The organism is Kitasatospora sp. NPDC093550, from assembly GCF_044764985.1.
In the GTDB taxonomy this organism is placed as follows: Bacteria; Actinomycetota; Actinomycetes; order Streptomycetales; family Streptomycetaceae; genus Kitasatospora.
Genome location: NZ_JBIWJF010000015.1, coordinates 174,146 through 221,208 on the forward strand (window position 1 = coordinate 174,146; position 47,063 = coordinate 221,208).

The 47,063-nt window shown below is 74.9% G+C and carries 21 protein-coding genes, 1 tRNA gene and 1 pseudogene (1 of these 23 cut by a window edge); 10 read left to right on the forward strand and 13 right to left on the reverse strand.

Going from position 1 to position 47,063, the window contains the following annotated elements:
• The 7 genes from tmk to ACIRD3_RS24545 form a co-directional block, all read left to right on the forward strand.
• Window positions 1-549, forward strand: the 3' end of a protein-coding gene (tmk, locus tag ACIRD3_RS24515; RefSeq protein WP_402220349.1) for a dTMP kinase. 2,973 nt of this gene lie to the left of the window's left edge; 549 of the gene's 3,522 nt are visible here — the last part of the coding sequence; its start codon lies off the left edge, out of view; it ends in the stop codon at window positions 547-549.
• A gap of 198 nt (window positions 550-747) precedes the next feature.
• On the forward strand, window positions 748-1,959 hold the full coding sequence (locus ACIRD3_RS24520; protein WP_402220413.1) for a DNA polymerase III subunit delta': 1,212 nt from the start codon (window positions 748-750) through the stop codon (window positions 1,957-1,959).
• A 273-nt stretch (window positions 1,960-2,232) separates the two neighbouring features.
• Window positions 2,233-3,393 (forward strand): hypothetical protein, encoded by a 1,161-nt coding sequence (locus ACIRD3_RS24525; RefSeq protein ID WP_402220351.1) that lies wholly within the window; start codon window positions 2,233-2,235, stop codon window positions 3,391-3,393.
• A gap of 197 nt (window positions 3,394-3,590) precedes the next feature.
• Complete coding sequence (locus tag ACIRD3_RS24530; protein ID WP_402220354.1) at window positions 3,591-5,312, forward strand: alpha/beta hydrolase; 1,722 nt, start codon at window positions 3,591-3,593, stop codon at window positions 5,310-5,312.
• Between the two features lie 130 nt (window positions 5,313-5,442).
• Window positions 5,443-6,093 (forward strand): leucine efflux protein LeuE, encoded by a 651-nt coding sequence (gene leuE, locus ACIRD3_RS24535; protein WP_402220357.1) that lies wholly within the window; start codon window positions 5,443-5,445, stop codon window positions 6,091-6,093.
• Between the two features lie 81 nt (window positions 6,094-6,174).
• A tRNA-Thr gene (locus tag ACIRD3_RS24540) sits at window positions 6,175-6,248 on the forward strand.
• 162 nt (window positions 6,249-6,410) lie between these two features.
• Complete coding sequence (locus ACIRD3_RS24545; RefSeq protein WP_402220360.1) at window positions 6,411-7,172, forward strand: BTAD domain-containing putative transcriptional regulator; 762 nt, start codon at window positions 6,411-6,413, stop codon at window positions 7,170-7,172.
• 137 nt (window positions 7,173-7,309) lie between these two features.
• Here ACIRD3_RS24545 and ACIRD3_RS24550 read toward each other — a convergent pair whose 3' ends face one another.
• Window positions 7,310-8,371, reverse strand: a complete 1,062-nt coding sequence (locus ACIRD3_RS24550) for a hypothetical protein (protein ID WP_402220363.1) — start codon at window positions 8,369-8,371, stop codon at window positions 7,310-7,312.
• Window positions 8,372-8,640: 269 nt separating this feature from the next.
• On the opposite strand from ACIRD3_RS24550, the gene ACIRD3_RS24555 reads away from it, so the two are divergent.
• Window positions 8,641-9,375, forward strand: a complete 735-nt coding sequence (locus ACIRD3_RS24555; protein WP_402220365.1) for a DUF4097 family beta strand repeat-containing protein — start codon at window positions 8,641-8,643, stop codon at window positions 9,373-9,375.
• A 149-nt stretch (window positions 9,376-9,524) separates the two neighbouring features.
• Window positions 9,525-10,526 (forward strand): annotated as a pseudogene (locus tag ACIRD3_RS24560) (hydroxyacid dehydrogenase); the annotation flags it as partial.
• Between the two features lie 96 nt (window positions 10,527-10,622).
• On the opposite strand, the gene ACIRD3_RS24565 reads toward ACIRD3_RS24560, so the two are convergent.
• The 4 genes from ACIRD3_RS24565 to ACIRD3_RS24580 form a co-directional block, all read right to left on the reverse strand.
• Window positions 10,623-10,811 (reverse strand): hypothetical protein, encoded by a 189-nt coding sequence (locus ACIRD3_RS24565; protein WP_402220368.1) that lies wholly within the window; start codon window positions 10,809-10,811, stop codon window positions 10,623-10,625.
• Between the two features lie 159 nt (window positions 10,812-10,970).
• On the reverse strand, window positions 10,971-11,981 hold the full coding sequence (sbnA, locus tag ACIRD3_RS24570; protein WP_402220371.1) for a 2,3-diaminopropionate biosynthesis protein SbnA: 1,011 nt from the start codon (window positions 11,979-11,981) through the stop codon (window positions 10,971-10,973).
• A gap of 123 nt (window positions 11,982-12,104) precedes the next feature.
• Window positions 12,105-13,145 (reverse strand): 2,3-diaminopropionate biosynthesis protein SbnB, encoded by a 1,041-nt coding sequence (sbnB, locus tag ACIRD3_RS24575; RefSeq protein ID WP_402220373.1) that lies wholly within the window; start codon window positions 13,143-13,145, stop codon window positions 12,105-12,107.
• A gap of 187 nt (window positions 13,146-13,332) precedes the next feature.
• Entirely contained in the window at window positions 13,333-16,305 is a 2,973-nt protein-coding gene (locus ACIRD3_RS24580) for a BTAD domain-containing putative transcriptional regulator (RefSeq protein WP_402220376.1), read from the reverse strand.
• A 258-nt stretch (window positions 16,306-16,563) separates the two neighbouring features.
• Between ACIRD3_RS24580 and ACIRD3_RS24585 the strand changes: the two genes are divergently transcribed.
• Window positions 16,564-17,505 carry a TauD/TfdA family dioxygenase gene (locus ACIRD3_RS24585; RefSeq protein WP_402220379.1) on the forward strand — a complete coding sequence of 314 codons (942 nt, stop codon included), beginning with the start codon at window positions 16,564-16,566 and terminating at the stop codon, window positions 17,503-17,505.
• Between the two features lie 91 nt (window positions 17,506-17,596).
• Here ACIRD3_RS24585 and ACIRD3_RS24590 read toward each other — a convergent pair whose 3' ends face one another.
• The 8 genes from ACIRD3_RS24590 to ACIRD3_RS24625 all read right to left on the reverse strand — a co-directional run bounded on the left by ACIRD3_RS24590 (window position 17,597) and on the right by ACIRD3_RS24625 (window position 46,759).
• Window positions 17,597-19,579, reverse strand: a complete 1,983-nt coding sequence (locus ACIRD3_RS24590) for an FtsX-like permease family protein (protein WP_402220381.1) — start codon at window positions 19,577-19,579, stop codon at window positions 17,597-17,599.
• Window positions 19,576-20,331: an ABC transporter ATP-binding protein gene (locus ACIRD3_RS24595; protein WP_402220384.1), complete on the reverse strand. Its 756-nt coding sequence runs from the start codon at window positions 20,329-20,331 to the stop codon at window positions 19,576-19,578. Before ACIRD3_RS24595 ends, ACIRD3_RS24590 begins: the two co-directional genes overlap by 4 nt.
• A gap of 92 nt (window positions 20,332-20,423) precedes the next feature.
• Window positions 20,424-29,507 (reverse strand): amino acid adenylation domain-containing protein, encoded by a 9,084-nt coding sequence (locus ACIRD3_RS24600; protein WP_402220386.1) that lies wholly within the window; start codon window positions 29,505-29,507, stop codon window positions 20,424-20,426.
• On the reverse strand, window positions 29,500-29,727 hold the full coding sequence (locus ACIRD3_RS24605; protein ID WP_402220389.1) for an MbtH family protein: 228 nt from the start codon (window positions 29,725-29,727) through the stop codon (window positions 29,500-29,502). Before ACIRD3_RS24605 ends, ACIRD3_RS24600 begins: the two co-directional genes overlap by 8 nt.
• Window positions 29,728-29,755: 28 nt before the next feature.
• Window positions 29,756-30,520: a thioesterase II family protein gene (locus ACIRD3_RS24610; RefSeq protein WP_402220392.1), complete on the reverse strand. Its 765-nt coding sequence runs from the start codon at window positions 30,518-30,520 to the stop codon at window positions 29,756-29,758.
• A 229-nt stretch (window positions 30,521-30,749) separates the two neighbouring features.
• The gene (locus ACIRD3_RS24615; protein ID WP_402220395.1) at window positions 30,750-41,480 is read right to left on the reverse strand and encodes an amino acid adenylation domain-containing protein; all 10,731 of its coding nucleotides are present in this window, start codon (window positions 41,478-41,480) and stop codon (window positions 30,750-30,752) included.
• Entirely contained in the window at window positions 41,477-46,480 is a 5,004-nt protein-coding gene (locus ACIRD3_RS24620; protein ID WP_402220398.1) for an amino acid adenylation domain-containing protein, read from the reverse strand. Before ACIRD3_RS24620 ends, ACIRD3_RS24615 begins: the two co-directional genes overlap by 4 nt.
• A gap of 60 nt (window positions 46,481-46,540) precedes the next feature.
• Window positions 46,541-46,759: an MbtH family protein gene (locus ACIRD3_RS24625; RefSeq protein WP_402220401.1), complete on the reverse strand. Its 219-nt coding sequence runs from the start codon at window positions 46,757-46,759 to the stop codon at window positions 46,541-46,543.
• Window positions 46,760-47,063 lie beyond the last annotated feature (304 nt).

Here is a 47,063-nt window from a genome sequence, read left to right on the forward strand (position 1 = left end):
GTGGACGAGACCGCCAAGCTGCCGGTGGTGCCCGCGTCGGCGGTGGACGAGACCGCCGTGCTGCCGAAGGTCCCGGCGGAGGCCGACCGGACCGAGGTGCTGCCCCGGGTCGAGTCGGGCCGCCCGGTGGACGGCACGCGCGAGCTGCCGGTGGTCGGCGGGGCGCCGACGGCTCAGCCGCGGCAGCAGCCCCCGGTGCAGCCGCAGCCGCAGCCGCAGCCGCACCCGCAGCCGCACCCGCAGCCGCACCCGCGGCAGCGGCCGCAGGCCGGGCAGCAGCAGGCCCGGCCGGAGCAGCATGCCGAGGCGCAGGCGCAGCCGACCGTCGAGCGGCCGCGGCCGGAGTGGGCCGAGGAGACGCCGATGGACGATCTTCCGAGCCTCACCGACACCCTGCTCGGCTCGCACGACGAGTGGGCGCGCTGGGAGCACGGCGGCCCGGTGCAGGGCGGCCCGTCGCAGGGCGCCCCGCAGAGCGGTGCGGACCCGGGTGAGGGCGGCAAGGGCGAAGGCAAGGGCAAGGGCCGTCGCTGGGGCCGCCGGGGCTGACCGGACACGGGGCGGGCGGCGCCGTCGGGGTGGATCCCCGGCGGCGCCGCCGTGCTGTGGCCGTCACACGGGTGCCTCCACCCTCCCGCCGCCGTCCGCCGTGACCCGGACGGAGCAATGGGTGTCGGGGTGGAGACGTATGCTCGACGGCGGGGAAGAGGCGCTGCGGGCGCTGCCGTACGGAGCTTGGGAGCAGCAGTGGCCGTCTGGGACGACCTGGTGGGCCAGGAGCGGGTGGTCGAGCAGCTGACCGCGGCCGCCCGGGCGGCCGGGGCGACGGTCGAGGCCGGTCGCGGGGCGGCCCCGGACCAGGGCGGGAACGCCTCCCTGATGACGCACGCCTGGCTGTTCACCGGGCCGCCCGGGGCCGGGCAGGTCACCGCGGCGCGCTCCTTCGCCGCCGCCCTCCAGTGCACCAGCCCCGACCTCGCGCTGGGCGGCACGCCCGGCTGCGGGTTCTGCGACGGCTGCCACACCGTGCTGGCCGGCAGCCACGCCGACGTGAAGTACGTCCGGACCGACGGCCTGTCGATCGGTGTCGGCGACATGCGGGACCTGGTGCTGCGCGCCTCCAGCTACCCGACCGGCGGCCGCTGGTCGGTGATCCTCGTGGACGCCGCCCACCGGCTCACCGAGGCCGCCGCGAACGCGCTGCTCAAGGGCGTCGAGGAGCCCTCCCCGCGCACCGTGTGGCTGCTCTGCGCGCCCTCCGTCCAGGACGTGCTGCCGACCATCCGCTCGCGCTGCCGCCTCCTGGTGCTGCGCACCCCCGCCGCCGAGGCGGTCGCCGACCAGCTGGTCCGCCGCGACGGCGTGGACCCGGAGACCGCCCGGCTCGCCGCGCTCGCCGGGCAGGGCGACATCGAGCGCTCGCGCCGCCTCGCCGTCGACGAGCAGGCCCGCAGCCGTCGGGCGGAGGTGCTGCGGATCCCGCTGGAGGTCGGCGACATCGGCGGCTGCCTGGCCGCCGCCCAGCGCCTGGTCGACACCGCCAAGGCCGACGCCGAGGCGCTCGCCGAGACCCAGGACGCCAAGGAGACCGACGACCTCAAGGCCGCCTACGGCGCGTCCGAGGGCGGCAAGGCGCCGCGCGGCATGGCCGGGGCGGTCAAGGAGCTGGAGAAGCGGCAGAAGAGCCGCGCCACCCGCACCCGTCGGGAGACCCTCGGCGTCGCCCTGCTCGACCTGCTCGGCTTCTACCGGGACGTACTCGCGATCCAGCTCGGCTCGACCGGCGCGCTCGCCAACGAGGACCAGCGGCCGGCGCTGAACCGGGTCGCCCAGGCCGGCCCGGCGGAGGGCACGCTGCGCCGGATCGAGGCGGTGCTGGCCTGCCGCCAGGCGCTGGACCGCAACGTGGACCCGTTGCTCGCGGTCGAGGCGATGACGGTGGCGCTGCGCGCGGGCTGAGCCGCCCGGGTGGCGTCGGGCCGCCTCCGCCGGGTGACGGTCGTGCGCCCGCCCCCGCCGGATGACGGTCGTACGCCCGCCCTACGCCTCCCGGCCCCGATGTGCTGTCCCACCTTCGAGTGAACGAGCGGTACGCGCCGGGCACACCCGCGTGTGACCGTCCGCCGGTTGTGCACGCTGGGGGCCGACTGCGCCCGGAGCCGGGCCGGTCGTCCCCGTACGCGCCGGGTCCGGTCCGGCGCCGGCCCTCCTCCCGAGGCGGTGCGTCGTCGCATGGTTCGTTCGCTCCTCGTCATCCCCCTGCTGGCCGCCGCCCTCGGCGGGGTCTGGCTGGCCCGCGGTGCCCTCCAGCGGTGGCGTGACCTGCGCGCCGCCGAGACCTACGAGCTGGCCGGAGACCGGTGGCCGATGCTGCTGCGGGCGGCCGGGGCGATGCTCTGCGGGATCTGCGTCACCGGGTTGACGCTGCTCACGGCGCTCGGTGCCTTCGGCGGCCTGAGCCGGGGCGACCGGCAGCCGGAGCGGGCGGAGCCGGTCGTGGACGCGGCGGGCGCGGGCGACGGGGCCGGCGCGGGAGCGGGTACGGCCGCCGGGGCGGCGGCCCGGCAGCAGGCGGTGCCGCCCGCGGCCGCCGAGCCGGCCGCCGCTGCCGCCACCACGCCCCCCGCCGTGGTCAGCCGCTTCGACAGCGTCGGCCACCCCGGCGGCGGAGAGCTGCTCCAGTCCGCGGTGCTCGGTCCCGACGGGCGCCCGCGCAACGTCCGGGTCTGGCTGCCGCCGCAGTACGCCAAGGAGCCCAACGCGCGCTTCCCGGTCGTGGTGATGCACGCGGCCGCGCCGCGCAAGACCGCCGACGCGGAGGTCCCGGACGTCTTCGAGGGCATCGGGTCGGCGCTGCAGAGCGGCAAGTCCCGTCCCTTCATCCTGGTCGCGCCCGAGGCGCCGAACGGCACCGCGCACCCCTGCGAGCTGGTCGCCGCCGCCCCGGCCGCCGTCGCCGACGACGCGACCCTGCGCACCACCATCGCGGCCTCCTTCCGGACCCTGCCGCCCTCGCCGTCCTCCTGGGGCGCCCTCGGGGTCGAGGGCGGTGCGCCCTGCGCCGCTGCCGCCGGGCTGGCCCGCCCCGACCTGTACGGCGCGGCCGCGGCGGTCTCCGGCCGGTACGACGCGGCGGCGCTCACCCAGACCGGCGCCGAGGCCCCGACCGGCAGCGCGGCCAAGCTGCTGCTGGCCGCCGCCAAGGCCGACGCCGCCGGGCTGGACGCGGCCCGCAAGCTCCAGGCCTCGCTCAAGGCCGGCCCGGGACCGGCGGCCAAGGCGGACGTGCGGATCTCGGACAACGTGCAGGACTACACCCCCGACCGGGAGCGGCTGCGGCTGGTCCGGCAGGCGGCGCAGTTCCTGGCCGAGGCGCTGGCCAAGGCGTCCTGAGCGTCGGCCGAGCGGGCGCTACGCTGCCCGGTGCCCCAGGGTGGGTACCGGGCAGCGGCGTTTCCCCCGGTCCCGGCGTTCACCGCGTCACCGCGTCACCGCGTCATCGCGTCACTGCGTCATCACGTCACTGCGTCATGGCGTTCGCGTTCCTACCTTTTCGTTCCTTCCTTCCATCCTCCGAGGAGAGCAACCGGATGAGGGCCTTCGGGCGGGTGCGGGTCACGGCAGCGGCGGCGCGGGTGTCGGCCGCGGTGCTGGTCATCGGGTTGCTGGCGGGCGGCTGCGGACCCGGGCAGGCCGGGGCGCCGGGCGCGGCCTCCTCCGACTCGGCCGGGGCGGCCGGCTCCGGGGCGGCCGCGGCTCCGGGCGCCGCGGGGGTCACCCCGCTGGAGCCGCTGCCCGTCGCCGTTCCGGGCGCGCTCGCGTCGTACTACGCGCAGCGGTTGGCCTGGCAGCCGTGCGACGGAGGGTTCGAGTGCACGACGTTCCGGGTGCCGCTGGACTACGACCGCCCGGGGGAGGGCGAGCTCACCCTGTCGGCCGCCCGCGCGCCGGCCGAACCCGCGGCGGCGGGCGCGACCGGTGCGGGTCCGGTGGCCGACGCGGGTTCGGTGGCCGACGCCGGTCCGGCCGGCGCCGGTGCGGGTGCCGGTGCGGGCCCGCCGGGGCAGCGGCTCGGTTCGCTGCTGCTCAACCCGGGCGGGCCGGGCGGTTCGGCGGTGGAGTACCTGGAGTCCGCGGCCCGGACGTACGACCGCGGGGTGCGCGCCGCCTACGACCTGGTCGGCCTGGACCCGCGCGGGGTGGGACGCAGCAGCCCGGTCAGCTGTCTGAGCGGGGACCGGATGGACGCCTTCACCGCGGTCGACCTCACCCCCGGTGACCAGCAGGGCATCGACGCGCTGGTCGCCGCCGACAAGGAGTTCGCCGAGGGCTGCCACCGCCGGGCCGGGGCGGCGCTCGGCCACCTCAGCACCGTCGAGGCCGCCCGCGACATGGACGTGCTGCGCGCCCTGCTGGGCGACGAGCGGCTGAACTTCGTCGGCAAGTCCTACGGCACCTTCCTCGGCGCCACCTACGCCGGGCTCTTCCCGGGCCGGGTCGGCCGACTGGTGCTGGACGGCGCGATGGACCCGGCGCTCGACTCGGTCACCGGCAACCGCACCCAGGCCGGCGGCTTCGAGACCGCCTGGGCCGCGTTCGCCAAGGACTGCGCCAAGCGCGAGGACTGTCCGCTCGGCCGGACCGAGCAGCAGGTCGGCGAGCAGCTCACCGCCCTGTTCGCGACCGTCCAGACCGCCGCGCTGCCCACCGGCGACAAGGGCCGCCGGCTCACCGAGTCCCAGGCGACCACCGGCGTCATCGAGGCCATGTACGCGGACTTCCTCTGGCCCAAGCTGCGCACCGCGCTCAGCGACGCCAAGGCCGGCGACGGCACCGGACTGCTGAGGCTGTCCGACGCGTACTACGGGCGCGAGGCGGACGGCTCGTACCCCAATCTGATGTTCGCCAACACCGCGGTGAACTGCCTCGACCTGCCCGCGCCGTTCCGCGGACCGGAGGACGTCCAGCGGGCGGTGCCGGACTTCGAGCGGGTCTCGCCGCACTTCGGGCGCGACATGGCCTGGATGGCGCTGACCTGCGCCTACTGGCCGGTGCGGGCCACCGGGGCCGCGCACACCATCCGGGCGGCCGGCGCCGCCCCGATCCTCGTCGTCGGCACCACCCGCGACCCGGCCACCCCGTACGCCTGGGCCCGGTCGCTGGCCGGGCAGCTGGAGTCCGGCCGGCTGCTCACCTTCGACGGGGACGGCCACACCGCGTACGGCCGGCACAGCGCCTGCGTGGACGGCGCGGTGAACCGCTTCCTGCTGACCGGGGAGGCCCCTGAGCAGGGCAAGCGCTGCGACCGGTAGGGGGGCGGCGGGGTCGCGGGCGGGAGGCGGTTCTCACGTCCGCGGGAGGTGGTTCTGGCTTCAATCGATTGCCGGTACGACGTTACGATGAGCGCCCCCTCACCGCCCTTCCCCCCAACCGGAGCGCACCGTGCTCGGAGTCAACGACCTGGCGACGTACGTCCTCGGCGCCCTCGTCATCATCCTGCTGCCCGGCCCCAACTCCCTGTACGTGCTGTCCGTCGCGGCCCGCAAGGGCATCCGGACCGGGTACCGGGCCGCCGCCGGCGTCTTCGTCGGCGACCTCACCCTGATCAGCCTCACCTCGCTGGGCGCGGCCTCCCTGCTGAAGGCCAACCCGGCCGTCTTCGCGGTGGTCAAGTTCGGCGGCGCCGCCTACCTGCTCTGGATCGGCTACGGCATGCTCCGCTCCGCCCGGCAGCTCTGGCAGGAGCGCCGGGCCGCGGCCGACCCCGCCGCCGAGCCGGCCCCCGAGTCCGCCGAGAACCCCTTCCGCCGCGCCCTGGTGGTCAGCCTCCTCAACCCGAAGGCCATCCTCTTCCTGCTCTCCTTCTTCACCCAGTTCGTCGACCCGTCCTACGGGCAGCCCGTCCTGTCCTTCGCCCTCCTCGGCGGCATCCTGCAGACCTTCAGCCTGCTCTACCTCTCCCTGCTGATCTTCGCCGGCACCACCCTCGCCACCGCCTTCCGCCGCCGCAAGCGCCTCTCGGCCACCCTCACCAGCGGCGTCGCCGTCCTCTTCGCCGGCTTCGCCGCCAAGCTCGCCGTCTCCTCCGCCTGATCCGCCCCGGGGCCGACCCGGTACGGATCACCCGCGAACCTGTGTAGACTGGCCCGCGTTGCCACCACACACGGCAACGGTGCCGCCTTAGCTCAGTTGGCCAGAGCAACGCACTCGTAATGCGTAGGTCGCGGGTTCGAATCCCGCAGGCGGCTCGGTTCGGGAAGCCCAGGTCAGATTCGTTCTGACCTGGGCTTCTTTGTGTTCGGGGTGGGCGATATCGGGGCGATAACGGGGTGATGAGGGCTTCTCCTACCGTCGCTTGGGTCAGCGGTCTCAGAAGACGGGCACCGCACCGAAGGCGAGAGGACGACAGCATGGAGTTCCGGATTCTCGGTCCGGTCCACATCCTGGCCGACGGCCGGGAGGACTCGCTGAGCGGCACCAAGCAGCGGACGATGTTCGCGGCGCTGGTCCTGGCCGGCGGGCGGGCGGTGTCGGACGAGCACCTGGGGCGGATGCTCTGGGACACGAACCCGCCCGGGACGGCGGGTGCGCAGATCCACACGTACGCGTCGCGGATCAGGCGGCGGGTCGGGTCGGAGGTGGCGCTGGTACGGATCCGCTCGGGGTACAGACTCCTGGCCGAACGGGTGCCCAGTGATCTGGGCCGGTTCGCGGAGCTCTCGCAGGGCGGGTTGAACGCGCTGCGGGAGCAGCGGTTCGAGGCGGCCGCCGAGCGGTTGCGGGAGGCGCTGGGGTGCTGGCACGGCGAGGCGCTGGCCGATGTGACGGACCACCTGGCGCAGGCGGAGCGGCCGCAGCTGGAGGAGGCCCGGTTGGAGGCGCTGGAGGCGCGGATCGAGGTCGACCTGATCCTCGGCCGGCACCGGCAGCTGATCTCCGAGCTGACCGGGCTGGTGTCGCAGCACCCGATGCGGGAGCGCTTCCGGGCGCTGCTCATGACGGCGCTGTACCGCTCCGAGCGGCAGGCCGAGGCGATGTCGCTCTACCTGGACGGGCGGCGGATCCTCGCGGACGAGCTGGGGGTGGAGCCCGGGCGGCTGCTGGCGCGGACGTACGAGGCGATCCTGAGCGGTGAGGTGCGGACGGCCATGCCGCACCAGCTCGTGAACTGACGTCCGGCGCGACACGGGAGATCGCGGCGGGCGGTGCCGAGGGGCGTGGGGAACGGTTCGATCCGTTCCCCACGCCCCTTCGCGCGTCCGGTGCGCCGGCGGCCCGGCAGCGGAAGGGGCGGCGGGAGGCCGCGGCGTCAGAACGGGAGCAGCGGGCCCTCGGCGGTGAGGCCGGCGGCCAGCAGCTCCTCGGCCGGCTGGGGGGCGAGGGCCGGGGGCTCCTCGCCGAGGAGGCGGTGGAGCCGGACGAGGAGGGCGCGCAGGGCGGCGCGCAGCCACAGCTCCCCGACCGCCGCGCCGGCCGCCCAGAGACCGAGGCACGCCGCGGCGGCGTACAGGGTCTCGTAGGCGGCGGCCAGTTGACGGTCGGTCGCGGTGGAGCGCGGCTCGTCCGGCACCTCGGCCATCCGTCGGTGCAGTTCGTCGCCGACGGCCAGGACGGACTTGGCCAGATCCTGCACCTCCGCCGGTGCGGTGCCCAGTGCGGGGCCGGCGACCAGCCGGGGGAGGGCCTGGATGGGGCTGCAGCCGCCCCGGGAGAGGGAGTTCAGCCTGGAAGGGTCCACCTCGACCAGCGGCTCGCCCAGTCGGACGGCCTCGGCCAGCCCGGCCTCGTCCGCCTCCTCCGCCGCGAACGCGTGTACAAGCCAAGGGAATTGGGCGACGACAGCGCCGCGCAACCGCTCGCTGTCCGGCGTCCGCTCGGCCACCGGGCGGCCCAGCCCGGCCGTCGACTCGGCGACCAGCGCCGGGACGAGCGCGGAGACCATGGTGGTGGTGACGCTCGACTCGGCGGTCAGGGTGTGGGCGCTGCGGGCCGCCAGGACGGCGGCGGCCTCGGCGGCCCCGAGCAGGGCGGCTGCCCGGCCTAGCGCCCGGGCGTCGGCCACCGGCACCTCGGACCCGCCGGGGCCGGCCGCGTCGGGGCCGGCGGCGTCGGGGCGGGCCGCGCCGTCGCGCAGCGCCTCGCGCAGGGTGCGCTCGCCGGCGTCCAGACAGCGGGCCCAGTCGAGGACGTGCCGGGAGAGTTCGGCCGCGCCGACGGCGGACTGGTCCTGCCGGAGCGCCGCCCGGCGGTCGCGCAGCAGCTCCTCGTGGTTGCGCGCGGCGCGGGCCGACCCGGTGCCGGCGCCGCCGTGGTCGGAGCGCGCCAACTCGTCCGGCGCGTCGTGCGGGCCCGGCTCGGAACGGCTGGCCATCGCTGCCTCCTTCGGGGAATGGGGCATGTATGTCCGACTCTGCCCGAGCGGTCTATATATCCCCGATATCGGGCCCTCAGGGTAGTGCCGCCGGGCGCGGGAGCCATAGGCATTGAGTCACGGCGTCGGGTCACCTTGCTCACACCGTCCACGGTGGTGCTCTCGCGCCCCGGGCCCGGTCCACCGATGGAAACCGTATGGGATCGGTATGACGGCTCCGGGAAGGCTGGCAGGGACAAGCCCCGCCGCCGCGAGCGAAGGATGAAGCCGTGCAGCCGTCCCGACCGAACAGCCGCAGGACCGTGGTCCGGTGCAGCCGGGTGACCGCCCCGATCGTCGTCACCGCAGCGCTGGGGGCGCTGCTCACGGCGTGCGGGGGCGGCAAGGTGACGACCGAGAGCAATTCGTACCAGGTGAGCGACCCCGTGACGGCGCTGCGGATCAAGAGCCCCGGCGGGCTGGTCGAGGTGGTCGCGGGCGCCGCGGGAAGCGTCCAGGTGACCGAGACCGTCCGGTACGACGGTGACAAGCCGTCGGTCTCGCACAAGGCCGCCGACGGGTCGCTCGCGCTGGAGGCCTCCGAGTGCGGGGGCGGCATCGGCCACAAGGTGTGCCAGGTGAGCTACCGGGTCACGGTGCCGAAGGACGTCGCGGCGACGGTGCGCAACACCGGCGGCGACGTGAGCGTCACCGGGCTGGCCGGGGCGCTGGACCTGACCGCCGACGGGGGCAAGGTGCTGGCGAGCGGGCTGACCGCGAAGTCGTTCACCGCGAAGGCGGACGGCGGCACCGTGAACGCCACCTTCGCCGACGCGCCGGACCGGGTGCACATCGAGTCGGCCGGCGGCAGCGTCACCGCCCACCTGCCCGACGCGGCGTACGCGGTGGACGCGACCGCCGACGGCGGGAAGCAGAACGTGAAGGTCCGGACCGACCCGGGCTCCCCGCACAAGGTCAGCATCCGGAGCGACGGCGGCAGCGTCGACGTGCTCCCGGCGAGTTGAGCTCCCGGCGAGTCGGGAGCCCGGCGAGTTGAGGTCCCGGCGCGCGCCGGGCGGGCGCGAACCGTCCGCCCCGCCGCCGGCGCACGCCCCGGACCGGCTGGAAAACCGTTGCTGTGAAGATCGATGGACAAGAAGAGGTGGACAACCGGATGAACGGCTCTCCCGTTCGCTCGCTCCCTGCCGCCCGCCGGCCCGTGGTGCTGCTCGCCGAGGAGCTGTCCCCGGCGACCGTCGCCGCGCTCGGGCCGGAGGTCGAGGTGCGCCACTGCGACGGCACCGACCGTGACGCGCTGCTCGCCGCGCTGCGCGAGGCGGACGCCGTGCTGGTGCGCAGCGCCACGCGGATCGACGCCGAGGCGATCGCCGCCGCGCCCCGGCTCCGGGTGGTCGCCCGGGCCGGCGTGGGGCTGGACAACGTGGACGTCCCCGCCGCGTCGGCGGCCGGGGTGCTGGTGGTCAACGCGCCGACCTCGAACATCGTCAGCGCCGCCGAGCTGGCCATCGGCCTGCTGCTCTCCGTGGCCCGGAACATCCCGCAGGCCGACGCCTCGCTCAAGGGCGGGTCCTGGCAGCGCGGCCGCTTCACCGGGGTCGAGCTCGCCGGCAAGGTGCTGGGCGTGGTCGGGCTGGGCCGGATCGGCTCGCTGGTGGCGAAGCGGATGGCGGCCTTCGACATGGAGGTCATCGCCCACGACCCGTACGTGACGCCGGAGCGGGCGGCCGAGCTGGGTGTGCGGACGGTCGGGCTGGACGAACTGCTGGCGGCGGCCGACTTCGTGACGGTGCACCTGCCGAGGACTCCTCAGACGCTGGGGCTGATCGGGGCGCGGGCGCTGCGCGGGGTGAAGCCGGGGGTGCGGATCGTCAACGCCGCCCGGGGCGGCATCGTGGACGAGGCCGCGCTGGCGGACGCGCTGCGGGACGGCCGGGTGGCCGGGGCCGGTCTGGACGTGTTCGAGACCGAGCCGTGCACGGACTCGCCGCTGTTCGGGCTGGACGGTGTGGTGGTGACGCCGCACCTGGGCGCCGGCAGTGTCGAGGCCCAGGAGAAGGCCGGGGTCGCGGTGGCGGAGTCGGTGCGCCGGGCGCTGGAGGGCCGGGAGGTGCCGGAGGCGGTCAACGCCGCCGCCGTGGCCGTGGCCACGGCGGTGCCGGCGGCCTGAGGCCCGGCCGAGGGGTGAACGACGGCGTCGGCCGCCGCGACGGGGTGTCGCGGCGGCCGACGCCGTTCGTGCGGGCCGGGCCGGTCAGGTCCAGTCCTGGTTGTCGGGGGTGATGGGGGTCGGCGTGGGGGCCGGGGTGGGGGTGGTGGTGGAGACGGAGTCGGCCTTGGTGATCGGGGCCGCATCGGTGACGGCCGCGGCGCCGATGAGGGCGGTGACGCCCAGGACGACGACGACAACCTGCTTCGCGAGGTTCGCACCGACGAGTCGCATTTCCACCGTTTCCTGTCTTTCGTCCCTGTTTCCTGCTGACGGGGAAGACATTAGGAAGGCGCGGCTTCGAGCTCTTATCGGTCCGTTATGGATTCCGGCTCCGGGCGATAACGGGCCTGGCGGGCGCCGGTATCCGCTGGTCGGCGGGGTGGGCCGGAGTCATCCCGCGCTCATCGCCGGGACCTTGACGGACGGGCCGGCCGGGACCGGTGCGGCGGGCAGCGCCGTGCTGCCGTAGATCCCCTGGACCCAGTTGGTCTGGTAGACGGTGTCGAGGTAGCGCTCGCCGAGGTCGGGGGAGAGGGTCACGGCGGTCAGCCGGCCCTCCGGGTCGTGGTCGGCCAGCCAGGCGGCTGCCCCCGCGACAGCCGTGCCGGTGGAGCCGCCGAGGAGGAAGCCGCGGGCGGCCAGCCGGTGGCACATCCGGACGGTGTCCACCTCCTCGACCATCCGCACCTCGTCCACGTACTCCTCGTCGAGCATCGCGGGGCGCACGCCGGAGCCGAGGCCCGGGATCCAGCGCGGTGCCGCGGGGCCGCCGAAGCTGACCGAGCCGACGCTGTCGACCGCGACGATCCGCACCCCGGGCCGGTGCTCCTTGAACCAGCGGGCGCAGCCCATCAGGGTGCCGGTGGTGCCCGCGCCGACGAAGAGCACGTCGAGTTCGGGGAACTGCCCGGCGATGGCCGGCGCCGTCCAGCGGTAGTGGGCCCCCCAGTTCTCCGGGTTCTGGTACTGGTTCAGCCAGACGTAGCGGTCGTCCTCCTCCACGAGCCGACGGACGTGGGCGAGCCGGGCGCCGAGCAGCCCGGTGACCGGGTCGGCCTCGGTGACGGTGTGCACCCGGGCGCCGAAGACCTCCATCAGCCGTCTGGTGGTGAGGTTGCACCGGGAGTCGGTGACGCAGAGGAACGCGTAGCCCTTGCTGGCGGCGATCAGGCTGAGCGCCACCCCCAGGTTGCCGGAGGAGGACTCCACCAGTACGGAGTCCTCGCGCAGCCGCCCCGCCCGCTCGGCCGCCTCGATCATCGACACGGCGGCCTTCTGCTTGATCGATCCGGCGAAGTTCATGCCTTCGCACTTGAGGAAGAGCGGGACACCCAGGGTCGCGCGCAGGTCGACGAAGAGGTCGTGCTCGTTGAACTCGTGCGGAGCCGAGATGATCGGCATCTGTGCCTCCGGGGCAGTGGCAGGTGAGCGCGGGGCAGGGCGGGAAGGGGCGCAAGGCGGGGTGGCGCGTGGTGCTGGAGCGAGGTGCTGACGCGTGGTGCGGGGCCGTGGTGCGGGGTCGGCTCAGCCGTGGCGGCGCAGCTCGTGGAAGAAGCCGGGGACGACGGCCAGGTCGCCGGCCGCCCGGACGGAGTCCAGGACGTGCTTGCCGACGGCGAGGTCGAGCACGCCGAGGCCGAACGGCGAGAAGACCACCGGGCGGTCGGCCGGCACGTCGACCCGTCCGGCCAGCACGTCGTAGAGCGTGCCGTCGACGAACCCGCGGTGGCCCAGGCGCTGTTCCGTCAGGTGCAGCGAGGTGTCCGCCTTGAGGCAGTGCTCGACGTCGTCGGTGATGTTGGTGGCGGCGAGGACCACCTCGGGCGAGAGGTCGCGCAGCGAGACGTGCAGCACCAGCGGGTTGTGCGAGAACCATGCCGGGTCGTGGACGTGCGGTGTGCCCGCGATCGTCGCGAAGACCACCAGGTCGCTGTCGCGGATCAGCGATTCGGCGCTGTCGTGGACGGTGATCGCGCCGTTGCCGCCGGCCTGTTCCAGGTAGCCCGCGAAACCGGCCGCGTACTCGGCCGACAGGTCGTACACCCCTGAGGCGTCGAAGCTCCAGCCGGTGCCGGCCAGGTAGGTGTGCAGATACCGGGCGATGAGGCCGGTGCCGATGAAACCGACCCGGCGCGGGCGGTCGCCGCCGCGGGCGTCGGCGAGCTTGCCGGCGGCCAGCGCCGCCGAGGCGGCGGTCCGGGCCGCGCTGATGATCGAGCTCTCCAGGCAGGCGATCGGGTAGCCGGTCTCGTGATCGTTGAGGATCAGCACCGCCGAGGCGCGGGGGATGCCGGCCGCGACGTTCTCCGGGAACGAGGAGATCCACTTCAGGCCGTCCACCGCGACCTCGCCGCCGATCGAGGCGGGCAGCGCGATGATGCGCGAGCCGGGCTTGTCGGGGAACTTCAGGAAGTACGACGGCGGATTCACCGTCAGGCCCTCGCCGTGAATGCGGTAGGCCTGCTCGACGATGTCCACGACCTCCTTCTGGCGGCCTTCGAGAACGCTGCTGACCTGAGCGCCCGAAATGACGGCGAACGGCGGGACGGGGTGGGTCTGGGACATATCCGGCTCCAATAGTCGGGCTTTCGCGTTTCTGTGCTCCGGCCATTGAAAGATATGCATCCGGGCTATCAGGAAGTCATATCCGGACTATCGACGGGAAATATTCCCAGGTGAATGCGCGAGTAAAAGGAGAAAGCCCTGTGCCGACATCCGGAGGGGATGCCGGCACAGGGCCTCGGGGTGGGGTTCAGAGGGCCGTCAGCTCCTCCTCGGTCAGCTCCAGGTCCCGCTTGGCGCCGGCCGTGCGGAACAGCTCGGTGGCCCGGGCCAGCCGCTCCCGGGCCTCGTCGGCCCGGCCCAGCGCGGCGGCGGCCCGGCCCAGCGCCGAGCCGACCCGGCCCTCGGCGACCATGTTCCCGGCCCGGCGGGCCACCTCCAGGCCCTCCAGCAGCTCGGCGTGCGCCTCGGCGGCCGCTCCGCGCCGCAGCATCGTCTCGCCCAGTCCCAGTCGGGCGTAGACGGTGCCGAGCAGGTCCCCCTTGGCCGTCACGATCCGGACCACCCCGTGGAGCTGCTGCTCCGCCTCCTCCAGCCGGCCCAGGGCCAGCAGGGCGCGGCCGAGCCGGTAGAGGGCCTGTGCGGCGCCCCTGGTCTCGCCGACCCGCTGGGCGACCGCGACCGCCTCCCGCGCGTGGGTCAGGGCCGCCTCGGGGCGGCCGAGGTCCAGCTCCCCCTGGGCCAGGTAGCCGAGCACGTGCGCCTCGGAGGAGAGGTCCCCGGCCGCCCGGAAGAGCCCGACGGCCTCCGTGAGCCGCACCTGGGCCGAGGCGAGGTCGCCCAGGGTGCGGTCCAGCACCGCCAGCGAACGCAGTGCCAGCCCCCGCCCGTGGTCCTCGCCGACCTGCTCGAACTTGGCCAGCGCCTGGAGCAGCAGGCCGGCGGCCTCCGAGACGTGCCGGGAGCGGATCCAGGACGCGCCCAGGGACTCCAGGGTGGCGGCCTCGCCGCGGAGGTTCCCGGCCGCCCGGGTGGCGGCCAGGGCGCGCTCGCAGCAGTACTGCCAGTCCTCCAGGTAGTCCCTGGTCTCGAAGAGCACGGCGGTGCAGCTCGCCAGGTCCCAGGCCAGCTCGTCCATGCCCAGCAGAGCGGACTGCTCGATCGCGGCGATCAGCGACAGCCGCTCGGCCTCGAACCACTCCAGCGGGACGGCCGTCAGCTCCTCCAGCAGCAGCTCGTTCACCGGGTAGCGCGGGGTGGAGCCGTGGATCAGCGAGTAGTCCCCGCCGTACTCCTGGCGGTGGGCCTGCTCCGCCACGGTCAGGTAGCCGCGCAGGGCGCGGTCCAGGCTCGCCGCCCGGTCCTCCTCGGTCTCCTCGACCCGGGCGCGCTCGTCGGCGAACAGCCGCAGCAGGTTCTGCATCCGGAACCGCAGCTGACCGGTGCCGTCGGTGCCGGTGACCTCCAGCAGCTGGACGTCCACCAGGTGCTCCAGCAGCCGCTCGGCCTCGAAGGGGTGGGCGTCGACCAGCGCGGCGGCCGTCCAGACCGTGACGTCGGGCGCCTTGAGCAGTGCCAGCCGCCGGTACAGCCGGGCCGCGTCCGGTGCCAGGTAGCGGTAGCTGAGCGCGAAGCCGGCCCGGACCTGCGACTCGCCCTGGCTGAGCTCGTCCAGCCGGCGGCGCTCGTCGGCCAGCCGGGCCACCAGGTGCTTGACGCTCCAGTGCGCCTTGGAGGCCAGCCGGGCCGCGGCGATCCGCAGCGCCAGCGGCAGCCGGTCGCAGAGCTCGGCCAGTCGCCAGGCCTGCTCCGGGGCCGCCGCGATCCGGTCCTCGGGCACGATCCGGCCCAGCAGTTCGACCGCCTCCGCCGGGGGCAGCACGCCGAGCTGGACCCGCGTCGCGCCGTACCGGAGCATCAGCTGCTCCATCGGCTCCCGGCTGGTGACGATCACGCAGCACTGGCCGTTGCCCGGCAGCAGCGGGCTGATCTGCCCCACCGTGCGGGCGTTGTCCAGCACCACCAGGACCCGCCGGTCGGCCAGCATGCTGCGGTACAGCTCGGTGCGCTCGCCGGTGTCGGCCGGGATCTGCTCGCTGGGCACGCCGAGGGCGCGCAGGAAGCGGCTCAGCACGTCGGCGGGCGAGGTCGGCTCGTGCGTCTCGTCGTGGCCGCGCAGGTCGACGTAGAGCCGGCCGTCCGGGAAGCGGCCGGAGACGCGGTGCGCCCAGTGCACGGCCAGGCCGGTCTTGCCCACCCCGGCGACGCCGGTGATCAGGCCGATGCCGGGCGGCTGCTCCTCCGAGCGGCCCTCGACCAGCCGGTCGAGCAGCGCCGTCTCGGCGCCCCGGCCGGTGAAGGCCGGCACGTTCGGCGGCAGGAAGGACGGGGTCGGGCGGGTGTCGGCGGCCGGGGCCGGCCCGGCCTCCTCGACGGGCTCCGGCGCCGGGGCGTCGGGCGGGTTCAGCGCCGGGTCGTCGCGCAGGATCGCGTCGTGCAGCTGGAGCAGCGGGGCGCCCGGCTCCAGTCCGAGCTCGTCGATGAACTGCCGGCGGCCCTCGCGGAAGGTCTCCATCGCCTCGGCCCGCCGCCCGGCCCGGTACTGGGCCAGCATCAGGGCCTGCCGGGCGCGCTCGCGCAGCGGGTGGTCGCGGACCACCGCGGTCAGCGAACCGATCACGTCCAGGTGCCGGCCGAGCGCGAGCTGGAGCTCGGTGGAGGCCTCGTAGCAGGCCAGCCGGACCTCCTCCAGCCGGGCGGCCTCGTCCTCGACCGGGCGCCCGGTGACCCCTTCCAGGACCGGCCCGCGCCACAGGCCGAGCGCCCGTTCGTACAGTTCGGCGGCCTCGGCCGTGCCGCCCCGCCCGGCCGCCCGCTCGGCCTCCTGCACCAGGCGCTGGAAGACCAGCAGGTCGATCCGGTGGCCGCCGGTGTTGAACTGGTAGCCGGGGTGGACGGTGGCGATCAGGTCGTCGCCGCAGCCCTCCGCCCGGAAGATCTTGCGCAGTCCCGCGATGCAGATCGCCACCTGGGTGCGGGCGGTGGCCGGTGGGACGCCCTGCCAGACCGCCTCGACCATCGCGTCCACCGAGACGGTGGAATCGGGCGAGAGGAGCAGCAGGGCGAGAATGGTGCGTTGGCGCGGGCCGCCGATGGCTATCCGGCGGCCGTCCGCGACGACCGATAATGCGCCTAGTAGTCCGAATTCGATCTGAACGTCCAACCGATCCCCCGTTTTGTCGGTTGCCCTCCCACGTGCTGGGCGCCCGTGCCCTGGCGAGGTCCCGGTCACGCCTCCCTCCCTGGCAATCGGTCACAGTACCTCCCCAAACGCTGCGCCGCGCCCCCTCTTATGGCAAGGAATATGACATGGGCATGAAAATCTTTTTATAGCGCGTGTAGGGAAGACGGATGGGAGCCGGATGGAGCGGGTGCCGAGAGTGGGAGCGGTGAGTCCCGACTACTGGAGGAAGCTACCCACATGGGCGCGGAGCAGAACTGGATTCCGGCCGAGATCGGCCCGGCTGACGCCGGTGCCGAGGCCACTCCCGACGGTCTGATCGACTACCTGCGCGGCCTGGACGACCTCGGCGGACTGCTGGCCCGGGAGAAGGCCCTGGTGTTCCGGGGCTTCGGCGTCACCCCGGAGGCGCTGGGCCGGGTCTACGACCTGCTGTTGCCGAACCGGCTGGCCTACGTGCACGGCAACTCGCCGCGCACCAAGGTCGGCCAGAACGTGTACACCTCGACGGAGTACCCGCAGGAGTTCACCATCTCGATGCACAACGAGATGTCGTACGCGCACGCCTGGCCCGCCCGCCTGGCGTTCTACTGCGAGACCGCGGCGGAGACCGGCGGCGCGACCCCGGTGGTGGACGGCGTGCGGTGGCTGGAGGCGCTCGACCCGGAGCTGCGCGAGGCCTTCGCCGGCGGCGTGCGCTACCTGCAGAACCTGCACGACGGCTACGGCTTCGGCAAGAGCTGGCAGCAGACCTTCGAGACGGAGAGCCGCGCCGAGGTCGAGGCCTTCCTCGGCCGGTCCGAGGCGGTCTGGGAGTGGCGCAAGGACGGCGGTCTGCGGGTCACCCAGCTGCGCCCGGCCACCACGCGGCACCCGGTCACCGGCACCGAGGTCTGGTTCAACCAGGCCGACCAGTGGCACCCGGCCGGGCTCGGTGACGACACCGCCGCCCGGCTGGCCGCCGTGCTCGCGCCGGAGGACCTGCCGCAGGCCGTGACCCTGGCGGACGGCTCGCCCATCCCGGCCGAGTGGGTCGAGCAGATCCGCGACCGGGGCCTGGACTCGGCGGTGGACGTCGACTGGCGTCGCGGCGACGTGCTGCTGATCGACAACGTCCTGGTCGGCCACGGCCGTCGTCCGTTCACGGGCAGCCGCCGGGTGCTGGTCGCGATGTCGGACTGACGCCCCGTCCGGCAGCCCGGAACCGGCGAGCGGCCCCGCCACCCGATCGGGTGGCGGGGCCGCTCACGTGGTGCCGACGGCCTGGGCCGTCCTACTGCCGGCCGCTCGCGAGGTCGAGCGGGCGGATCCGCAGCGCCAGCCGGGCCGGGACCAGGCTGGAGACCAGGGCCAGGACCAGGCAGACCGCGGTGGCGCCGGCCAGGGCGCCCCAGGGCAGGTCGAAGGCCGCGGACTGGGCCGCGTCGAGGACGCGGTTCTCGATCAGCAGGACGGTCGCGTACTGGGTCACCAGGGTGACGACCAGTCCGAGCGCGGCCGCGGTGGCGACCACCAGCAGGCTCTCGACCGCGACCACCCGCAGCACCTGGCGGCGGGTGCCGCCGGTCAGGCGGAGGGTGGCGAAGTCCCGCAGCCGGTCGCCGGTGGACATCATCATCGTGTTGACGATCGCGATCAGCGCGTACAGCAGCGCCGGGCCGAGGATGGCCAGCATCGCGATCCAGCCGTTCCTGGTGGTGGTGTCGTTGCGCGCCCCGATCCAGTCCGCGCCCGGGGTGGCCCGGGCCGCGCTGCCGCCCAGCGCGGCCGTGACCTGCTCGGGGCCCGCGCCGGTGGCCAGGTAGGCGACCGACACCGCGCTCCGGTCGGGGACGGCCTCGCGGGGCACGACGATCTCCGGCAGGTGCGGCAGCAGGTGGCCGACCCGGGCGACCAGCCGCAGCTGCTCCTGGGTGCCGTCCGCCAGACGGGCGTTCAGGGTGTCCCCCACGTGCCAGCCGAAGACCCGCGCCATGTCGCCGGAGACCGCGACCGTCTTGCCGTGCAGGTCCGCGAGCGAGCCGTCCTCGGCGGTCAGGTTCCAGGCCTCCCGCAGGTCGCCGTCGACGGCGAGGCCGTCCTCCGGGATCGGCAGGTCGGCGGGGCGGCCGGGGGCGGGCTGCTGGTCCGGGGTGGCCAGGCCGTCGAACCGGACGGTCGCCGCGGTGGTCAGCCGGGCGCCCGGCAGGGCCGTCAGGCCGCGCAGGGCGTCGGCGGGCACCGCCTGGCCGCCGGACGGCTCGATCACGTAGTCGGCCTTGAGGGCGGCCCGGCCCTGGGCGGCCATCGCGTCGCTGAAGGCCACCGTGCCGCCGACCACCGAGCCGGCCAGGCCGATCACCAGGAAGACCGGGGTCGCGGTGGAGACGGTGCGGCGGATCGCGGCGAGGGCGTTCTGGCGGGCGATCAGCCCGGCCGCGCCGGGCAGCAGCGGGACGAGCGAGGTGAACAGCCGCACCAGCGGCGGCACCAGCACCGGGGCGACCAGCACGATGGCGAGCACCGCCATCACGTCGAAGAGCAGGGCCCACTGGGGGGTGGTCTGCGGATCGCGCGACTGCGGATCGGCCATCATCGAGGCGGGCATCGAGATGAACGTCGACAGGGTGTAGCCGAAGACGCCGAGGAAGAGCACCGAGGCCACCCAGCGGACGACCGGCATCACCTTCTTGTCGACGGCGACCTCGTTCAGCGCCTCCACCGGCCGCACCCGGCCGGCCCGGCGGGAGGCCGCGTAGGCGCCGAGCAGGGCGACGACCAGGCCGCCCGAGGCGGCGAGCAGCAGGGGCAGCACGGCCGGCTCGGAGCGGAAGCCGCTCGGCGCGGCGCCCTGGTCGACCAGCCAGGCGGCGATCGCCGGGGCGACGGCGAGGCCTATCGCGCAGCCCGAGACCGCGGCGGCCAGTGCCACCACCACGGCCTCGCCGAGGACCAGGGCGCGGACCTGGCGCGGCGTCGCGCCGACCGCGCGCAGCATCGCCGTCTCATGCCGGCGCTGGGCGACGGCGAAGGCGAAGGTCGAGGACACCACGAAGACCGAGACGAACCCGGCCATCGCGGCCATGAAGCTCACCAGCTTGTGCAGCGAGGGCGCGCCGGGCAGCGAGTCCTCGCCCATCGTGGTGTTGAGCAGGACCCCGGCGGCGGACATCACCGCGACGCCGAGGGCGAGCGCGACGAAGGAGCCGACGAAGGCGAGCCACCGCCGCCGCAGCGAGACGGCGGCGATCGGGAGCAGCAGGCGGAAGGAGGTCATCGGGGGCCACCGCCCCCGCGGACGCCTTCCAGCGCGGTCATCCGCGCGGCGACGGTCTGCGGGTCCGGGCCGGCCAGCCGGTCGACGACCTGGCCGTCGGCGAGGAAGAGCACGGTGTCGGCGTAGGAGGCGGCGACCGGGTCGTGGGTGACCATGATGGTGCTCTGGCCCTGCTCGTCGACCAGCGACCGGAGCAGGGTGAGCACCTCACGGCTGCTGGAGCTGTCCAGGGCGCCGGTGGGCTCGTCCGCGAAGAGCACCTTGGGGGCGGAGATCAGCGCCCGGGCGATCGCCACCCGCTGCTGCTGGCCGCCGGACATCTGCGAGGGCAGGTGGCCGGTCCGCTCGCCCAGGCCGACCTGGGCGAGGGCGGCCTTGACCTTCGCGGGGTCGGGCTTGCGGCCGGCCAGGCGCAGCGGCAGGCCGACGTTCTGCTCGGCGGTCAGGGCGCCGAGCAGGTTGAAGGACTGGAAGACGAAACCGAGGCGTTCCCGGCGCAGTTCGGTCAGGGCGGTCTCGTCGAGGCCGCCGAGGTCGACGCCGTCGACGACCACCGTGCCGGAATCGGGGCGGTCGAGTCCGGCGGCGCACTGGAGCAGGGTGCTCTTCCCGGAGCCGGACGGGCCCATGACGGCGGTGAAACTGCCGCGGGCGAATCCGAGGGTGACCCCGGCCAGGGCGGTGACGGCGTTCTGGCCGGCCCCGTAGGAACGGGTGACCTGTTCCAGGCGTACTACGTCATTGTCATTCATCGTGATCCATTTCCTACCAGGTCGTCGGAGAAGGCGGATTGGGTTTCCGTCATGGAGCGGGGCGGCCCCGAGGGGCCGCCCCGTCACGACGGTCAGTAGCCTCCCCACCCGGCGAGGAGTCGATCCTGTTCCTCGGCGGAGATCAGCTCGACCAGGCCGGTCCTGGTCGACGGGGCGTCGATCACCGTGCGCAGGACGCGGTGGACCTGGTCCAGCAGGCCCCGGGCCTCGGCCTCGTCGTAGACGTCCGGGCGGTAGCCGAGGCGTAGTTCGAGCCCCGACCCGTGCAGCGCGGGGACGGCCTGCATCCGCAGCGGGTAGTGGGTGGCGTCGATGCTGCCGGCGTCGCCGAGGGCCAGTCCGTCGAGCCCGGCGGCCAGCGCCGCGGCGTCCAGCGGGGCGTTCTGGTGGATCACCGTGGTGTCGAAGAGGACCTGTCCGCCGGCGAGTTGCCGGATCTCGCTGAGGCCGAGGTGGTGGTGCGGGATCAGCCGGGACTGCTCGTCCTGGAGGCGGGTCAGGAGGTCCGACAACGGCTCGTTCTCGTCGATCCGGACGCGCACCGGCAGGGTGTTGAGGAACATGCCGATCATCCGCTCGACCCCGGGGACCTCGGCCGGGCGGCCGGAGACGGTGGCGCCGAGGACGACGTCCTGCTCGCCGGTCAGACGGGCCAGCACCAGCGCCCAGGCGACCTGGACGGCGGTGTTGAGGGTGACGCCCCGGGCCCGGACGGCGGTGGTGAGCTCCTCGGTGAGCTCCTCGCTCAGGTCGACCGAGACCGAGCCGTGCCGGACCGGGTCGCGGTGCGCCGCCTCCGGGGCGACCAGGGTCGGCCGGGCGTCGCCGACCGAGGCGGCCCAGGCGGCGCGGGCCGCCCCGGCGTCCTGCCGGGCCAGCCAGGCGAGGTGCTCGCGCGGCGGGGTCGGCTCGGGCAGCGCGTCGGTGGAGCCGCCGTGCCGGTAGGCGGTGAACAACTCGTCCAGCAGGACCGGCACTGACCAGCCGTCCCACAGGATGTGGTGGCCGGTCAGGACGACCCGGTGCCGTCCGTCGGCGAGCCGGGCGACGCGCAGCCGCAGCAGCGGCGGCCGGGTGAAGTCGAACGACCGGACGCGGTCGGCGAGGGCCAGCCGCTCGGCCTCGCCGACCGGGTCCGGGTGTCCGCTCAGATCGTCCTGGTACCAGGGGAGTTCGACCTCGCGGTGGACCGCCTGGAGCGGGCGGCTGAGGCCGGCCCGTCGGAAGCCAGCCCGCAGGCCGGGGTGGCGGGCGAGCAGCCGTTCGGCGGAGAGCCGCAGCCTGGGCGGGTCGAGGGGACCGTGCAGGTCGAAGTGGACCTGGGTGGTGTAGACGTCGACGTCCGTGTCGGCCAGCAGGGCGTGGAACAGGAAGCCCTCCTGGAGCGAGGAGAGCGGCAGGACGTCCGCCAACGCGTCGTCGGACGCGAGGAGTTCGGCGGCCTCGCGCTCCGACTCCGGGTCGGTGAAGACGCTCCGGGCGGGGGCGTCCGGCTCGGCCAGCGGGCGGGCGAGGACGGCCAGCGCCTGCGCCGTCCGGTGCTGGAAGACCTCGCGGACGGTGACCACCAGGCCGGCGGCCCGGGCCCGGGCGACGAACCGGATGGCCAGGATGCTGTCGCCGCCGAGGTCGAAGAAGGACTCGTCGGCGCCGACCGGGCCGGTGCCCAGCGCCTCGGCGAAGGCGGTGCAGAGCGCCGCCTCGACGGGGTTCGCGGGCGCCGTCCGGGGGCCGTCGGCGCTCTGGTCCGGGGCCGGGAGGGCCTTGCGGTCCACCTTGCCGTTGGCCGTCAGCGGGAAGGCCTCCAGGACGACGACGGACGAGGGGACCATGTAGTCGGGCAGGCTCTCGCCGACGAAGGCGCGCAGGGCGGCCCGGTCGATGCTCCCGCCCGGGTGGGGGACGGCGTAGCCGACCAGCCGTCGGTCGCCCGGGCGGTCCTCCCGGACCAGGACGAAGGCCTGCGCCACCGACGGGTGCAGGGCCAGGACGGCCTCGATCTCGCCGGGCTCGATCCGGAAGCCGCGGACCTTGACCTGGTGGTCGGCGCGGCCCAGGTACTCCAGGCTGCCGTCGGTCGCCCGGCGGACCAGGTCCCCCGAGCGGTACATCCGGCTGCCCGGGGCTCCGAACGGGTCGGCCACGAAGCGCTCGGCGGTCAGGTCCGGCCGGCCCAGGTAGCCGCGGGCCAGACCGGCGCCGGCGATGTACAGCTCGCCGACCACCCCGAGCGGGACCGGCTGCAGGCTCGAATCGAGCACGTACAGGCGGGTGTTGACGACGGGCAGGCCCATCGGCGGGGAGATCCGGCCGCTGAGCGGGCTGCTCATGCTGGCGCAGACGGTGGACTCGGTGGGGCCGTACGCGTTCACCATCCGCAGCCGGGCGGACCAGTGCTCGACCAGGTCGGGCGGGCAGGCCTCGCCGGCGACCACCAGGGTCCCGCCGGCGGGCAGCGCGTCCGGCGGGAGCACCGCCAGGGCGGTCGGCGGCAGGGTGACGTGGGTGACGCCCTGCTCCGCGATCAGCTCCACCAGGGCCGGGCCGGGCAGCAGCCGGTCGGCGTCGCCGAGGACGGCCCGGGCGCCGGTCAGCAGGGCCATGCCCAGCTCCCAGACGGCCGCGTCGAAGGACGGCGAGGCGAACAGCAGGACGCGGCTGTCCGGCGTCACGGCCAGGCCGGTCCGCTGGCTCTCCACCATGCTGGCGAGGCCGGTGTGAGTGACGACGACGCCCTTGGGGCGGCCGGTCGAACCGGAGGTGTAGATCACGTACGCGGGCCGGTCCGCGGTCAGCGGTGCCGTGCGGTCCCCGTCGGTCAGGTCGGCGGGGGAGCGGTCGGCGGTGTCGAGCGACTCGACCAGCAGCCTCGGCACCGGGCTGTCCGCGAACAGCTCGGCGGCCAGTGTGCCGGTGGTGAGCACCAGCTCCGGGGCGGCGTCGGTGAGCATGTAGCCGATCCGGTCGGCCGGGTAGCGCGGGTCCAGCGGCAGGAACGCGGCACCGGCCTTGAGCACCGCCAGCTGGGCGACGATCAGCTCGACCGAGCGCTCCAGCGCGATCGCCACGAACCGCTCCGGGCCGGCGCCCCGTTCCACCAGCAGCCGGGCCAGGCGGTTGGACCGCGCGTTCAGCTCGGCGTAGCTCAGCCGCTCCGCGCCGAGCGCGAGGGCGACGGCGTCGGGCCGCTCGGCGACCCGGGCCTCGAACAGCGCGGGGAAGGTGCCGGGCGCGACCGGCCGCGCGATGTCGTTCCACGCGGTGAGCAGCCGGTGGCGCTCCTCGGGGGCGAGGACGTCCAGCTGTCCGAGCGGCAGGTCCGGTTCGGCGGCGAGCGCGGCCAGCACCCGCAGCAGTCGGTCGGCGATCTCCCGGGCCTCGGCCTCGGTGAGCAGGTCGGTCTGGAAGTCGAGCCGGAAGGAGACGGTGTCGTCCATCGGGACGGCCATCAGGCCGAGGGTGTAGTGCACCGCGTCGTGGACCCGGACGTCGGCCAGCCGCACCCCGCGGACCGGGGCCCGCAGCGCGGTGGCGTCCAGCGGGTAGTTCTCCAGCACCATGGCGGTGTCGAAGAGTTCGCCGACCCCGGCCAGCTCCTGGATCTCGGCGAGGCCCAGGTGCTGGTGTTCCAGCAGGCCGGACTGCTCGGCCTGGAGCCGGCCGAGCAGCGTGGCCAGGGACTCCGCCGGGTCCAGCCGCAGGCGCAGCGGCAGGGTGTTGATGAACAGGCCCACCATCCGGTCGGCGCCGCGCAGTTCGGCCGGGCGGCCGGAGACCGTGACGCCGAAGGTGACGTCGGTGGAGTTGGTGATCCGGCCCAGGGTGATCGCCCAGGCGGCCTGGAGCAGCGTGTTCAGCGTCAGCCCGTGCGCCCGGGCCCGGGCGGCCAGACCGGTGCCGGTCTCCGCGGGCGCGCGGAACTCCAGCCGTCGCGGGGGCACCGGCACCCGGCCGGGCGGGGTGACCCGGACCCGGGTGGGCTCCTCCAGCCCCGCCAGGGCGTCCCGCCAGGCGGCGCGGGCGGCCGTCCGGTCCCTGGCGTCCAGCTGGACCAGGTGCTCGCGGTACGGGCGGACGCGGGGCAGCGCGCCGCCGTCGCCGCCGGCCGCGTACAGCGCCAGCAGCTCCTGGATCAGCAGCGGCATCGACCAGCCGTCCAGCAGTAGGTGGTGGTTGGTGAGCAGCAGGCGGTGGCGGTCCGCGGCGAGCCGGAGCAGCGCGAAGCGCAGCAGCGGCGGGCGGTCGAGGTCGAAGCGGCGGGTGCGCTCCTCGGCGGCGAAGGCCTCGGCGGCCTCCGGGCCGGCGCTCAGGTCCTCGTGGCGCCACGGGAGTTCGACCCGGCCCGGGATCACCTGCACCGGGCGGTGCGAGCCGGTGCGGAAGCCGGCCCGCAGGTTGGCGTGCCGCTCCAGCAGGGCCTCGGCGGCGATGCGCAGCCCGTCGGCGTCCAGCGGACCCTCGAGGTCCAGCTCCAGCTGGGCCAGGTACACGTCGGTGTCCTGGGCGTTGTAGAGGGCGTGGAAGAACAGGCCCTCCTGGAGCGGGGAGAGCGGCAGCACGTCGGCGAGGTCGGGGAGTTCGGCCTCCAGCTGCTCGATCTCGGCCTGGCTGAGCCCGGCCGGCGCGAGGTCGGACGGGGTCCGGCCGCCGGCGCCGGGCCGGCTGCCGTGCTCGGCCAGGGCGCGCAGCGCCGCGAACCAGCCGTCGGCCAGGGCGCGGACCTCCTCGGCCGAGCGCAGGCCCGGCGCCCAGCTCCACTCGGCGACCAGCTCGGGGCCGTCCGGCCCGTCCTGGGTCAGCGCGTTGAGCTCGACGGCGTGGGCCAGCGGCATCCGGTCGTCGGCGCCGGGCACCCGGTCGTCCAGCTCGGGCAGCACGGCCCAGTCGCCCTCGCCGGCGGTGAACCGGCCGAGGTAGTTGAAGCCGAGACCGGGGGAGGGGAGGGCGGCCAGCAGCGGGCCGGTGCGCGGGTTGAGGTGGCGCAGCAGCCCGTAGCCGATGCCCTTGTCCGGTACGGCGCGCAGCTGCTCCTTGACCCGCTTGAGCAGGGCTCCGGCGGCCGGGCCGCCGGAGCGGGCCTCGGCGAGGTCGAGGGCGCCGGCGTCCAGCCGGACCGGGTGGAGGCTGGTGAACCAGCCGACGGTGCGGGAGAGGTCGCCGCCGCCGAGGGCGTCGCTCTCGCGGCCGTGCCCTTCGAGGTCGACCAGGGCGCGGCCGTCGCAGGCGAGGGTCAGGGCGGCCAGCAGGACGTCGTTGACCTCGGCGTGGAAGGCGGCGGGCAGGCGGGTGAGCAGCTGCTCGGTGAGTCCGGCGGGCAGCCGCAGGGTGAGGCGTTCGGCGCTGCCGTGGGTGTCGCGGGCCGGGTCGGCCGGGTGCCGGACCGTCGGGTGGCCGGCTGCGTCCGCGCCGGACAGCACGCCCTGCCACCAGTCGAGTTCGGCCTCGCGCTCGGGCCGTACCGCCTCGTCGGCGAGGCGCCGGGCCCAGCCGCGGTAGGAGGTGCCGACCGGGGCGAGGGCGGGGGTGCGGCCCTCGTGGACGGCCTGCCAGGCCTCGGCGAGGTCGGGGCCGAGCACGCGCCAGGAGACGCCGTCGACCACCAGGTGGTGGACCATCAGCAGGAGCCGGCCGCTCTCGGCCGGGCCGCGGTCGAACCAGACGGCCTGCACGGTGACGCCCTCGCGCGGCGCGAGCCGGGCCCGGGCGGCGTGGCCCTCGGCGGAGCGCAGGGCGCGCAGGGCCTGCTCGTCGAGGCCGGTGGCGTCCACCCGGCGCAGGGCGGCGCGCACCGTGCCGGGGGCGGTGGTCGTCAGCCGCCAGTCGGCGGTGGTGCGCAGGCGCAGCGCGTCGTGGTGGTCGAGCACGGCCTGCAGGGCCGCGGTCAGTTCGGCCTCGGTCGCGCCGGCCGGGACGCGCAGGGTCAGCGACTGGTTGTACGCGTCGAACTGGTCGACGTCGCCGGGGTGTCCGGCCAGCCAGTGGACGATCGGGGTGGCGGGCAGCTCGCCGATCCCGGCGCCGGGCGCCTCGGCGGCGGCCTGCGGGAGGTCGAGGGCGGCGTCGGCGAGGCCGGCCGCCGTCCTGCGGGTGAAGACGTCCCGCGCGGTGATGGTCAGCCCGGCCAGCCGGGCGCGGGCGACCAGCTGGATCGACATGATGCTGTCGCCGCCGAGCTCGAAGAAGGAGTCGTCGGGGCCGACCGCGGACAGGCCGAGCACCTCCGCGAGCAGCTCGCAGAACAGCTGCTCGCGCGGGCCGCGCGGGGCCCGCGCGGCCTCGGCGGAGGGCAGCTCGGGGGCGGGCAGCGCGGCGCGGTCCACCTTGCCGTTGGCGGTGAGCGGCAGGGCGGGGAGCGGGACGACGGTGCCCGGGACCATGTAGTCGGGCAGCGACTGCCCGAGGAACTCCCGGAGTCCGGCGAGGTCGGGTGCGGTGCCGGGGGTGTCCGGGACGGTGTAGGCGACCAGCCGGCGGTCGCCCGGGCGGTCCTCGCGGACCAGGACGACGGCCTGGGCGATCCCGGGGTGGCGGCCGAGCGCGGCCTCGATCTCGCCGATCTCGACCCGGTAGCCGCGGATCTTGACCTGGTCGTCGCCGCGGCCGAGGTAGTCGACGTTGCCGTCCGGCAGCACCCGGGCGGTGTCGCCGGTGCGGTAGAGCCGGCCGCCGGGGGCGCCGAACGGGTCCGGCACGAAGCGCTCGGCCGTCATCGCGGGCTGGCCGAGGTAGCCCCGGGCCAGGCCGGCGCCGCCGATCCACAGCTCGCCGACGGTGCCGACCGGCACCGGTTCGAGCTCGGCGTCCAGCACGTACATGCCGGTGGCGGGGATCGGGCGGCCGATCGGCACCACCTGGGTGGGCTGCGGGCCGGTCACGTCGAAGACGCAGTTGGCGACGGTGATCTCGGTGGGGCCGTACTCGTTGACGACCCGGCCGCCGGTCCACGCGCTCCACTGCTCGGCGACCCGGCCGAGCAGCGCCTCGCCGCCGACGACCAGCACCGGGGCGAGGCCGTGGGCCTCGGCCGGGGACAGCTGGTGGGCGAGCATCTCCAGGTGGCCGGGGGTGAGCTTGAGGAAGTCGAACGGGCCCGATCCGACCAGCCAGGAGCCGAGGTCGGCGAGGTCGCGGCCCTCCGGGAAGAGGTGCACGGGGGCGCCGGTGAGCAGCGGCGCGAACAGGGTGGGCACCACGAGGTCGAAGGCGACGGAGGAGAACAGCGCCGCGCCGCCGCCGGTGCCGGTGTAGTCCCGGACGGCCCAGCCGAGGTAGTTGGCCAGGCCGCGGTGGGCGATCTGGACGCCCTTGGGGCGGCCGGTCGAGCCGGAGGTGTAGATGACGTAGGCGAGCCGGTCCGGGTCGCGCGGGACGTCCGGGCGGCCGGCCGGGAGGTCCGCCACCGCGGCCGGGTCGAGGACGGCCCCGGCGAACTCCGGGGCGCGGTCGCTGACCAGGGCGACGGCGCGGGCGTCGGCGAGCACGGTGGCGAGCCGGGCGGCCGGCCAGGCCGGGTCCATCGGCAGGTATCCGGCGCCCGCCTTCCAGGCCCCGAGCAGGGCGGCGAGCAGGGCCGGGGTGCGGTCGAGCAGCACGCCGACGACGGTGTCCGGGCCGGCGCCGGCGGCGCGCAGCCCGTGGCCGAGCCGGTTGGCCCACGCGTCCAGCTCGCGGTAGCTGACGGCGGTGCCGTCCAGGACCACGGCGGGGGCGTCGGGGGTGCGCTCGGCCTGGGCCTCGAAGGCCGCCAGCGCGTCGGTGGCGTACGGCGCCTCACCGAGGGCGGAGTTCCACTCGGTGAGCAGCAGCCGGCGCTCCTCGGGGGCGAGCAGGTCGAGCCGGCCCAGCGCGGTGTCGGGGGCGTCGAGGACGGCCCGCAGGAGGCGCAGGAAGCGGTCCTGGTGCTCGGCGACCTCGTCGGCCCGGTAGAGGCCGGGGTTGGCGTCGAAGTCGATGGTCAGGCCCTGGCCGTCGGCGCGGTCGTAGACGGCGACGCACAGGTCGTCGACGGGGCCGTTGGACAGGTTGTGGGCGAAGGCCGGGTACGCGCCGAAGTACAGCTCGGAGTCGAAGGCCATGATGTTGACGGTCGGGCCGACCAGGCCGTCCGCCGAACCGGTCAGGCCGAGCGCGCGGCAGACGTCCTCGTAGCGCGGCATCTGGTGCTTGAGGCCGCCGCGCACCTCGCCGACGGCCTGGCGCACCAGTTGGGCGACGGTCTCCTCGGGGCGCACGTCGAGCAGCAGCGGCACCCAGTTGGAGGCCATGCTCGGGGTGCGGCGGGCCGCCGGGGTGGTGCGGCCGGTGACCGGCAGGCCGATGATCTGCCGGCGCTGCCCGGTCATCCGCGCGAGGTAGCCGGCGACCAGCGCGATCACCAGGACGGACCACGGTGCGCGGGCGGCGCGGGCGATCTCCTTCAGCCGGTCGGTGTGCTCCTGGGAGAGCGCGACGGTGCGGCGGTGGAAGCCCACCGCCGGGTGGTCGGTGCCCGGCTCCACCGTGCGGTCCACCAGGCGGCGCGGCTCGGGGCGGTCGGCCAGCTTCTCGACCCAGTACCGCAGGTCGGCCTCGGCGGCCTCGGAGGCGCGGTAGTCGGCGTCCTCCGCGAGCACCACCGGCAGCGGGTCGAAGGTGCTCGCGGGGGGCTCCTCGCCCCGGCTCAGGGCGGTGTAGATCTCGGCGACCCGGGCGCCGACCAGGGAGCCGCCGTAGGCGTCGATGGCGATGTGGTGGGCCCGCTGGTAGTACTGGTAGCGGTCCTCGGCGATCTTGAGCAGCGCGAAGGTGTGCAGCCGGCCCTCGGACAGCTCGACCGGGAGGGTCAGGTCCGCGTCCATCCAGGCCCGGGCGGCGGCGGCCGGGTCGGCCTCGGCGCTCAGGTCGACCAGGGGGAGCGAGCGGTGCCGGGCGTCCGGGTCGAGGTACTGGACCAGTCCGTCCGGCTCCTGGACGACCCGGGTGGTGCGGTACGTCCAGGCCTCCTCCAGGTGCGCGCGCCAGGCGGTCTCCAGCAGCGCGTGGTCGACCGGGCCGTGGATCTCCTTGTACTCGGCGATGTTGTAGCGGCAGCCGGAGGGGTCGAGCTGGTGGGCGAACCAGATGCCGGTCTGCGGCGCCGAGAGCGGCAGCCGGATCGGGGTCTTCGGGTCAGACATTGCTCTTCACCCTCGTGGTCGTGGCGGTCGGGGCCGGGGCGGCCGGCGCGGGCCGGTGCCGGGCGAGGTACGCGGTGCAGGCGTCGCGGTCGGCGTCCACCAGCACCGTCGACCAGCCCGCCGGGACGGCGGCGAAGCCCGGCCAGAGGGAGTGCTCGCCGCGGTCGTTGACCAGCACGCGGTAGCACCCGGCCGGGTCGTTGAACGGGTTGTATGCCATGGGGTCTGTCTCCTCCTCCGGTGCGGGCCTAGGCGGCCGGGACGCCGAGCGTCCCGGTGAGCAGTGCGGTGAGCTCCGCGGGGTGGGTCTCCGGGTAGAAGTGGCCGCCGGGCAGTACCCGCAGGTCGAAGCCGGCGGCGGTGCACTCGGCCCAGCGCAGGGCGTGCTCGGGGCGGCAGGCGCCGTCCTCCTCGCCGACGACGGCGGTGATCGGGCAGAGCAGCGGGGCGCCCGGGACGTAGGTGTAGGTGTCCACCAGGTGGAAGTCGGCCCGCAGCACCGGCAGGGCCATCTCGCGCAGGTCCTCGTCCTCCAGCAGCCGGGCGCCGGTACCGCCGAGCCGGCGGACGTAGGCGAGCACGGCCTCGTCGTCCCGGCCGATCCCGGCGGGGCCCGGGACGGCGGGGGCGCGGCGCGCCGAGGCGAAGAGCCGGCGCAGCGCCGGGCGGTGGCGGGAGGACAGCCGGCGGGCCGTCTCGAAGGCGACCGTGGCGCCGAGGCTGTGGCCGAAGAAGGCCACCGGGCGGTCGAGCAGCGGTTCGACGGCGGCGGCGACGGCGGTGGCCAGGGCGTCCAGGTCGGGCGCCGGGGTCTCGCCGTACCGGTCCTGCCGGCCGGGGTACTGCACGGCGGTCAGCTCCACGTCGGCCGGCAGCCGGCCGGCGAGGTCGCGGAAGGCGGCGGCCGAGCCGCCGGCGTGCGGGAAGCAGACGAGCCGCGTCCGGGCGTGCGGCCGGGGGGCGTACGTGCGGAACCAGCGGGCGGTCTCCACCGTGGTGGTCTGGGCGAGCATCGGAAGCCTTTCAACCGACTCGGCGAGCGCCCGCGCCGCGGCGCCCGGTGCCGGCGTACACATGTCCGGCTCGGACCAATCTCCGGGATCTCCCTATATTTCGGCGCTACCGGCACTGGTCCTGGGGTTCCGTCAGGGAGCCGTGGCGGCGGCCGGGGTCCGGCGGGCGCGCGAAAAGGCCCTGCCTCCGTCGGGGGATGACGGAGGCAGGGCGGTGGGGAGGGTCAGATCACGGCATCACCGGCCAGTCGCCCAGGCGCGGGTCGGCCGCTGCGTGCGGCTGGAGGGCGGCGGAGGCCGCCTTCACGATCTGGGCGCTGGACTCGCCGTTGGTCAGCACCACCAGGCCGGAGCCCTGGTGGACCTTGAACATCGAGACCGCCTGGTAGCCGCCCGGCGAACCGCCGTGGCCGAACTCGACGTCCGGGCCGCTGTCGTCGACGATCGTGCCCAGTCCGAAGAAGCTGGAGCTGTGCGGCGTGAGCATCTGCTCCGCGAGCTCTCGGCCGATCAGGCCGAGCGGGCGGCCGAGGTAGCAGCGGCGGATCTCCAGGTCCAGCTTGGCGAGGTCGGCGGCGCTGCTCCACAGACCGGCCGCGGACTTCTCCGGGTGGATCAGCCAGCCGCCCTCGATGGTCCGGCCCTGCTGGTCGTGCCCGAGGGCGACGGGCCGGCCCGCAGTCTCCGGGAAGGACTGGTCGAAGCTGCTGTGCGCCATGCCCAGGGGGCGCAGGACCAGGGTGTCCATGAGCTCGGCGAAGGGCTCGCCGGTCACGTCGGAGACCATCTGCTCCAGCAGCGTGTAGTGGGCGTTGGACTGCCGGAAGGTGCCCGCGACCTCCTGCCGGACCGGGCCGGAGGCCGGCCGGACCTCGCCGCGCAGCAGCTCCACCGGCGTCGCCACCGGCTGCCCGCGCCGGACCCCGCGGCGCGGGGTCTCGGTCAGCCCGGCGGTGTGGCTGAGCAGGTGCCGGACCGTCACCCGGACGGTGCCGGGCAGCTGCCAGGAGGTGAGGTAGCGGTTGACGTCCTCGTCCAGGGCGACCAGGCCCTCCTCGACGAGCATCAGGACGCCGAGCGCGGTGACGTGCTTGCCCCAGGAGCCGACCTGGAAGATCGTGTCCGGGGTCACCGGCTCGCTCGACCCGGCGGCCAGGGTGCCCAGGGCCTCCAGGGCGACCAGTTCGCCGCCCTCGACCACCGCGATGCTCGCGCCGGGCACCTCGACCGCCTCCAGGACGGCCGTCAGCGAGTCGAGCGAGACCCGCTGCGGGGCCGGCGCGACGGCCGGGGCGACCGGCGCCGGGGTGTCCAGGGCGCGCGGCGGGCGGCCCGTGGCCAGGTCCACCGCCGCCGCCAACTGCCCCAGGGTGTCGTGCTGGTAGAGCATGAACAGGGTCACCGGCAGGTCGGCCTGGCGGGCCGCGGCGATCACCCGGATGACCAGGATCGAGTCGCCGCCGAGGCGGAAGAAGTTGTCCTCGGTGCCGATCCGTTCGACGCCCAGCGCCTCCGACCAGAGGGCGGCGATCCGCTTCTCGGTCGCGGTGCGCGGTTCGACGTACGTCCGGTCGGGCTCCGTCCAGACCTCGGGGTCGGGGAGGACGTTGCGGTCCACCTTGCCGTTGGCGGTGAGCGGGATGGTGTCCAGCTCCACGAAGACCTGCGGGACCATGGTGTCCGGCAGCGTCCGCGCCAGCAGCTCGCGCAGCTCCTCCGCCGGGGCCGGCCGGCCGCCGACGGGCACCAGGTAGCCGATCAGGCGCTGGTGGCCGTTCGGGTCCGGGCGGACCGCCGCGACCGCCTCGGCGATGTACGGCAGGCGGGTCAACGCGGCCTCGATCTCGCCGAGTTCGATCCGCACGCCGCGGATCTTGACCTGGTGGTCGACCCGGCCGAGGAACTCCAGACCGCCCTCGTCGTTCCAGAGGACCACGTCGCCGGTGCGGTACAGCCGCGACCCGGCCGGCCCCCACGGGTCCGGCAGGAAGCGCTCGGCGGTCAGCTCGGGCCGGCCGCCGTAGCCGCGGGCCACGCCCACGCCGCCGACGTACAGCTCGCCCGGCACCCCGACCGGCACCGGCGCCATCGCGGCGTCCAGCACCTGCAGCCGGGTGTTGCGCACGGACCGGCCGATGGTCACCCGGGCCTCGCCGATCGGGTCGCCGGCGCCGATCAGGGCGTGCGTGACGTCGTCCGAGCACTCGGTCGGGCCGTAGGCGTTGACCATCGGCACCTCCGGGAAGCGGTCGAACCAGCGCCGGCACAGGTCCGGCGGCAGCGCCTCACCGGTGACCACCATCCATCGCAGGTACGGGAGTTCGGCGGTCAGCGCGCCCGAGTCCCAGGCGTCCATCGCGGCCCGCAGCAGCGAGGGGACGACCTCCAGGACGGTGACCCGCTCCTCGGCCACCCGGGGCAGCAGGGCCAGCGGGTCGACCGCGGTCCCGGCGTCCACGACCCGGACCGAGCCGCCCACCACGAGGGTGGAGAGCATCTGCCAGACCGAGATGTCGAAGGCCATCGAGGCGTTCTGCACCACCGAGTCGGCGGCCGTGAGGCCCAGGTCCTCGATCTTCGCCAGCAGGTGGTTGGCCATGCCCCGGCGGTGCACCAGGACGCCCTTGGGACGGCCGGTGGAGCCGGAGGTGTAGATGACGTACGCCAGGTCGTCCGGCCCGGCGAGCGGGGCGGGGTTGTCGGCGGGGTGGTGGTTCCACTCCTCCGGCCGGTCCAGCAGCACCGGCACGGCGGCCAGGCCCGGGGCGGCGGCCAGCAGCGGCGCCATCCGGTGGGTCTCGGTCAGCAGGACCGCGATGTCGGCGTCCTGGGCCATGTAGCCCAGGCGCTCGGCCGGGTACTCCGGGTCGAGCGGCAGGTAGGCGCCGCCGGACTTGAGCACCGCGAGCACCGCGACGACGGTGGACGGCGAGCGGTCGGCGCAGATGCCCACCAGGGTGTCCGGGCCGACGCCCAGCGCCCGCAGGTGGTGGGCGAGCCGGTTGGCCCGCCGGTTGACCTCCGCGTAGTCGAGCACCACGCCGTCGGCGGTGATCGCCGGACGGTGCGGGGTGAGCTCCGCGTACCGCTCGAACTCCGCCTCGGCCATCAGCCACACCTGCTCGCGGTCGGTCGCCGTCCAGGCGGCCAGCCGCTCCTCGTCCTGCGGGGCGAGGTAGGTGGTGCGGGCGTCGCCGTCCGGGTCGGCCGCCATCGCGGCCAGCACGGCGCGGTACATGGCGGCCAGCCGGGCGCCGTTGGCCGGGCTGAGCACCGAGGTGTCGGCGGTCAGGTTGAGCCCCGCGCCGCCGGTGGCGACGCTGAGCGCGAACTCGGTGCTGCTCTCGCCGATGGCGGCGGTGGCGTCGATCTCCGCGCTGTCGAAGCCGCGGAAGTCGTGGTAGTTGAAGATCACGTCGATCTGGCGGCGGCCGCCGGCCATCTCGCGCTGGATCGCCTGGAGCGGGTAGCGGCGGTGCGACCAGAGCTCCACCTCGCGGGCGAAGACCTGCTCGACCAGCTCGCGCCAGGTCCGGGCGGAGCGGTCCGCCGCGAACGGCAGGGTGTTGAGGTACATGCCCTGCACCCGGTCGGCGCCGGGCGCCTCGGGCCGGGCGTCGCAGACCAGGCCGGTGTGGAAGCGCCCGTCCTCGGTCAGCTGGCTCATCACCTTGAGGTGGGCGGCGAGCAGGACGCTCTTCACCGACACCTTCGCCCGGGCCGCGAAGGCCCGCAGCGGCTTCTCCAGGTCCCCGAGCGGCACCTGGCTGACGTGCGGCCGGCCCTCGCCGGGCGCGCCCCAGCCGGCCGGCACCGAGACCGGCGCGTGCCGCCCGACGATCCCGCGCCAGTACCCGCGGTCCTCCTCGGAGGCGAGCGAGGCGAGTTCGCCGGCCACGAAGTCGGCGAAGCGCACGCCCGGGGCCTCGTACGGGCCCGGCGCCCCGCTGTCGCGGTACGCCCGGTAGACCTCCACCAGCTCGGTGAGCAGCGCGAACTGGCTCCAGCCCTGGGTCAGCGCGTGCGGCTGGGTGAAGGCCAGCCGCCAGCCGCCCGGCTCGTCGAGGTGCACCGCGACCCGCAGCAGCGGCGGCGCGGCCGGGTCGAACACGTCGGCCCGCTCGGTGGCGAAGAACCCCTCCAGCGCGGCCCGGCGGCCCGCCGCGTCCAGCTCGCGCAGGTCGTGCACGGTGACCGGGATCGCCAGCTCGCGGTGGACGAGCTGGAGCGGGGTGGAGTAGCCGGTGAGGTCGAAGGAGGTGCGCAGGGTCTCGTGCCGGCGCGCCAGCTCCTGGACGGCGAGGCGCAGCGCGGCCTCGTCGAAGGGCTGCTCGTCGTTGATCCGGTAGGAGACGCACTGGTGGTAGCTGGCCTCGCCGCCGGAGAGCATCTCGACCAGCATGCCGAGCTGCACCTGGGTGGCCGGGTAGGCGTCCACGACGCCCTGCGGCAGGACCGCCAGGTCCTCGTCGGAGAGCAGCGCGAACGGCTCGACCGGGGCGGCCGATTCGGCGGGCGCCGGCCGGCCGGTGATCAGCTCGCCCAGCCCGGCGACGGTGCGCCGCTCGAAGACGTCCTTCACGGCCACGTCGTACCCGGCCCGGCGCAGCGCGCCGACCAGGGTGACGGCGCGGATGGAGTCGCCGCCGAGCTCGAAGAAGCCGTCCTCGACGCCGACCCGCTCGACCCCGAGCACCTCGGCCCAGACCTCGGCGACCCGCTCCTCCACGGAGCTGCGCGGGGCGACGTAGGCGGCCTCGTCGACCTGGGTCAGGCCGTCCGGGGCGGGCAGCGCGGCCTTGTCGAACTTGCCGTTGACGGTCAGCGGCATCGACTCCAGGGTGACGAACGCGGCCGGGACCATGTACTCGGGCAGCGAGCGGGAGAGCAGGGCCCGCAGCTCCTTGGTCGAGGGGCCCTCGGCGCCGTTCGGGACGAGGTAGCCGACCAGGCGGTCGTCCCGGACGACGACCACGGCCTGCCGGATGCCGGGGTGTTCCAGCATCACGCCGGCGATCTCGCCGAGTTCGATGCGGTAGCCGCGGATCTTGACCTGGGTGTCGATGCGGCCGAGGAACTCCAGGCCGCCGTCGGGGCGGCGGCGGGCGAGGTCGCCGGAGCGGTAGAGGCGGGAGCCGGGCGGGCCCCACGGGTCCGGGACGAAGCGTTCGGCGGTCAGTTCCGGGCGGTCGAGGTAGCCGCGGGCCACACCCGGGCCGGCGACGTGGATCTCGCCCGGGACGCCGACCGGGACCATCCGCCCCGCGTGGTCCAGCAGATGAATCCGAAGATCGCCGAGCGGGTCGCCCACGCGGTTGCCCGCAAGCGGGTCAAGGTCGTTCTCCTCGATCCGGTAGAAGGTGGAGTGCACGGTGGTCTCGGTGATGCCGTACATGTTGATCAGCGCGGGCCGGGACAGGCCCATCAGGTCGGCCCAGGGCCGCAGTTCCGGCACTTCGAGCTTCTCGCCCGCGAAGACCACGGCGCGCAGGTCCAGGTCGGCCAGGCGCGGGTCCTGCTCCACCGCGGCGGAGACCAGCGAGCGGAAGGCGGTCGGGGTCTGGGACAGGACGGTGACCCGCTCGGCGACCAGCAGGTCGAGGAAGTCCTCCGGCGAGCGCGTGACGGCCTGCGGGACGACGACCACCCGGCCGCCGTACAGCAGGGCGCCCCACGTCTCGAAGACGGAGACGTCGAAGGCGTACGAGTGGAACATCGAGAAGACGTCCGACGGGGCGAAGCCGTAGTGCTCGTGCGCGGTGGTCATCAGCCGGACCACGTTGGTGTGGGTGAGCACGCAGCCCTTGGGCTTGCCGGTGGAGCCGGAGGTGTAGATCACGTAGATCACGTGCTCGGGGGTGGAGACCGGCTCCGGGTCGGTCGCCGGGTGGGCGGCGATCAGTTCGGCGTCCCGGGCCAGTTCGATCACCGTGCCGGGGAAGACGCCGGCCAGCACCGGGGCGGTGCAGGGGGAGACGATCGCCAGCTTGGCGCCGGAGTCCTCCAGGGCGTAGCCCAGCCGGTCGCTCGGGTGGGCCGGGTCCAGCGGCAGGTAGCCGGCGCCGGACTTGAGGATGCCGAGCAGGGTCGGCAGCAGCTCGGCGTCGCGCTCCAGGCACATGCCGACCAGGTCCTCCGCGCCGACCCCGAGCGAACGCAGGTGGTGGGCGAGGCGGTTGGCGCGCTCGTTGACCTCGGCGTAGGTGAGGTGGACGTCGCCGGCGGTGACCGCGACGGCGTCCGGGGTGCGGGCCGCCTGCCGTTCGAACAGCTCGTGCACGGTGGCCTCGACCGGGGTGGCGGGCCGGGCGGCGCCGTCGGTGAGCAGGGCGTGCTCGGCGGGGGAGACCAGGACCGCGGTGGCGTCGCCGTCCGGATCCGCCGCCATCGCCTCCAGCACCGCCCGGTACATCCCGGCCATCCGCTCCAGGTTGACGGGGCTGACGCAGCGCGGGTTGGCGGTGAGGATGATGTGGCCGGCCCGGGAGGCGACGGTCAGCGGGAACTCGGTCGGGCTGTCGTCGATCGCCTCGGTCTCCTGGTCGAGCAGGTCGCCGTCGATCTGGTGGAAGTCCTGGTAGTTGAAGTAGACGTCCATCAGGCGCTCGGCGCCGCCCCACTCGCGCTGGACCGCCGGGAACGGGTAGCGGCGGTGCGGCCACAGGCCGACCTCGGTGGCGAAGGTCGCCGCCACCAGCTCGCGCCAGGTGCGGGCGGAGCGGTCGTGGGCGATCGGGAGCGTGTTGAGGTACATGCCCAGCACGCGGTCCGCGCCGAGCCGTTCGGGGCGGGCGTCGCAGACCAGCCCGGAGTGGAAGGACCGCTCCTCGGTCAGCTGGCTGAGCACCTTGAGGTGGGCGGCGATCACGACGCTCTTGAACGAGGCCTTCGCCTTGGTGGCCAGCGCGCGCAGCGCGGGTTCGAGGTCGCGCAGGTCGGCGGCGGCCTTGACGGTGCCGCGCCCGGCGGTGGCGTCGCCCCAGCCGGCCGGCAGCAGGTAGCGGGCGTGGCCCTGGACGACCCCCTGCCAGTAGGCGCGGTCCTCCGCGGAGGCCAGCGACTCCAGCTCGTCGGCGATGAAGTCGGCGAAGCGCACGTCCGGGGTCGGCGGGGTGTCCGGGTCCTGCGGGGCGAGGCCGTCGCGGATCCGGACGTAGGTGCGCAGGAGCTCCATCAGCAGGGAGTGCTGGCTCCAGCCCTCCATGACCGGGTGGCACTCGGTGACCGAGATCCACCAGCCGTCGTCGGTGACCAGTGCGTGGTAGCGCATCAGCGAGGGGACGGTGAGGTCGAACAGGTTCGTCCGCTCGGCGGCGGTGAAGGCGCGGATCCGGCGCGTCGCCTCCTCGGCGTCCAGGCCGCGCAGGTCGGTCATCCCGGCCGCGGTGGCGGCGGTGGCGTGCACCAGCTGCATCGGGCGGGAGAAGCCGTTGAGGTGGATCGAGGTGCGCAGCATCTCGTGCCGCTCGGTGACGAAGCGGACGGCCGCCTCGAACGCCGGGTGGTCGAAGGGCTGCTCGTCGTTGATCCGGCCGGCGCTGACGTTGTGGTAGTTGTTCAGGCCCTCGTCGGCCAGCATCTCGACGACCATGCCGAGCTGCACCTGGGAGAGCGGGTAGGCGTCGGTGACGCCCTCGGGCAGCAGCGCGCGGTCCTCGTCGGGGAGCAGCGCGAACGGCCGGACGCCGGCGGTGGCCCCGGCCGCGGCCGGACGGCCGGTGATCAGCTCGCTCAGCCGGGCCACCGTGCGGTGCTCGAAGACGTCCCGGACGGCCAGGTCGAAGCCGCTCTCGCGCAGCGCGCCGACCAGGGCGACGGCGCGGATGGAGTCGCCGCCGAGCTCGAAGAAGCCGTCCTCCACACCGACCCGCTCGACCCCGAGCACCTCGCGCCAGACCGCGGCGACCTGCTCCTCGACCGGGGTGCGCGGTGCCACGTACGCGGCGCCGGTGCCCAGGTCGCCCTGGTCGGGGGCGGGCAGGGCGCGCTGGTCGAGCTTGCCGTTGACGGTGAGCGGGATGCGCTCCAGCGCGACGAAGGCGGTGGGCACCATGTAGCCGGGCAGCATGGCCGCGCAGTGCGCCGCCAGCTCGCCGCCGGCGGGCAGCCGCTCCCCGGCGGGGACGAGGTAGGCGACCAGGCGCTTGTCACCGGGGCCGTCCTCGCGGGCCACCACGACGCCGTCCCGGACGCCGGGGTGGTCCTGGAGCACCTTGGCGATCTCGCCGAGTTCGATGCGGTAGCCGCGGATCTTGACCTGGGTGTCGATGCGGCCGAGGAACTCCAGGCCGCCGTCGGGGCGGCGGCGGGCGAGGTCGCCGGAGCGGTAGAGGCGGGAGCCGGGCGGGCCCCACGGGTCCGGGACGAAGCGTTCGGCGGTCAGTTCCGGGCGGTCGAGGTAGCCGCGGGCCACACCCGGGCCGGCGACGTGGATCTCGCCCGGGACACCGACCGGGACCAGCTCGCCGTGCTCGTCGAGCAGCCGGATGCCCAGGTCGGCCAGCGGCCGGCCGATGGCGTTGCCCGCCCCGGCGGCGAGGTCCGCCGGGCCGACGCGGTGGTACGTGGTGTGCACGGTGGTCTCGGTGATGCCGTACATGTTGATCAGCTCGGGGGTGTCCAGCCCCCGGCGCCCGGCCCATTCGCGCAGCGCCGCGAAGTCCAGCGCCTCGCCGCCGAACACGACGGTGCGCAGGGCCAGTTCGGCGGGCTCGGCCCGGCGGCCGTCGGCCCGGATCAGCTGGGCGAAGGCGGAGGGGGTCTGGTTGAGCACGGTGACCCGCTGCTCGGCCAGCAGGTCGAGGAAGAGCTCCGGGTCCCGCGCGGTGAGGCTCGGCACGATCACGACCCGGCCGCCGTGCAGTACGGCGCCCCAGATCTCCCACACCGAGAAGTCGAAGGCGTAGGAGTGGAACATCGTCCAGACGTCGTCCGGACCGAAGCCGAACTGCGGGCGGGTGGTGTCGAACAGGCGCAGCACGTTGGCGTGGGTGAGCACGCAGCCCTTGGGCTTGCCGGTGGAGCCCGAGGTGTAGATGACGTAGACGGTGTTGTCCGGGCCGGAGACCGGCTCGGGGTCGGTGGTCGGGCCGTCCGGCACCGCCGCGTCGACCAGCTCGCCGGCGAAGACCGGGGCGAGCAGCTCGCGGGTGGCCGGGTGGACGACGGCGACCTTGGCGCCGGAGTCGGCGAGCACGTAGCCCAGGCGGTCGCTCGGGTTGGCCGGGTCCAGCGGGAGGTAGCCGGCGCCGGACTTGAGCACGCCGAGCAGGCTCGGCACCAGGTCGGCGCCGCGCTCCAGGCAGACGCCGACCAGGTCCTCCGGGCCGACGCCCAGCGAACGCAGGTGGTGCGCCAGGCGGTTGGCCCGCTCGTTGACCTCGGCGAAGGTGAGCTCGCGGCCGTCGGCGACCACCGCGACGGCGTCCGGGGTGCGGGCGGCCCACTCCTCGAACATCCGGTGCAGGGTGGTGCGGACGGGCTCGGACGGGCGGTGGCCGTCCAGCGCGCCGGTCAGCACGGCGCGCTCGTCGGCGCCGAGGACCTCCAGCCGGGAGACCGGCTTCGCGGGGTCGGTGGTGGCCGCGTCGAGCAGGGCGGCCAGGTGGCCGGCCATCCGCTCGGCGGTGGCCCGGTCGAACAGTGCGGTGGCGTACTGGAGCCGGCCGCCGAGGCCGCCGTCCTTGCGCTCCTCGACCTGGAGCAGCAGGTCGTACTTGGCGATCACGTCGGCGAACTCGAAGGGCTCGACGGCCAGCCCGGGCAGCGAGACGAAGCCCTCGCGCTCCTCGTGCCAGGTCAGCGCGACCTGGTGCAGCGGGGTGCGGGAGGCGTCGCGCTCCGGCTGGAGCTCGTCGACCAGCCGGGCGAACGGCACCTCCTGGTGGTCGAAGGCGTCCAGGACGGTGGCCCGGGCCCGGTCGAGCAGCTCGCCGAAGCCCGGGTCGTCGGACCAACGGGCGCGCAGCACCAGGGTGTTGATGCCGTAACCGATGAGCCGCTGCAGCTCGGGGCGGGTGCGGCCGGAGACCACGGTGCCGACGTTGACGTCCGGGCGGCCGCTGTAGCGGGCGAGCAGGACCTGGAAGGCGGTGAGCAGCACGGCGAACGGCGTGGTGCCGTGCGCGTGGGCCAACTCCCGAACCCTTCCGGCCAGCTCGTGCGAGAAGGTGAGCGGGACGTCGGCGCCGGCCGCGTCCCGGACCTCCGGGCGCGGGCGGTCGGTGGGCAGCTCGGCGGGCAGGCTGTCGGCCAGCTGCCCGCGCCAGTAGGCGAGTTGGCGCTCCAGCGCGGGGCCGGCCAGCTGCTCCTGCTGCCAGGCGGCGAAGTCGGCGTACTGGACCTCCGGCCCCGCGGGGGCGGCGCCGCCGCCCTGGACGGCGGTGGTGTAGGCGGCCTCCAACTCGGCTCCGAAGAGGTTCACCGACCAGGCGTCGCAGGCGATGTGGTGGAACACCACGGCCAGCACGTGGTCGTCCTCGGCCAGCCGGAACAGCTCGGCCCGGGCGGGCCACTCGGTGGCGAGGTCGAAGGAGCGGCGGGCGGCCCGCTCGACCGCCTCGCGCGCCCGGTCCGGCTCCGTACGGAGGTCGGTCACCGGCACCTCGACGGGGTGGGCCTCGTCGACCAGCTGCACCGGTTCGGTGCCCAGCAGGGCGTAGCGGGTGCGCAGGATCTCGTGGCGGGCCACGATCCGGTTCCAGGCGGCCTCCAGGGCGGGGACGTCGAGCGTCCCGCGCAGCCGGAGCACCAGCGGCACCAGGTATTCGGCGCTCTCCGGGTCCAGCCGGTTCAGGAACCACATCTGCTGCTGGCCGGCGGACAGCTTCAGCGGCTGCTCGCGGTCGGCGCGGGGGATGCCGGCGGCCTTGCGGGAGCCGCGGCGTCCGGCCAGCCGGCTGCGGAGGAGCTCCTCGCGCCGGGCGGCCGCGGTGCTGGTCTCGGTCTCGGCGGTGGTCATGCCTTCTGCTCCTCCATCAGCTCGGAGTCGGTCAGCTGGTCGATCTCTGCGGTGATCTCGGCCTCGACCGCCGTGGCCATCTCGGCGACGGTGGGGCCCTCGAAGACGGCCCGGACGGGCATCCGGATCTCGAACTCGGCCTGCAGCTCGGCGATCAGGGTGATCGCCAGGATCGAGTTGCCGCCGGAGTGGAAGAAGTTGTCGTGCACCCCGACGGTGGTGCCGAGCAGCTCCTGCCAGATCTCGGCGATCCGCTCCTCGACGACGGTGCGCGGCGCGACCGACTCCTGCTCCCGCACCTCCTCGGGGGCGGGCAGCGCGGCCCGGTCGACCTTGCCGTTGGCGTTCAGCGGAAGGGCGTCGAGCGGGGTGTAGCTGGTCGGCACCAGGTAGGCCGGCAGGTACTCGGCGCAGTACGCGCCCAGCTCCTCGCCGGGCACCGGGGTGCCGTTCGCGGGGACGTAGTAGGCGGCGAGCCGGGCCTCCGGCTGCCCGCCGTCGCTCTCGCCGACCAGGGCGACGACCACGGCCTCGGCCACCCCGGGGTGGCGCACCAGCGCGGCCCGGGCCTCGCCGGGCTCGATCCGGTAGCCGCGGATCTTCACCTGGTTGTCGATCCGGCCCAGGAAGTCGACCGCCCCCTCGGGCAGCCAGCGGGCCAGGTCGCCGGTGCGGTAGATCCTGGCGCCGGGGGCGCCGTACGGGTCCGGCAGGAAGCGTTCGGCGGTCAGCTCCGGCTGGTCGGCGTAGCCGCGGGCGACGCTGATGCCGCCGACGTACAGCTCGCCGACCGCCCCGGCGGGCACCGGGCGCAGGTCGGGGTCGAGGACGTGCATGGTCAGGCCCGGGAGCGGGCGGCCGATCGGGACGATGCCCGCGGTGCCCTCGACCGGCACCGGGTAGGTGCAGGTGCCGACGGAGGCCTCGGTCGGGCCGTACTCGTTGATCAGGCGGCCTTCGCCGAGCCAGGCGGCCCACTGGCCGGCCAGCCGGCCGGAGAGCGCCTCGCCGGCCACCACCACGACGCCGGCCAGCCCGGCGGCCTGGGCGGGCGTGATCTGGCGGGAGAGGATCTCCAGGTGCCCGGGCGTCAGCTTGAGGAAGCTGAACGGGCCGGCCGCGACCAGGCGTTCGCCCAGCTCGGAGAGGTCCGTGTGCTGCGCCAGCATGGTGACCCTCTGGCCGCACAGCAGCGGGGCCCACAGGTTCGGGACGACCAGGTCGAAGGCGACGGAGGAGAACACCGCCCCGCCGCCGGTGCCCCGGGCGGCCAGCTCGGCGACGGCCCACTGCAGGTGGTTGGCCAGGCCCCGGTGCGGCACGGCGACGCCCTTGGGCTTGCCGGTCGAGCCGGAGGTGTAGATCACGTAGGCCAGCCGGTCCAGGTCGGGGCGCAGCGCCGGCGCGGTGGCGGGCAGCGGCGCGAGCGCCCCGGCGAGGGTGTCCACCGTGACGACGAGGCCCGGGTACCCGGCCGCGAAGCGGTCGGCGTACGAGGACTGGGTGAGCACCACCGGGGCCTGGGCGTCGGCGGCCATGGTCGCGATCCGGCCGGCGGGCCAGCTCGGGTCCATCGGCACGTACGCGGCGCCGGCCTTCCAGGCGGCGAGCATCGCGGTGAGCAGGTCCGCGCCCCGGTCCAGCAGCACGCCGACCACCGACTCCTCGGTGACGCCGAGCCCGCGCAGGTGGTGGGCCAGGCGGTTGGCCCGGGCGTCGAGTTCGGCGTAGCCCGTGGTGCGTCCGGGCTCGGCGACGGCGACGGCGTCCGGGGTGAGCGCGGCCTGCCGCTCGAAGCGCTGCAGGGTGGTCAGCTCGACCGGGAGCTCCGCGCCGACCGCCCAGTCGCCGAGCAGGGTGGCGCGCTCCTCGGCGGGCAGCAGGTCGATCTCGCCGAGGGCGGTGGCCGGGTCGGCGGCGACGGAGCCGAGCAGCCGGACGAAGCGGTCGGCGAGCGCCCTGATGCTGTCGGCGTCGAAGAGCGCGGTCGCGTACTCCAGCTGCCCCTCCATGCTGCCGTCGGCGTTGCGGCGCATGTAGAGGGTCAGGTCGGTGTGGGCCAGGCCCCAGAGGGCGGCCAGGGTGTCGCGGTCCTCGGCGGTCTCGGTGGCGCCGTTGAACTCCTCGTCGTGCAGGTCGAAGGCGACCTGGTAGAGCGGGGTGCGGGAGAGGTCGCGGACCGGCGCCAGCTCGTCCACCAGGCGCTCGAACGGGAGGTCCTGGTGGGCGAAGGCGTCCCGGCAGACCTCCCGGACGCGCTCCAGCGCCTCGCCGAAGCCCAGAGCGCCGTCCAGGCCGCAGCGCAGCACCAGGCTGTTGAGGAAGAAGCCGACGACGTTCTCGACCCCGGCCCGGTCCCGGCCGGCGACGGGGGTGCCGATCGGCAGGTCCCACTGGCCGGCGTGCCGGGCGAGGAGGGCGGCGAAGCCGGTGAGCAGGGTGGCGAACGGGGTCGCGCCGTGGGCGCGGCCGATCGCGGTCAGGCGCTCGGCCACCTCGGCGGGGACGGTGAAGAACTCCACCGAGCCGCGGCCGTCCCGGACGGCCGCGCGCGGCCGGTCGGTCGGCAGGCCGATCGGGGTGAGGCCCGCCAACACGCCCCGCCAGTGGTCGAGTTCGGCCTGCAGCAGCGCGTCGGTGAACTGCTCGCGCTGCCATGCGGCGTAGTCGGCGTACTGGACCGGGAGCGCCGGCAGGGCGGCCGGGCGCTGCTCGGCCTCGGCGGCGAGCAGCTCCGTGAGCTCGCGCTCCATGATCGAGGAGGACCAGCCGTCGGTGACGATGTGGTGCATGGTCAGGACCAGCACCTGCTCCTCGCCGGGCAGCCGGGCCAGCAGGCCGCGCAGCAGCGGGCCGTGTTCGAGGTCGAAGCCCCGGCCGAACTCCTCGGTGAGCAGCGCGGTGAGTTCCGCGCGGTCCACGTCCAGCTCGCGGATCCCCACCGCGGAGGGCTCCTGGACGAACTGCAGCGATTCGCCGTCCACCACCGCGTAGCGGGTGCGCAGCGCCTCGTGCCGGGCGACCAGCGCGTCGACGGCCCGGCGGACCCGGGCGGCGGGGGTGTCGGCGGGCAGCCGGAGGAACATGCCGGCCACCCACTCGGCGCTCTGCGGGTTCATCCGGTCCATGAACCAGAGCCGGTGCTGGCCGAAGGAGAGCGGCAGGCCGCCCTCGCGGGGGACGGGGACGATGGCCGCGGCCGGCTCGGGCGCGGCGGGGGCGAACAGTTCGGCCATCGCCTCGACGGTCGCCGCGGCCAGCAGTGCCCGCAGCTTGACCTCCCGGCCGAACAGCACGGAGAGCCGGTTGGCCAGCCGGGTGAGCTGGAGCGAGGTGCCGCCGAGGCGGAAGAAGTCGTCGCCGAGGCCGACCCGGTCGACCTTCAGCAGCTCCTGCCAGGCCTCGGCGATCCGCCGCTCGGTCTCCGTGCGCGGAGCCCGGTGGGCGGCCCGGTCGGCCCCGGCGTCCGGGAGCGGCGCCGGGAGGGCCTTGCGGTCCACCTTGCCGCTGGAGTTCAGCGGGAACTCCTCGACCGCGACGAAGGCGGCCGGGAGGTGGGTCTGCGGCAGCCGCTCGGCCAGGAAGCCGCGCAGCTCGCCGACGACGGAGGCGTCGCGGGTGCGGACGTACGCGGCCAGCCGCGGTCCGCCGTCGGGGGCGGTGAAGGTGGTGACGACGGCGCCGACGACTCCGGGGTGGGCGGCGAGCGCGGCCTCCACCTCGCCCGGCTCGATCCGGACGCCGTTGACCTTGGCCTGGTCGTCGGCGCGGCCCAGGTACTCCAGCACGCCGTCCTTGCGCCAGCGCACCCGGTCGCCGGTGCGGTAGAGGCGCGAGCCGTCCTTGGCGTAGGCGTCCGGGACGAAGCGCTCGGCGGTGAGGTCCGGGCGGCCCAGGTAGCCGCGGGCCACCCCGATGCCGCCGGCGCACAGCTCGCCGGGCACGCCGACCGGCACCGGCCGGCCGTTGGCGTCGGCCACCAGCACCCGCAGGTTGTCCAGCGGGCGGCCGATCGGCACCGGGCCGGTCAGCTGGGCACGGTCGAAGCGGTGCGCGGTGACGTCGATGGAGCACTCGGTCGGGCCGTAGGTGTTCCACACGTCGACGTCCACGCGGCCGAGCACGCGCTGGACGAGTTCGGCGTGCAGCGCCTCACCGGCCGAGAACAGCAGCCGCAGCGAGCCGCAGCCCGTCCAGTCCGGCTCCTCGACCAGCAGCCGCAGCACCGACGGGACCACCTGGAGGACGGTCACGCCGTACTCGGCGGTGGCGCGCAGCAGGGCGGCCGGGTCGCGCTCGGCGCCGACCGGCGCGAGCACCACGGCGCCGCCGCAGATCAGCGGGGCGAAGACCTCCCAGCAGTGCGCGTCGAAGGTCAGCGCGGTCTTCTGCAGCACCCGGTCGTCCGGGCCGAGGCCGGGGCCGCGCAGCAGCCAGCCGATCCGGTTGCCGATGCCGGCCTGGGTGACGACGACGCCCTTCGGGGTGCCGGTCGAGCCGGAGGTGTGGATGACGTACGCGGCGTTGGCCGGGGCGAGGCCCGTCACCGGCGCGGTCCGCGGGAGCCGCGCGGTGGCCGCGCTCAGTTCGGCGGGGGTGAGGCAGCGGACGTCGGCCCCGGCGAACAGGCCGACGGCGTCCTCCTCGGCCAGCACCAGCGCGGTGCCGGTGTCCCGGACCGTCCAGTCGAGCCTGGCGGCCGGCTGGTCCGGGTCGAGCGGGACGTACGCGCCGCCGGCCCGCCAGACGGCGAGCAGCGCGACCACCAGGTCGGCGCCGCGCCGCAGGCAGACACCGACGACGCGGTCCGGGCCGATGCCCTGGTCCCGCAGGAAGTGGGCGAGCCGGTTGGCCCGCTCGTCGAGCTGGGCGTAGCTGAGCTCGACCCGCCCGTCGACAACGGCGACCCGGTCCGGGGTGCTCGCCGCCTGGCGGGCGACGAGCTCATGGACGGGGGTGAACTCGCCGGTTGAGCCGTTCGACCACGACTCGGGAATCATAGGTACTCCTCATACGGTCGGCAGCTGCCGATGGGCGGGTCAGGGGCGGGCGTCGGGTGCTCAGGCGGCGGTCTGCTCCATGCGCCGGCGCAGGCTCAGCGGACGCATGTCGGTCCACACCCGGCCGATGTGGGCCAGGGCGTCCTCCCGGCTGCCGGCGAACCCCTCGGCGCGCCACCCGGCGGGCAGCTCGCGGTCGGCGGACCAGATCGAGTACTGCTCCTCGTCGTTGAGCACCACCAGGAAGGAGGGAGTGGCGTCGTTCTTCGCAGCGGACATGGAAATCTCCTCGGCCTTCACGAGACAGGGACTGACGTTGTGACCAGCCTCGGCGCAGCGGCTATACGGGATCTCTGGGCGCACTGCAGTTCGGATGCAGTGACGGACCGTTCGAAGCCGGCGACGGGCGGTTCGGAGGCGGCGACGCGCGGTCCGGAGACGGCACGGCAAAGGGGCGTGGGGGGCCCCGGGCGCCCCCCCCCCCCCCCGGGGGGGGGGTGGTGGTGCACAGGCGGTGCTGTCGCCGCTGGCGCCGCGGGCGGCGGGCTAGGCGCCCGCGGCGGGGTCGGCGGGGTGGGCGCCG

Excerpts from the sequence above, each read along its gene's own strand:
- ACIRD3_RS24525 (WP_402220351.1), top strand. The coding sequence starts at position 2,233 with ATGGTTCGTTCGCTCCTCGTCATCCCCCTGCTGGCCGCCGCCCTCGGC.
- ACIRD3_RS24530 (WP_402220354.1), top strand. The coding sequence starts at position 3,591 with ATGAGGGCCTTCGGGCGGGTGCGGGTCACGGCAGCGGCGGCGCGGGTG.
- ACIRD3_RS24545 (WP_402220360.1), top strand. The coding sequence starts at position 6,411 with ATGGAGTTCCGGATTCTCGGTCCGGTCCACATCCTGGCCGACGGCCGG.
- ACIRD3_RS24550 (WP_402220363.1), bottom strand. The coding sequence starts at position 8,371 with ATGGCCAGCCGTTCCGAGCCGGGCCCGCACGACGCGCCGGACGAGTTG.
- ACIRD3_RS24565 (WP_402220368.1), bottom strand. The coding sequence starts at position 10,811 with ATGCGACTCGTCGGTGCGAACCTCGCGAAGCAGGTTGTCGTCGTCGTC.
- sbnA (WP_402220371.1), bottom strand. The coding sequence starts at position 11,981 with ATGCCGATCATCTCGGCTCCGCACGAGTTCAACGAGCACGACCTCTTC.
- sbnB (WP_402220373.1), bottom strand. The coding sequence starts at position 13,145 with ATGTCCCAGACCCACCCCGTCCCGCCGTTCGCCGTCATTTCGGGCGCT.
- ACIRD3_RS24585 (WP_402220379.1), top strand. The coding sequence starts at position 16,564 with ATGGGCGCGGAGCAGAACTGGATTCCGGCCGAGATCGGCCCGGCTGAC.
- ACIRD3_RS24590 (WP_402220381.1), bottom strand. The coding sequence starts at position 19,579 with ATGACCTCCTTCCGCCTGCTGCTCCCGATCGCCGCCGTCTCGCTGCGG.
- ACIRD3_RS24595 (WP_402220384.1), bottom strand. The coding sequence starts at position 20,331 with ATGAATGACAATGACGTAGTACGCCTGGAACAGGTCACCCGTTCCTAC.
- ACIRD3_RS24600 (WP_402220386.1), bottom strand. The coding sequence starts at position 29,507 with ATGTCTGACCCGAAGACCCCGATCCGGCTGCCGCTCTCGGCGCCGCAG.
- ACIRD3_RS24605 (WP_402220389.1), bottom strand. The coding sequence starts at position 29,727 with ATGGCATACAACCCGTTCAACGACCCGGCCGGGTGCTACCGCGTGCTG.
- ACIRD3_RS24610 (WP_402220392.1), bottom strand. The coding sequence starts at position 30,520 with ATGCTCGCCCAGACCACCACGGTGGAGACCGCCCGCTGGTTCCGCACG.
- ACIRD3_RS24615 (WP_402220395.1), bottom strand. The coding sequence starts at position 41,480 with ATGACCACCGCCGAGACCGAGACCAGCACCGCGGCCGCCCGGCGCGAG.
- ACIRD3_RS24620 (WP_402220398.1), bottom strand. The coding sequence starts at position 46,480 with ATGATTCCCGAGTCGTGGTCGAACGGCTCAACCGGCGAGTTCACCCCC.
- ACIRD3_RS24625 (WP_402220401.1), bottom strand. The coding sequence starts at position 46,759 with ATGTCCGCTGCGAAGAACGACGCCACTCCCTCCTTCCTGGTGGTGCTC.